Source organism: Microbacterium sp. NPDC055910 (assembly GCF_042271185.1).
In the GTDB taxonomy this organism is placed as follows: Bacteria; Actinomycetota; Actinomycetes; order Actinomycetales; family Microbacteriaceae; genus Microbacterium.
Window position 1 is genome coordinate 1 of record NZ_JBHJZS010000012.1, and the last position, 57,025, is coordinate 57,025.

Annotated in this window: 53 protein-coding genes, 1 tRNA gene and 3 rRNA genes (1 of these 57 cut by a window edge); 12 read left to right on the forward strand and 45 right to left on the reverse strand. The window is 68.1% G+C overall.

The window, feature by feature from the left end; genetic code table 11:
• Positions 1-57: 57 nt before the first annotated feature.
• Together ACFC3F_RS07370 and ACFC3F_RS07375 are read right to left on the reverse strand one after the other, a co-directional pair.
• Positions 58-696 carry a CYTH domain-containing protein gene (locus tag ACFC3F_RS07370; RefSeq protein ID WP_376128096.1) on the reverse strand — a complete coding sequence of 213 codons (639 nt, stop codon included), beginning with the start codon at positions 694-696 and terminating at the stop codon, positions 58-60.
• Positions 680-907 (reverse strand): response regulator, encoded by a 228-nt coding sequence (locus tag ACFC3F_RS07375; protein ID WP_376128098.1) that lies wholly within the window; start codon positions 905-907, stop codon positions 680-682. The genes ACFC3F_RS07370 and ACFC3F_RS07375 overlap by 17 nt, the downstream gene beginning before the upstream one ends.
• 67 nt (positions 908-974) lie before the next feature.
• Between ACFC3F_RS07375 and glgP the strand changes: the two genes are divergently transcribed.
• Entirely contained in the window at positions 975-3,533 is a 2,559-nt protein-coding gene (gene glgP, locus ACFC3F_RS07380) for an alpha-glucan family phosphorylase (RefSeq protein ID WP_376128100.1), read from the forward strand.
• On the opposite strand, the gene ACFC3F_RS07385 is transcribed toward glgP, so the two are convergent.
• The 3 genes from ACFC3F_RS07385 to ACFC3F_RS07395 form a co-directional block, all read right to left on the reverse strand.
• Positions 3,520-4,584 carry a YihY/virulence factor BrkB family protein gene (locus tag ACFC3F_RS07385; protein ID WP_376128101.1) on the reverse strand — a complete coding sequence of 355 codons (1,065 nt, stop codon included), beginning with the start codon at positions 4,582-4,584 and terminating at the stop codon, positions 3,520-3,522. The genes glgP and ACFC3F_RS07385 overlap by 14 nt on opposite strands.
• Positions 4,585-4,613: 29 nt before the next feature.
• A complete protein-coding gene (locus ACFC3F_RS07390; RefSeq protein ID WP_376128103.1) occupies positions 4,614-5,120 on the reverse strand; it encodes a prepilin peptidase in 507 nt (168 codons plus the stop codon).
• A 103-nt stretch (positions 5,121-5,223) separates the two neighbouring features.
• Entirely contained in the window at positions 5,224-5,523 is a 300-nt protein-coding gene (locus ACFC3F_RS07395) for a DUF1905 domain-containing protein (RefSeq protein ID WP_376128105.1), read from the reverse strand.
• 171 nt (positions 5,524-5,694) lie between these two features.
• On the opposite strand from ACFC3F_RS07395, the gene ACFC3F_RS07400 reads away from it, so the two are divergent.
• Entirely contained in the window at positions 5,695-6,354 is a 660-nt protein-coding gene (locus tag ACFC3F_RS07400; RefSeq protein ID WP_376128106.1) for a hypothetical protein, read from the forward strand.
• Here the strand turns inward: ACFC3F_RS07400 and ACFC3F_RS07405 are convergent.
• The 4 genes from ACFC3F_RS07405 to ACFC3F_RS07420 all read right to left on the reverse strand — a co-directional run bounded on the left by ACFC3F_RS07405 (position 6,302) and on the right by ACFC3F_RS07420 (position 10,837).
• Positions 6,302-7,648: an acyltransferase gene (locus ACFC3F_RS07405; protein ID WP_376128108.1), complete on the reverse strand. Its 1,347-nt coding sequence runs from the start codon at positions 7,646-7,648 to the stop codon at positions 6,302-6,304. The two genes, ACFC3F_RS07400 and ACFC3F_RS07405, sit on opposite strands and share 53 nt — an antisense overlap.
• 110 nt (positions 7,649-7,758) lie before the next feature.
• On the reverse strand, positions 7,759-8,427 hold the full coding sequence (locus ACFC3F_RS07410) for a response regulator (protein WP_376128110.1): 669 nt from the start codon (positions 8,425-8,427) through the stop codon (positions 7,759-7,761).
• A 1-nt stretch (position 8,428) separates the two neighbouring features.
• Positions 8,429-9,613, reverse strand: a complete 1,185-nt coding sequence (locus ACFC3F_RS07415) for a sensor histidine kinase (RefSeq protein WP_376128111.1) — start codon at positions 9,611-9,613, stop codon at positions 8,429-8,431.
• A 123-nt stretch (positions 9,614-9,736) separates the two neighbouring features.
• Positions 9,737-10,837 carry a linear amide C-N hydrolase gene (locus ACFC3F_RS07420; RefSeq protein ID WP_376128113.1) on the reverse strand — a complete coding sequence of 367 codons (1,101 nt, stop codon included), beginning with the start codon at positions 10,835-10,837 and terminating at the stop codon, positions 9,737-9,739.
• 335 nt (positions 10,838-11,172) lie between these two features.
• On the opposite strand from ACFC3F_RS07420, the gene ACFC3F_RS07425 reads away from it, so the two are divergent.
• On the forward strand, positions 11,173-12,039 hold the full coding sequence (locus ACFC3F_RS07425; protein WP_376128115.1) for an oxygenase MpaB family protein: 867 nt from the start codon (positions 11,173-11,175) through the stop codon (positions 12,037-12,039).
• Complete coding sequence (locus ACFC3F_RS07430; protein ID WP_376128117.1) at positions 12,036-13,898, forward strand: glycerophosphoryl diester phosphodiesterase membrane domain-containing protein; 1,863 nt, start codon at positions 12,036-12,038, stop codon at positions 13,896-13,898. The genes ACFC3F_RS07425 and ACFC3F_RS07430 overlap by 4 nt, the downstream gene beginning before the upstream one ends.
• Here the strand turns inward: ACFC3F_RS07430 and ACFC3F_RS07435 are convergent.
• The 3 genes from ACFC3F_RS07435 to ACFC3F_RS07445 are packed head-to-tail and all read right to left on the reverse strand — an operon-like array spanning position 13,895 to position 16,892.
• Positions 13,895-14,290 (reverse strand): DUF2809 domain-containing protein, encoded by a 396-nt coding sequence (locus ACFC3F_RS07435; RefSeq protein WP_376128118.1) that lies wholly within the window; start codon positions 14,288-14,290, stop codon positions 13,895-13,897. The genes ACFC3F_RS07430 and ACFC3F_RS07435 overlap by 4 nt on opposite strands.
• A gap of 11 nt (positions 14,291-14,301) precedes the next feature.
• Positions 14,302-15,288, reverse strand: coding sequence for an aldo/keto reductase (locus tag ACFC3F_RS07440; RefSeq protein WP_376128120.1), 987 nt, complete (start codon positions 15,286-15,288; stop codon positions 14,302-14,304).
• 23 nt (positions 15,289-15,311) lie between these two features.
• Positions 15,312-16,892 (reverse strand): BTAD domain-containing putative transcriptional regulator, encoded by a 1,581-nt coding sequence (locus tag ACFC3F_RS07445; protein ID WP_376128121.1) that lies wholly within the window; start codon positions 16,890-16,892, stop codon positions 15,312-15,314.
• On the opposite strand from ACFC3F_RS07445, the gene ACFC3F_RS07450 reads away from it, so the two are divergent.
• Both ACFC3F_RS07450 and ACFC3F_RS07455 read left to right on the forward strand, forming a co-directional pair.
• Positions 16,824-17,951, forward strand: a complete 1,128-nt coding sequence (locus ACFC3F_RS07450; protein ID WP_376128123.1) for a hypothetical protein — start codon at positions 16,824-16,826, stop codon at positions 17,949-17,951. The two genes, ACFC3F_RS07445 and ACFC3F_RS07450, sit on opposite strands and share 69 nt — an antisense overlap.
• A 62-nt stretch (positions 17,952-18,013) precedes the next feature.
• Positions 18,014-18,604, forward strand: a complete 591-nt coding sequence (locus tag ACFC3F_RS07455; RefSeq protein ID WP_376128124.1) for a hypothetical protein — start codon at positions 18,014-18,016, stop codon at positions 18,602-18,604.
• 12 nt (positions 18,605-18,616) lie between these two features.
• Here the strand turns inward: ACFC3F_RS07455 and ACFC3F_RS07460 are convergent, their stop codons facing one another.
• Positions 18,617-19,009 carry a hypothetical protein gene (locus tag ACFC3F_RS07460; protein WP_376128126.1) on the reverse strand — a complete coding sequence of 131 codons (393 nt, stop codon included), beginning with the start codon at positions 19,007-19,009 and terminating at the stop codon, positions 18,617-18,619.
• Positions 19,010-19,162: 153 nt separating this feature from the next.
• Positions 19,163-19,624 (reverse strand): hypothetical protein, encoded by a 462-nt coding sequence (locus tag ACFC3F_RS07465; RefSeq protein ID WP_376128127.1) that lies wholly within the window; start codon positions 19,622-19,624, stop codon positions 19,163-19,165.
• A 249-nt stretch (positions 19,625-19,873) separates the two neighbouring features.
• Here ACFC3F_RS07465 and ACFC3F_RS07470 point away from each other — a divergent pair, with 249 nt between their 5' ends.
• A complete protein-coding gene (locus ACFC3F_RS07470) occupies positions 19,874-21,472 on the forward strand; it encodes a stealth conserved region 3 domain-containing protein (RefSeq protein ID WP_376128129.1) in 1,599 nt (532 codons plus the stop codon).
• Here ACFC3F_RS07470 and ACFC3F_RS07475 read toward each other — a convergent pair.
• On the reverse strand, positions 21,420-22,400 hold the full coding sequence (locus ACFC3F_RS07475; RefSeq protein ID WP_376128131.1) for a phosphodiesterase: 981 nt from the start codon (positions 22,398-22,400) through the stop codon (positions 21,420-21,422). The genes ACFC3F_RS07470 and ACFC3F_RS07475 overlap by 53 nt on opposite strands.
• Before the next feature lie 299 nt (positions 22,401-22,699).
• On the opposite strand from ACFC3F_RS07475, the gene ACFC3F_RS07480 reads away from it, so the two are divergent.
• Positions 22,700-23,500, forward strand: a complete 801-nt coding sequence (locus ACFC3F_RS07480) for an SDR family NAD(P)-dependent oxidoreductase (protein ID WP_376128132.1) — start codon at positions 22,700-22,702, stop codon at positions 23,498-23,500.
• A gap of 106 nt (positions 23,501-23,606) precedes the next feature.
• On the opposite strand, the gene ACFC3F_RS07485 is transcribed toward ACFC3F_RS07480, so the two are convergent.
• Positions 23,607-24,176, reverse strand: a complete 570-nt coding sequence (locus ACFC3F_RS07485; protein ID WP_376128134.1) for a mismatch-specific DNA-glycosylase — start codon at positions 24,174-24,176, stop codon at positions 23,607-23,609.
• Between the two features lie 155 nt (positions 24,177-24,331).
• On the opposite strand from ACFC3F_RS07485, the gene ACFC3F_RS07490 reads away from it, so the two are divergent.
• Positions 24,332-24,733: a GIY-YIG nuclease family protein gene (locus tag ACFC3F_RS07490; protein WP_376128136.1), complete on the forward strand. Its 402-nt coding sequence runs from the start codon at positions 24,332-24,334 to the stop codon at positions 24,731-24,733.
• Between the two features lie 135 nt (positions 24,734-24,868).
• On the opposite strand, the gene ACFC3F_RS07495 is transcribed toward ACFC3F_RS07490, so the two are convergent.
• A tRNA-Pro gene (locus ACFC3F_RS07495) sits at positions 24,869-24,942 on the reverse strand.
• A 140-nt stretch (positions 24,943-25,082) separates the two neighbouring features.
• Between ACFC3F_RS07495 and ACFC3F_RS07500 the strand changes: the two genes are divergently transcribed.
• Genes ACFC3F_RS07500 through ACFC3F_RS07510 form a run of 3 tightly spaced genes read left to right on the forward strand, consistent with a single transcriptional unit; the run spans position 25,083 to position 26,746 of the window.
• Positions 25,083-25,664, forward strand: coding sequence for a GNAT family N-acetyltransferase (locus ACFC3F_RS07500; protein WP_376128138.1), 582 nt, complete (start codon positions 25,083-25,085; stop codon positions 25,662-25,664).
• Between the two features lie 54 nt (positions 25,665-25,718).
• A complete protein-coding gene (locus ACFC3F_RS07505; protein ID WP_376128140.1) occupies positions 25,719-26,390 on the forward strand; it encodes a lysoplasmalogenase family protein in 672 nt (223 codons plus the stop codon).
• Positions 26,387-26,746, forward strand: coding sequence for an RNA-binding S4 domain-containing protein (locus ACFC3F_RS07510; protein ID WP_376128142.1), 360 nt, complete (start codon positions 26,387-26,389; stop codon positions 26,744-26,746). Before ACFC3F_RS07505 ends, ACFC3F_RS07510 begins: the two co-directional genes overlap by 4 nt.
• Here the strand turns inward: ACFC3F_RS07510 and ACFC3F_RS07515 are convergent, their stop codons facing one another.
• From ACFC3F_RS07515 to ACFC3F_RS07650, 28 genes are all read right to left on the reverse strand, one after another.
• On the reverse strand, positions 26,747-27,643 hold the full coding sequence (locus ACFC3F_RS07515; protein WP_376128144.1) for an NUDIX domain-containing protein: 897 nt from the start codon (positions 27,641-27,643) through the stop codon (positions 26,747-26,749).
• Positions 27,640-29,103, reverse strand: a complete 1,464-nt coding sequence (gene der, locus ACFC3F_RS07520; RefSeq protein WP_376128223.1) for a ribosome biogenesis GTPase Der — start codon at positions 29,101-29,103, stop codon at positions 27,640-27,642. Before der ends, ACFC3F_RS07515 begins: the two co-directional genes overlap by 4 nt.
• 49 nt (positions 29,104-29,152) lie before the next feature.
• A complete protein-coding gene (cmk, locus tag ACFC3F_RS07525) occupies positions 29,153-29,884 on the reverse strand; it encodes a (d)CMP kinase (protein ID WP_376128146.1) in 732 nt (243 codons plus the stop codon).
• Entirely contained in the window at positions 29,877-31,007 is a 1,131-nt protein-coding gene (locus tag ACFC3F_RS07530; RefSeq protein ID WP_376128148.1) for a prephenate dehydrogenase, read from the reverse strand. The genes cmk and ACFC3F_RS07530 overlap by 8 nt, the downstream gene beginning before the upstream one ends.
• Entirely contained in the window at positions 31,004-31,810 is an 807-nt protein-coding gene (locus ACFC3F_RS07535) for a pseudouridine synthase (RefSeq protein ID WP_376128150.1), read from the reverse strand. The genes ACFC3F_RS07530 and ACFC3F_RS07535 overlap by 4 nt, the downstream gene beginning before the upstream one ends.
• On the reverse strand, positions 31,807-32,373 hold the full coding sequence (gene scpB / locus ACFC3F_RS07540) for an SMC-Scp complex subunit ScpB (protein ID WP_376128152.1): 567 nt from the start codon (positions 32,371-32,373) through the stop codon (positions 31,807-31,809). The genes ACFC3F_RS07535 and scpB overlap by 4 nt, the downstream gene beginning before the upstream one ends.
• On the reverse strand, positions 32,363-33,205 hold the full coding sequence (locus tag ACFC3F_RS07545; RefSeq protein ID WP_376128154.1) for a segregation and condensation protein A: 843 nt from the start codon (positions 33,203-33,205) through the stop codon (positions 32,363-32,365). The genes scpB and ACFC3F_RS07545 overlap by 11 nt, the downstream gene beginning before the upstream one ends.
• Entirely contained in the window at positions 33,189-34,073 is an 885-nt protein-coding gene (locus tag ACFC3F_RS07550; protein ID WP_376128156.1) for a ParA family protein, read from the reverse strand. Before ACFC3F_RS07550 ends, ACFC3F_RS07545 begins: the two co-directional genes overlap by 17 nt.
• Before the next feature lie 59 nt (positions 34,074-34,132).
• Positions 34,133-35,056 carry a site-specific tyrosine recombinase XerD gene (gene xerD / locus ACFC3F_RS07555; protein WP_376128158.1) on the reverse strand — a complete coding sequence of 308 codons (924 nt, stop codon included), beginning with the start codon at positions 35,054-35,056 and terminating at the stop codon, positions 34,133-34,135.
• Between the two features lies 1 nt (position 35,057).
• Entirely contained in the window at positions 35,058-35,648 is a 591-nt protein-coding gene (locus tag ACFC3F_RS07560; RefSeq protein ID WP_376128160.1) for an NUDIX domain-containing protein, read from the reverse strand.
• A complete protein-coding gene (locus ACFC3F_RS07565) occupies positions 35,641-37,344 on the reverse strand; it encodes a CTP synthase (protein WP_376128225.1) in 1,704 nt (567 codons plus the stop codon). The genes ACFC3F_RS07560 and ACFC3F_RS07565 overlap by 8 nt, the downstream gene beginning before the upstream one ends.
• A gap of 17 nt (positions 37,345-37,361) precedes the next feature.
• The gene (gene recN / locus ACFC3F_RS07570) at positions 37,362-39,053 is read right to left on the reverse strand and encodes a DNA repair protein RecN (RefSeq protein ID WP_376128162.1); all 1,692 of its coding nucleotides are present in this window, start codon (positions 39,051-39,053) and stop codon (positions 37,362-37,364) included.
• Positions 39,050-40,000, reverse strand: coding sequence for an NAD kinase (locus ACFC3F_RS07575; RefSeq protein WP_376128164.1), 951 nt, complete (start codon positions 39,998-40,000; stop codon positions 39,050-39,052). The genes recN and ACFC3F_RS07575 overlap by 4 nt, the downstream gene beginning before the upstream one ends.
• The gene (locus tag ACFC3F_RS07580) at positions 39,997-40,797 is read right to left on the reverse strand and encodes a TlyA family RNA methyltransferase (protein WP_376128166.1); all 801 of its coding nucleotides are present in this window, start codon (positions 40,795-40,797) and stop codon (positions 39,997-39,999) included. The genes ACFC3F_RS07575 and ACFC3F_RS07580 overlap by 4 nt, the downstream gene beginning before the upstream one ends.
• Entirely contained in the window at positions 40,794-40,955 is a 162-nt protein-coding gene (locus ACFC3F_RS07585; RefSeq protein ID WP_376128168.1) for a hypothetical protein, read from the reverse strand. The genes ACFC3F_RS07580 and ACFC3F_RS07585 overlap by 4 nt, the downstream gene beginning before the upstream one ends.
• A gap of 38 nt (positions 40,956-40,993) precedes the next feature.
• Positions 40,994-42,028, reverse strand: coding sequence for an HAD-IIA family hydrolase (locus ACFC3F_RS07590; protein WP_376128169.1), 1,035 nt, complete (start codon positions 42,026-42,028; stop codon positions 40,994-40,996).
• A complete protein-coding gene (locus tag ACFC3F_RS07595; RefSeq protein ID WP_376128171.1) occupies positions 42,028-43,362 on the reverse strand; it encodes a primosomal protein in 1,335 nt (444 codons plus the stop codon). Before ACFC3F_RS07595 ends, ACFC3F_RS07590 begins: the two co-directional genes overlap by 1 nt.
• A gap of 88 nt (positions 43,363-43,450) precedes the next feature.
• A 5S ribosomal RNA gene (gene rrf / locus ACFC3F_RS07600) occupies positions 43,451-43,567 on the reverse strand.
• A gap of 100 nt (positions 43,568-43,667) precedes the next feature.
• A 23S ribosomal RNA gene (locus ACFC3F_RS07605) occupies positions 43,668-46,774 on the reverse strand.
• Positions 46,775-47,184: 410 nt separating this feature from the next.
• Positions 47,185-48,708 (reverse strand): 16S ribosomal RNA (locus tag ACFC3F_RS07610).
• The 16S, 23S and 5S rRNA genes sit together here, the layout of an rRNA operon.
• 542 nt (positions 48,709-49,250) lie before the next feature.
• Positions 49,251-50,063 carry a DUF4184 family protein gene (locus ACFC3F_RS07615; protein ID WP_376128173.1) on the reverse strand — a complete coding sequence of 271 codons (813 nt, stop codon included), beginning with the start codon at positions 50,061-50,063 and terminating at the stop codon, positions 49,251-49,253.
• A 3-nt stretch (positions 50,064-50,066) separates the two neighbouring features.
• Positions 50,067-51,371, reverse strand: a complete 1,305-nt coding sequence (gene tyrS / locus ACFC3F_RS07620; protein WP_376128174.1) for a tyrosine--tRNA ligase — start codon at positions 51,369-51,371, stop codon at positions 50,067-50,069.
• 45 nt (positions 51,372-51,416) lie between these two features.
• A complete protein-coding gene (locus ACFC3F_RS07625; RefSeq protein WP_376128176.1) occupies positions 51,417-52,127 on the reverse strand; it encodes a hypothetical protein in 711 nt (236 codons plus the stop codon).
• Positions 52,124-52,771 carry a SatD family protein gene (locus ACFC3F_RS07630; RefSeq protein WP_376128178.1) on the reverse strand — a complete coding sequence of 216 codons (648 nt, stop codon included), beginning with the start codon at positions 52,769-52,771 and terminating at the stop codon, positions 52,124-52,126. Before ACFC3F_RS07630 ends, ACFC3F_RS07625 begins: the two co-directional genes overlap by 4 nt.
• A gap of 60 nt (positions 52,772-52,831) precedes the next feature.
• Positions 52,832-54,277 carry an argininosuccinate lyase gene (gene argH, locus ACFC3F_RS07635; RefSeq protein WP_376128179.1) on the reverse strand — a complete coding sequence of 482 codons (1,446 nt, stop codon included), beginning with the start codon at positions 54,275-54,277 and terminating at the stop codon, positions 52,832-52,834.
• A 9-nt stretch (positions 54,278-54,286) separates the two neighbouring features.
• Positions 54,287-55,396, reverse strand: coding sequence for a heparan-alpha-glucosaminide N-acetyltransferase domain-containing protein (locus ACFC3F_RS07640; RefSeq protein ID WP_376128181.1), 1,110 nt, complete (start codon positions 55,394-55,396; stop codon positions 54,287-54,289).
• Positions 55,397-55,409: 13 nt separating this feature from the next.
• Positions 55,410-56,333: an ornithine carbamoyltransferase gene (argF, locus tag ACFC3F_RS07645; protein WP_376128183.1), complete on the reverse strand. Its 924-nt coding sequence runs from the start codon at positions 56,331-56,333 to the stop codon at positions 55,410-55,412.
• Positions 56,330-57,025: the 3' portion of an acetylornithine transaminase gene (locus tag ACFC3F_RS07650; protein WP_376128185.1), read on the reverse strand. The gene runs 501 nt beyond the window's last position; 696 of the gene's 1,197 nt are visible here — the last part of the coding sequence; its start codon lies off the right edge, out of view; its stop codon occupies positions 56,330-56,332. The genes argF and ACFC3F_RS07650 overlap by 4 nt, the downstream gene beginning before the upstream one ends.

Below are 57,025 nucleotides of genomic sequence, written 5' to 3' on the forward strand. Positions count from 1 at the left end.
CCCAGCGCGATCGACCCCGGGGTCGAGGGGCCGGGGTTGGCGGGCCCCTTCTCCGTGTCACTCCCCGAGGGCCCTCGCGAGTTTCGATGCGGATGCCGCGGGCACACCGCCGACGGCGCTGATCGCCGATCCGGCGGCGGCGAACAGCGCCGCCCGCGCGTCGGCGTCGGTCGATGCGGCGGGTCCGAGCTCGACCTCCCATTCGCGCCAGCGGCGCACCGTGCCGGAGCGTTCGTCGGTCGCCACGACGCGGTCGTCGACGAACTCGGCCACGATGCCGCCCTCTTCGTCGAGCAGGAGATACGGCGTCCGGGTGTTGAGGATCCGCGCGATGAGCTGCAGCGGCGCCTCCGTCACCGCCGCGACGGCGGAGCGCACAGCCGACGGCACGACGTCGTCGTCGGGGCCCAGCGGCCAGCCGAGCTCGACCCGTGCGAGCCCTTCCCGCGGGCCCTTCAGATGCCACCCGGCATCCGGACCGCCCGTGCGCCGACGCACGGCGACACCCGCGCGTGCGAGTTCGAGCCCTGTGCTGTCGAAGTACCGGGCGTCCAGGTCACGACGCGGTGCCTCCTCGACACGCGCGATACCCGGCACGCCCTCCCACTCGGGCAGCGGCGCGGCGTCGTCGACGTCGAACGTCAGCTCGATCTCGACCGAGCGGATCGGCTCGTCGGGATCAGTCGTCCCGGCCATCGGGATCGGGGTCGATGTCCTCGGTCGCCTCGACGTACACGAAACGGACCTCGGTGGGACCGTCGTCGTCGCCCGTGTGCGTCTCGTCGCCCTCGCGGCGATAGATGAGCTGCCCCTCGCCATAGGGGGCGATGTACGTGTCGGTGACGCCCTCCTCGAGCGGAAGGATCTGCCCGTCGAGCGGGCCGCCATGCAGTCTCGCAAGTGCCATGGCCCGAGCCTACCCCCGCATCCCCCGGTCGATCCGGCCGCGCGGCCGCCCTGCATAGACTCGAGGCGTGAAGGCCATCCGAACGTTCACCGTCCGCCCCGTCCTCGCTCCCCCGCTCGCCGCCCTCGATCGGCTCGCCGCCAACTGGCGCTGGTCGTGGAGCCGCTCGACGCACGCGCTGTTCGCCTCGATGGACCCCGGGCTGTGGTCACGGGTCGGCGAGAACCCCGCCCGCATGCTCGGCGCCCTCGGCCAGCACCGCCTCGACGATCTCGCGTGCGACGACGCCTTCGTCGCGCGCGTGCACGCCGAAGACGCCCGGCTCACGGCGTACCTTTCCGGCGACCGGTGGTTCCAGCGGATCGAAGGCCCCGTGCCCGAGCACATCGCGTACTTCTCGCCCGAGTTCGGCGTCGACGGCTCGTTGCCGCAGTACTCGGGCGGTCTCGGCATCCTCGCCGGCGATCATCTGAAGAGCGCGTCCGATCTCGGTGTCCCCCTCACCGGCATCGGGCTCTTCTATCGTGCGGGGTACTTCCGCCAGTCGATCGGCGATGACGGCTGGCAGCGCGAGAGCTACCCCGTGCTCGACCCGTACGGGCTCGGGCTGACCCTGCTGCGCGACGAGTCCGACTCCCCCGTCGAGATCGCGCTCGATCTGCCCGACGGCCGTCGCCTGCACGCGCGCGTGTGGATCGCCGATATCGGACGCGTGCCGCTGCTGCTGCTGGACTCCGAGACGCCGTCGAACACCGACGAGCTGCGCCGCGTCACCGACCGGCTGTACGGCGGGGGCGGTGAGCACCGCCTGCTGCAGGAGCTGCTGCTCGGTGTCGGCGGCGTGCGGGCGGTACGCCGGTGGAGCACCCTCACCGGGCGTGCGCAGCCGGACGTCTTCCACACGAATGAGGGGCACGCCGGGTTCCAGGGCCTGGAGCGCATCGCCGAGCTGGCATCGCACGACGGGCTGTCGTTCGGCGAGGCCCTCGTTCAGGTGCGCGCGTCGACCGTCTTCACGACGCACACGCCCGTGCCCGCCGGGATCGATCGCTTCCCGCGCGACCTCATCAAGGCCTACCTCGACGGCGGGCTGTTCGCCGGACTCGACGTCGAGCGTGCGCTCGCACTCGGCATCGAGGATCACGACGGCGGCGATCCCCACGTGTTCAACATGGCCGTCCTGGGTCTGCGCCTCGGCCAGCATGCCAATGGCGTCTCACGTCTTCACGGCGAGGTGAGCCGGGGGATGTTCGGCGCGCTGTGGCCCGGCGTCGACACGGCTGAGGTGCCCATCACCTCGATCACGAACGGCGTGCACGCTCCGACCTGGGTGCACCCCGCGATCAAGTCGCTGAGCGAACGGGTCTTCGGCGACGCGCACGCCGACGCCCATGATTGGAACGACCGCGACCGGGTGTCCGACGACGAGCTGTGGAGCATCCGCGCCCAGATGAAGGGCGAACTCGTCGCCGAGGCGCGCCGCCGGGTCGCGGCATCCGTCGTCGAAGGCGGCTCCGGCGCGGTTCCGGCATGGGTCGACACGCTGCTGGACCCCGCGGTGCTGACGATCGGCTTCGCCCGCCGCGTTCCGACCTACAAGCGACTGACGCTCATGCTGCGCGACACCGAACGGCTCACCCGCCTGCTGACGGACCCCGAGCGCCCCGTGCAGATCGTCATCGGCGGCAAGTCGCATCCCGCAGACGACTCCGGCAAGCTCCTCATCCAGGAGCTCGTGCGCTTCTCGCAGAACCCGCGCGTGCGAGGGCGCATCGTGTTCCTCCCCGATTACGACATCACCCTCGCCAAGAGCCTGTATCCGGGATGCGATGTCTGGCTCAACAACCCGCTGCGCCCCCTCGAGGCGTGCGGCACGAGCGGGATGAAGGCGGCGCTCAACGGCGCGCTGAACCTGTCGATCCTCGACGGCTGGTGGGACGAATGGCACGACGGCCGCAACGGCTGGGCGATCCCCACCGCCGACACGGCGTCCGACGACGAGGAGCGCGACGACGCCGAAGCCGCGGCGCTGTACGACCTCATCGAGCACCAGCTCGTACCGACGTTCTACGACCAGGAGGGCGGCGCGCCGCGCGCATGGCTCGAGATGGTGCGGCACACCATGACCGACCTCGGCCAGAAGGCCACGAGCGACCGCATGGTGCGCGACTACGTCACGCGCCTGTATCTGCCGGCATCCGTCAACGACCGCGCGCTGCGCACCGACGACTTCGCGCAGGCGAGGGGCCTCGCCGCCTACGTCGCGCGCGTGCGGGAGTGCTGGGCGGGCGTGCGGATCGACGCCGTCGACGGCTCGGGCATCCCGCAGCATGCGCGGGCCGGCGACACCCTCGAGGTGCGCGCCCGCGTGCGACTGGATGCTCTCTCGCCCGAGGACGTCGCGGTCGAGCTCGTGTACGGTCCGACCGATGACGACGGCGCGTTCACGCCCGAGCCCGCCGTGCAGCGGCTCGCTCCGAGCGGCGACGCCGCCGACGGGGTGACGACGTTCGCGGGTTCACTGCCGCTCGAGGTGACGGGCAGGTTCGGCTACACCGTGCGCGTCGTGCCGACGCATCCGCGGTTCGTCTCGCCCGTCGAGCTCGGACTCGTCACGTACGCCTGACATCGTCCTTCGCGGCTTCTTCGCGCTGCTTCTTCTCGGCCTCGGTGCGCTCCTTCTCGACGGCCTCGCGCGCATGGCGAAGCTCGTCCGTCGCGACGTGCACGGCGTCTTCGGCACGCTGCACGCGACGCAGTGTCAGCGACGGCGCGCCGTGACGCTGGCGCACGCGGTCGGCGTCTTCGCGCGATGCGACGATCATGTACGAGCTCGCGATGAGGATGGCCTGCGTCGAGAGGTTCAGCCACAGCAGCAGCGCGATGAGCGACGCGAAGGTCGCCAGCAGCGGGTTCGACGACGCTCCCCCGACGAACCACGACGACAGCTGCTGCAGCACCGTGAGAGCCACGCCACCGAGGGCCGCGCCCGTCAGCAGCACGCGCCGGCTCGGGCGTACGCCGGACAGCACGCGGAACAGCACAGCCACCACGGTCGCGTCCAAGAGGAACACGATCAGGATGCTGCCGGCCCGGGCGACGAAGACCGCGAGGGGGTCGTCCTCGGTCAGTCCGACCCACCCCGTCACCATGCCGATGCCGACATCGGTGAGGACCATTGCCGCCGCGGCGGCGGCGAGGGCTGCGCCGATCCCGATCGCGAGGGCGAGGTTGCGCAGAATCACCCAGATGAACAGCACGTCGTCGTGAACGATGTCGGCGAGTGTGCGCAGCGCCGTTCGCAGCGAGCCGATCGCGCCGATCGCGGCGCCGATGAGCCCCGCGAGCGAGAGGATGCCGGCGATCGTGAGCCCCGCGGGCGCCTGGATGTCGTCGGGGTCGACGATCGAGCCGACGAGCCCGGGGATCGCGGCATCGACGGCGTCGATGAGCGCCTGCCACGCCGCGGGGTTGCCCGCGAGCCACAGCGCGGCGACCGAGAACCCGAGCAGCACCCCCGCGAAGACGCTGAACAGGGTCCGGTAGGTGACGCTGTCGGCGAGCATCGGTCCGCGATGCTCGCTGTAGTGCAGGAACGCGCGCACGGCCCGCAGTGAGAGCGCCCACGCCGTGACGCGCGCGACGAGGCCCGGACGAGGCGCTGCGGGAGTGTTCATGTCGTCAGGCTATCGACGGGCTTCCCTGCTCACGCACCCGTTGACACGAGCCCCGCGCTCAGGGCAGGACCCGCGAGGATTCCGACCCATGCGCCGGCGAGCATGAACGGACCGAACGGGATGCGCGTGCGTCGATCCGCCCGTCGCAGTGCGAGCATCGCGGTGCCGAACACCCCGCCGAGGATGAAGCCGGCGAGTGAGCCCACCGCGACGGCATCCCATCCGACCCAGCCGAGCACGAGTCCCACGACGCCGGCGAGCTTGACGTCACCTCCGCCCATGCCGCGCGGGCTGATCAGGCGCAGCACGAGATAGAAGGCGAACATCCCCGCCATCGCGAGCAGCGCGCCGATCAACCGACGCCCGTCGGCCCCCAGCAGGCACGCCAGCGCCAACAGCCCGATCGTGATCGGGTAGGCCGGCAGCACGATGATGTTCGGAAGCCGGTGCGTGCGGATGTCGATGACGCTGAGGGAAACGCTCAGCGCCGCGAACAGAACGAACACGACGCTGAGCGTGAGGTTCACCGCAGACACACGTGCATCCCGTGACGGAATGTGCGCGATCCCAGAGCGGCCCGGCCTCCCCCTCCCTTGATCATGAGAGATTTCTCATGTCTCGTCAAGTTCCCCGTGTTGTTCAGGCATCGAGGATGTCCAGACTCACCCGGACCGTCATGCCGTCGACGATGCCTTCCGCCTCGCGCACGGACTTCTTCAGGGGCAGGACGTAGGCGCCCCGTTCGACGTCGGGGAAGATCGAGGTGCGCCAGCGGGAGCCGCCGATCTGCGCCTCGACGCGCACCGATCCGAAGCCGCGCACCGGTCGCGGGATCTCGCGGATGTCGGCGGACAGCGCCTCGGGAAGGCCCGCGAAGAACCAGTCCTGCTGCTGCCGGGCATGCCAGAGGAAGACCTCTCCGTCGAAGTCGACGATCACTGCTGTCTCCTCTTCGCTCGAGCTCCGGTGCCCCAGCATGCCACCCCCGCTTCCGCCGCCGGCACCCCCTGTGGACAACCGCCGAGCCACGAGCCGCGGGGCGGAATGCGGCTATGGTGGCCGAACACAGGGCCGGAGGCGACCGGCAGCGTCGACGGAGGGAACGCAGCGGTGAACGGCAGTCGACGCGTGCGCGACACGGTGGCCCTGCTGGCAGGGCTTGCCGTCGTCGCGGTCATCATCTGGCTCGATGTGGCCTCGGGCATCTGGCAGGACCTCGTGGTGCTGTCAGGCCTCGCCGCGGGGCTCGTGACGTTCCTGCTCACCGTGCTGGTGCTCGACCGTGTCGTCGCCCGGTCCACGGCCCGACGCTGGGCGCCGGTCAACCGTCTCGCCTTCTCGGAGTTCCTGCACGATCTCGCCGATGACGAGCACAGCGAGATCTCGCGCGGTCGCATCGTGACGCGGGCACTGCCGACGCTGAGCACGACGCCGTCCTCCCCCGACTACGCCGACGACCTGCATCTCCTGCGTGAGAGCATCGTCGACGAGCGGGCACGGCTGGCGGACTCGCTCAGCCGCTGGGCCCCGTTCCTCGCCTCCAGCGGCGACAACGCGGCCATCCTGCTGCACCTCGCCGACATCGCTCTCGCACTCGACACGGTCCGGGATGCCGCGCTGCAGGCGGAGGAATCGCTCACGAGCGCCGACCACGACCTCGTGATGCACGAGATCGACGCGTGCAACGACCGGCTGGGCGCTCTCGCGGCCGAGCTGGTCAGCCGTCTCGCGACGCCCGAGCGCCCGCGGCGATCACTCGCGAGGACGTGACGGCGCCCGGCGCCCTCCGGCCGTTCGCGCGCCGGCCCCCGGCGCGGGCGGCGTAGACGCCGAAACCGACCAGAGCGGCGCCGATGATCCACGCCGCGAGCGAGCCGGTGCCGGCGAGGATCACGACGATGCCCAGCGCCGAGACGGCCGCGATCCCGAATGCCGCCCATCCCGTGCGCCGGGATGTGCGCGAGGGTCGGCGCTCGAACACGCCTGCGGCGCGGGCGACGACGGCGGTCGCCACTCCCGCCGCGACGAGCCACAGGGGCCGGGAGGCCCACCAGTCCGCGGAGACGGGGGCGGGAAGGTCGATCGGCAGGAGCAGCAGCACCCCGGCGAGGGCGAGGAGCACGAGCATGTGCCACGCGTACACCGTCATGGCGTGCGCGCCGACGGCTCGCGTCGCACGCGCGATCGGCGCGCGCGCATGCCACGCCCGCAGGCGGGGGCGCAGCAGTTCGAACGCGCACAGTTGCACGACACCGAGCAGAACGAGCGCGCCGGTGGGCGGGTTGAGCGCGTCGAAGAGATCCGCCGAATAGAGGCCGGCCGATGTCGTGAGGGCGAGAACCGCGAGAGCCGCCGAGCCGAGCCGGAGGATGCGGCCTCGACCGAGCGAGGACAGTCGCCCGTCGGCGACGAAGTATCCGAGCTGCTGCACGAGCATCCAGACGAAGAGCAGGTTCGCCAGGCCCACGGCTTCGACACCCGTCGCGATGCGCGTCAGGTCCACGGCGAGGACGGCCGCGGCGAGCAGGCCCACGGTGAGCGCCGGCGCGCGCTCGTGGCACGCGACGGCGATCGGCACGAGCAGCGTGCACAGAAGATAGACGGCGAGGAACCAGAGCGGCTGGCTGATGCGGAACCCGGCTTCGGCGACGATGGCAGGGTCGACGCCGACGATCGTGAGGATCGCGAGGAACACCCCGGTCGCGACGAGCGCCGCGAGTGCCGGAACCGTCAGCCGCCGCACGCGTCCGACGATGTACGTGCCCGCTCGCTCTCCCCCGGCACGCCTGCGGGTCCAGTCGGCGAACGACGAGAATCCGCCGAGCACGAAGAAGAGCGGCATGACCTGCACGACCCAGGTCGTCGCGGCGAAGCCGTCCCACATCGACATGGCGTTCTCGAAGACGGGCGCACCGTCCGGCGCGCTGACGCCGACCATCATGGCGTGCAGCGCGACGACGATCACCAGACACGCGGCGCGCGCGACATCGACGGCCGAATCCCGCGCGACCAGGGGCGGGCGATCCGTGGCGGGCAGAGCCCGACGAGCGGTGAGCAGAGACATGCGAGACCTTCCGGCGACGCGTCCACGACGCCGCACGAGAATCGTCTCGCCAAGGTTTCGCACGCGGCATCCATCCCCGGTGCGAATCACACCCCCTACCGGGGTAGGGGTCAGGACGCCGGTTCGACCAGTCCCGCGTCGAAGGCGAGGATGACGGCCTGGACGCGATCGCGCACGTCGAGCTTCGAGAAGATGCGGCTCACGTGGCTCTTGACGGTCTGTTCGGCGATGAACAGCTCGGCGGCGATCTCGGCGTTGGAACGTCCGTGACCGATGAGCACGAGGATCTCGCGCTCGCGCTCGGTGAGGTCGTTCAGGCGCAGCGCGTGACGGTTGATGGGCGGCCGCTGGGCCGCGAAGCGCTCGAGCAGGCGCCTCGTGACCCGCGGCGAGAGCAGCGCGTCTCCCGCGGCGACGACCCGCACCGCGGCGATGAGGTCGGCCGGAGTGGCATCTTTGAGCAGGAATCCGCTCGCTCCCGCGGCGAGCGCGTCGTGGATGTACTCGTCCGCATCGAACGTCGTGAGCATCATGACGAGCGGGCGATGTCCGTGCGTGTGCTCATCGCGCAGGACGCGTGTCGCTTCGAGGCCGCCGACCCCCGGCATCCGCACGTCCATCAACACGATGTCGGGCCGCAACCGCCGCGCCAGGGTGATCGCTTCCTCTCCGTCGGCGGCCTGTCCGACGACGGAGATGTCGGGCTGCGCGTCGAGGATCGCGGCGAACCCCGCCCGCACCATCGACTGGTCGTCGGCGATGAGTACCGAGATCGGCATGTCAGTCGTCCTTCCTGGCGGGAAGCCGCGCGATCACCGCGAAGCCGCCCTCGGGCGTGGGTCCTGCCGCGAGCTCGCCGCCCGCGAGTTCGACGCGCTCGCGCATTCCGCGAAGCCCGTGTCCTCCCCCGTCCGTGACGGGTGGGCGGATGCCGGGGGTCGGCGTGTTCCGCACCTCGATCGCGATCCTGCCCGCACTGTCGCGGTCGAGGCGCACGAACGTCTCGGCGCCGGGCGCGTGCCGCGCGATGTTGCTCAGCGACTCCTGCACGACGCGGTACACGGTGAGTCCGGTGAGTGGGTCGTCGGGACCGTCGAGCAGGTTGCCCCGGGTCGTCAGCGGACCGCCGTGCGGGGGCCGTGCGAGCAGCTCGGCCAGTTCGCGCAGCCCGGGCTGGGGCGCCGACTCGGCCGGGTCGTCCTCGCGCAGCACGTTCAGCAGCTGTCGCATCTCGCTCATCGCGGTGCGTGCTGTCGTGGCGAGCTCGTCGAACTCGTCGGCGGCGGTGGGCGCGAGGTCGGGCAGGCGGTACCGTGCGCTCGCGGCCTGCACCTGGATCGCCGACATCCCGTGCGCGACGATGTCGTGCAGCTCGCGCGCGATGCGCGTGCGCTCCTCGGCGAGCTGGCGGCGAGCGGTCTCGGCCGCCGACACTTCGCGTTCGACCGCGAGCAGACGTCGTGCTTCGCGGGCGCTTCGCAGCAGCATCCCGCCGCCCAGCGCGAGCACGCCCAGCGAGGCGAACACGACGAGGTCCGCGACGATCGGTCCGGTCTGGACATCGCCATGGTCGCGCACCGCCACGATCACGAGCAGGCCGACGACACCGGCCCCCCATGCGACGGCGCCGACGACGCGGGGGGCGGTGGTGCCGACCACGCCCAGGGTGAGGGCGACGGCGACCATTGCGGCGACACTCGCCGGCCACGGCGCGGCTGCCGGAGGCACGCTCACGATCGCGAAGGCGAGCACGGCGGCGACGGACAGCGCCGCGGCGAGGCGTGGCCGCACGAACGCGAGGGGGATGGCTGCTCCGAGCGCGGCGGCAAGGGCGATCGCCAGCGGAGCGTCGATCGCGTAGACCGTCGCGCCGAGCGCGGAATCGACGGCGAGCACGGTGAGACCGGCCGCGAGCGCAGCGGTGGTGATGACCGCTCTGGTCGCCCTTCGCCCTCCGGATCCCACCCGCCCATCGTAGGCGCGAGCTCTGGCGATGCGAGGAGAATGCCCCGTGGCCGTTCGCTGCCTCGGCCACGGGGCATGTGTCATGAGCGCGTGGTCCCCGCGCTGGATGAGTGCTCTCGCCGTCTACTTCTTCGTGCCGACCAGGTCCTGGACGGCCTTTTCGACTGCGGCGAACTCGTCCTGCTTCTTCGCGACGAGCTCGAGCGCGGAGACACCCGCGGCCAGCAGCTCGTGACCGAGCTCGCCGACATCCTTGAACTGGTGGCTCGCGTCTCCGACCAGGCCGCCTTCCAGCGCGAGACGGCTCACCAGGTCGAGCTTGAGCACCTTCGTGCCCTCGCGGAAGCTCAGGTCGTCGAAGTCGACCCAGACGATGTTCGGTCGAGTCGTCGACTCGAAGGCGTAGCGCCGGTTGGTCAGATCGAGCACCACCTGCCACAGGGTCTGCGAAGCGTCGGGCTTGCCCGGCTCCGGAGTGCGGAAGGGCTGAGCCGCGTTGCGGATGATGCTGAACATGGCCGCCATCGCCTCGAGCTGCGTCTTGGGCTGCTCCTGGTGCGCCACGTAGTAGGAGGCGCGCGCGAAGCGGTCGCTCGCCAGGGTCGATCCGGGCAGCGGCTGGGTGCCGCCCAGACCCGTGATCTCTTTGGCGAGCTCGAGCTGCTTGTCGAACGTCGGCGAGTTCGTCATGACCTGGTAGTCGCGGCTGTGGTAGACCGTCGGAGTGCCGTCGGTGTACTCGATGATCGCCGAGTCGCCGGTGGCGTCGTTGATGGCGAGGTGCAGGGTCGGCACGAGGTGACCGGTCGGATCGAACAGCTGCGCGATCGCGACCTGCGACTGGTTCGTCCATTCGACCGCTTCCGCGACGGTGGCGAAGTTGTCGAGGTAGTACTGCAGCCAGACGGCTTGACTCAGCTGTGTGTCCGTCGGGCCGGGCGTGCCGTAGTCGGACTCGGCGAGCCACAGAATGTGTCCCGCGAAACCCTCCTCGTTCATCCCGTCGCAGGCGATCAGATCGAAGGCCGTGGCCACGACGCTGCCGTACTTGGCGGTCCAGGTGAGGTCGCCGTTCACGCCGTCGGTGCGCTCGAGTCCGCGCGGCAGCTTCCAGAGGTTGGAGAGGAGGTCCATGTGGAAATCCATGTTCCGGCCGACGATGACCGATCCGTTGGCATCGGGCCATACAACTCGTGTGCACATGCGCTTGACGTGTCCAATCATTTTCAGTCACCGGCGCGGCTGTGGCCGGCGCGAAACGGTGCGGCAGAGAACCATCGACGCCGGGATACCTCTGCATCGCGGCGCCGTTCGGGGTCAACCATGGCCGATGGCAGACATGAGAGCAAGCTCATTCGACCGTGTTCTGGCGACGGCCGAAATGGGGTGAGACGTGGGTGTTCGGCGGGTGACGGGGAGGGTGCCGGGCGGGTTACGGGAGGGCGCGATACGGCCGCGCGTGGCAGCGTCCGCCGAGAGCGGACTCTAGGCTGAGAACCGCGCGCCCGCACGCGAGGGGGAACCGCAGACGGCGCGTCGAGACACGAGATCAGGGGATCATGACCACGACAGACAGCGGCGCGCCCGCGACACGAGGATCAGCAGCATCCGAGGGCGACGGCTATTTCGCACCCGGCAGCGTCAGCCGGCGCGTCTTCGCCGACCCGTCGTCCAAGCTCGGCGGTGTCGCCGGCATCCTCCTGCAGTCGCTCAACCCCATGATGATGCGACTGTTCGAGGCGGCCAGCGGCTATTCCAGCGACATCGAGGGCCGCGGCGAGCGCACGGGCCGCTACGTCGACACGACGATCTTCGGCGACAAGGCGCACGCCGATGCCGCGGCGGAGGCCGTCCGGCGACTGCACGCACGTGCCGTGTGGACCGATCCCGAGACGGGGAACGAGCTGCGCGCCGACCACGAGCCGTGGCTCGCGTGGACGCACAATGCGCTCGTCTACGGCGTGCTGCGTGCCGCCCAGGAGTTCGGTCCCGATCTCACGCCCGCTGAGCAGGACGAGTTCGTCTCGGAGCAGCGCATCGCGGCCGGCCTGCAGGGTGTCACGGACCCCGCGCTCCTCCCCGCCACGCGCGCCGAACTCGAGGCCTACATCGACGGCAACAAGGACTGGATGGCGCTGACCCTGCCGGCGGCGCGTCTCTCGCGGTCGCTGCGCAAGCCGTCGCTCAAGGGCAACCCGGCCGCCGTCTTCGTGTCGGTCAACGTGCAGGACGCGATCCTCTCGCTCCTGCCCGAGTGGGCGCTGCTGCTGTTCGGCATCGAAGGGCGCCCCATGAACCTGCGCGCCGCCGCGCGGACGACCCGGCGCATCATCGCGAGCGCACGCAAGCGCCGGTCGACCGAGCAGCTCGTCGGTGAGGCGACACAGCGCGTGCAGACCCACCCGTATCGCAAAGTGCGCCGGTGACCGTTCGCGTCACGCAGACGCCGGGCTTCTGGGCAGCATCCGCTTCTCTGTTCGTCGGCGGTCTGCGCCTCGTGCGCTCCGGCGGCGCGAAGCTCGCTGCGGTCGTCCTCGTCACGCAGCTGGTCATCCTCGGGATCTCGCTGCCGCTCGTGCACTGGCTCTTCCGCGAGGCGCTGCGCGCGGCGGGGATGACCGGCCTCGACCTCGGTCAGCTGCAGATCACGGGCGGCCTGCCGTTCTCACTGGGCCTCATCGTCATCATCTGCACGCTGGCGTTCTGGATCGTCGCGCTGCAGTTCACCGTGCTCATCGTGGCGGTCGACCAGGTCACCGCGCGAGGGTCGCTGTCACTCCGGGGTCTCGGGGGTGAGCTGGTCCGGCTGGCGAAGAAGCTCGTCCGGCCCTCGTCGCTCGCGCTGCTGGGCTACCTGTTCGTCGTGCTTCCACTGAGCGGATTCGGCTTCCTCTCGGCGCTCACTCACGGCATCGCGGTGCCGCGGTTCGTCACCGGCGAGCTGAGCAAGTCGGCCACCGGCAGCACGATCCTCATCGTCTTCTTCGTGGGCCTGGCCGTCGCGAACCTGCTGCTGGCAGCGAGCCTGCCTCTGTTCGCGCTCACCGATGCGACGGGCGGACGCGCGCTGCGCGGAAGCCTGCGGCTGACGTGGGGCGTGCGGGGGCTCTCCCTCGCCCTCGCCATCGTCGGCGCGATGATCGTCGCCTCTGCCGCCGGCGCGGCGCTCACGGTCGTGGCGATCCTGCCGACCCTCGTGACGGATGCCGCCGCGCCGGCCCTCTCCCCCGCCGTGGCGGCGTTCAGCCTCGGCGCTGTGCGCGTCGCCGGCGCCGTCCTCGCGGGTGTCGTCGCGGCGTGGATCGCGGGCATCCTCGTCGTCTTCGTGCGGCGCCACCGCGACAGGGTCCCGGCGCAGTGGCTGGGGATGGACCGAACGACGGCGGATGCCACGGGCTCTGTCCTCCACGAGCATTCGCGCGGTGCGGCGACCGTCGTGGTCTCCGTCTCGGTTCTTGCCGCCGTCGCCCTCGGCCTCGCGAGCCTGGGTCCCATGCAGCGGATCTCCGAGGCGCCGCAGACCCTGTCGCTGGCGCACCGCGGGTTCACGCCGGGCGGGATCGAGAACACCCTCGAATCACTCGATGCGGCAGCCGAGGCGGGTGTGGACATGGTCGAGGTCGATTTCATGCAGACGGCCGACAGAGGGTTCGTCGCGATGCACGACGCGACGCTCGGTCGCCTGGCGGGCGAGGACGTCGCGGTCAAAGACCTCACGACGCCGCAACTGCAGGCACTCACGCTGCGGGATGCGCTCGGGCACACCAGCACCATCCCGACGGTCGCCGAATATGTCACGCGCGCCGACGAGCTCGACCTGCCGCTCCTCATCGAGATCAAGCTGGGCGGGGGCGAGACCGACGATCACGTCGACCTGCTCGTCGCCGAGCTCGAGGAGCTCGGCCTGCTCGAGCGCAACATCTACCACTCGCTCGATGCGGCCAGTGTCGCGCGTCTCAAAACGCTGCGGCCCGACCTCACGGTGGGCTACACGATGGCGTTCGCCGGAGACGAGGCGCCGGACACCCCCGCGGACTTCATCGTCGTGGAACAGTGGACCGCGAGTGAAGCGGTCCAGGCGTCAGCCGAGCGCAAGGGCTACGGCTTCTGGGTCTGGACGGTGAACGACGACGCCGGCATCCGAGAGCACTTCCGGCGGGGAGCCGGAGGCATCATCAGCGACGTGCCCGATCGGGTGGTCGAGATCCGTGCCGAGATGGCAGAGGAGACAGGCCTCGCGGGCAGGCTTCTCGACGCGATGCGCGGCTTCATCACGGTCGGCTAGGTTCGCCGTCTCACGCGGGCTGTCGCGCGCGCTACGACGAGGTCGATCACCACCGCCACGACGATGGCCGCGACGTAGACGACGAGGTCGCGCGCGTCGAAGACAGTGCCGAGCACGAGCATCACCGGCGGGAATTCGGCGCCGAGCGCGAGCGGAACGCCCGTCAGCTGGAAGAGCTCGACCGCGACGCACCAGGCCGCCGCAAGGCCCGCTGCCGCGAGTGGATGCCAGCGCGGGGCGAGGACCATGACGAAGGCGTAGGCGGCGACGGCATACAGGGCATCGCCCGCGATGTCCGTCGCGGGGATGTCGGGGAGCAGCGTGTGTACGGCGAGTCCCGTCGCGACGACCGCGGCGAGCGCGACGGCGGCAGCGATCCGGCGACGCCTCACGCGACGACGACTCACCACAGCGGGTGGATGGAGGCGCGCAGCATCCGGTCGTAGACATCACGGACGGCACGGTCGAACTCGCTGAGATCCGTGTCCAGCAGGTCGGCCGCGCCCGCGTTCGCCCGGGCCTGGGCGACGTTGCGCGCCCCCGGTATGACGCTGGTGACGCCCTCCAGTCCGGCGATCCATGCGAGCGTCGTGGCGGGCAGCGTCGCCCCCTCGGGGACGGCTGCGGCGAGCTCGCTCACGGCGATAAGACCCTTCTCGAAGTCCACGCCCGAGAACGTCTCGCCGCGGTCGAACGCCTCCCCGTGCCTGTTGAAGGTGCGGTGGTCATCGGAGGCGAAGGTCGTCTCGCGCGTGTACCGCCCGGACAGCAGGCCCGATGCCAGCGGCACGCGGGCGAACACCGCGACACCGGCGGACGCCGCGGCCGGAAGGACCTCGTCGAGAGGCTTGAGCCGGAACGGGTTCAGGATGATCTGCACGTTCGTGATGTTCGGGCGTGCGATCGCCGCGAGCGCCTGCGCGCACGTTTCGACCGAGACCCCGTACGCGTCGATGACGCCGTCGTCGACCAGCGCGTCGAGCTCGTCGAACGTCACGTCATCTTCGATGACGGCCGTCGGCGGGCAGTGCAGCTGCACGAGGTCGAGCGTGTCGACGCCGAGATTCCGACGCGAGCGCTCGGCCCAGGCGCGGAAGTTCTCTCTCGTGTAGTTCTCGGGCTCCTGCGCGAGCCGGCGCCCCATCTTGGTGGCCACGGTGATTGCATGACCGGGTCGCTCGGCGAGGAAATCGCCGATGATCGACTCGCTGCGTCCGTCGCCATAGACATCGGCGGTGTCGAACAGGGTCACCCCTGCGTCGGCGGCTGCCGCGAGTACGCCGCGCGCATCGTCCTGCGAGACATCACCCCAGTCGGCACCCAACTGCCACGTGCCCAGACCGATCGCCGACACCTGACGGCCGGTGCCGCCCAATGCGCGCTGCTGCATGGTGCTCCTCTGGTTATCGAGCCTCAGCCCGAGGTATCGAGCGGAATATTCAGCTCGTTCATCCTCTGCCGGTAACTGTGCCCGGCAGCGGTGGCCTGACCGTGGGCGCCCAGCGCGGTCAGCGCGTCGATCAGGCCCTCATGGGCGCGCTGGTCGTAGCCGTCGATGGCCAGGATGCGGCGGTAGCACTCGAGCCTGGTGAGCTCATCCCCGAGTTCCTGTGACGCTTCGGCAAGGCTGTGTGCGGCGGCGAAGAACGCGCCGTCCACTTCGCTGCGCAGCTCCACCGCCCACGATTCCTCGGGTTCCTCGGCGAGCGCATCGCCGCGGTGCAGGTCCAGCGCCGCGCGCAAACGGTCCACGGCAGTGGGGGTGAGCGGCTGCGTGGCGAGCGCCTGCGCCGTCTCTGTGAGGAAGCGCTCGACGTCGATGTCGATCCGTTCGACGCACAGCCGCACGACCGACCCTTGGGTCTGCACGTATGTGTCGCCAGGGAACTGCCCGAGCGGGTCCAGGGCGCGTCGCACCGTCGTGGCCGCCACCGAGAATCGGTTGGCCACCTTCTGCGGTGCCTCGTCCGGCCATAGCAGCTGCATGAGGCTGTCACGGTTGATCGCGATTCCGCGCCGGGCGACCAGGATCTTCAAAAGCTGACGTGCTTTGCGCGATTGCCAGCGAGCCGGGGTGCCGTCGTGCGCGATGACGTCGAACGTCCCCAGAACCTCGATCCTCGGTGCGGGAGGCGGCGCGGCGAGGTGCTCAGCAGGTCGAGGCGGCGCGCCCGATGCGGTTCGGGATGCCAGGAGCCCCGCCGCAGCCCGCTCGATGCCGTGCAGTGTGAGTGCCCTACCGGTGGCGGCGGCCTCCGATGCCAGCACGAATGCCTCCTGCAGGCTGTCGGCGTCGCCGCGGTCTGCCAGGATCGCGGCCAGCTCGACCTGCGCTTCGGCAAGCCACGGGTGCGCACCGATCCTTCCCGTCACCTCGATCGCCCGACGGTAATGCCGGATCGCTCCCTCTGTGTCTCCCTGAGCCAGGGCGACGAGCGCGAGCGGGCGGGATCCGGTTCCCCAACATGTGACGCCGAGGCCGATCGTGGCGAGCCGCTCTTCGTACGGACGCAGAGCATCACCGGCGGCGGCAGCGATCTCGGTCTCTCCCAACTCGACCGCCGAGACGGCGAGGATGCACGCGGTGGCGAGCCAATTGCGGTCCTGGGGGAATTCCGAGAACGGCGGAAGAGAGGCCACCAGCGAGCGGGCTGCACTTCTGCGTCCTTGACGTAGCCACATCCACGCCAGTGACACCGCCCAGACCGGTTCGTGAGGAACGCTCTGCCTGGCGTGCAGGAACGCCGGCTCGAGTTCGACGACGCGTCCTTGCATCCATCGGATGATCGCGAGCTGAGCGACCCACACGCTCCGCGCGTCAGGGTCGCCGCTGTCCAGCGCAATCTGCAGCGCCCGATCGGCGATCTGCTCTGCGCGGCCCGCTTGACCGTCGATCGTTGCGCGCAAACATCGAAACCACGCGGCGTGGCGTTCGTCCGCCAACCAGGGAAACGCGCTCACGAGCGCGCCGGTCTCGCTGAGCGCCGCATCCACCTCGGCGATGAGGCCGAGATCGGCGAGCGCGCTGAGATGAAGGAAGTAGGCGGTGGGCACAAACTCCGACTCCCCCGCTACCTCGGCGATGCGCAGTGCCTCACGGGTGTCGGCGAGGCGCTGGGGAACCCGGTCGGGCGAAACGTCCACGACGGTGGAGGCAACCAGCGCCCATGCGCGCGAGACATCGTCGCCGGCCCGTTCTGCTTCGTGTGCCGCATCCTCGGCCGCGCGCCGGGCTGCGAGGGGGTCGGTCGATATCAGCGCCGAGGCGAGGATGCTCTGCAGACGAGTGCGCACGGCGGGCTCGTCTACCTGCGGCTGTGCCAGCAACTCGGTCACATGGCCGGCCTGTTCGATCGGATCCCGACCGGAGAAAGCGAGAGCGAACCGCGTCGTCGAGGGCATAGCGCCACCATAGCTGGCGTTAAAGCCCACCCTAAGAACCCTTTAGACACGCCGACCTATGGTGATCAGATCACCCGGAGGAAAGAACTGTCGATGTCACCACGCGCGCTGCGAATCGCGGCAATGTCGCTCGTCACCGCTCTGGTCTTGGTCGGCTGCGCCACCGGTCAGCCGTCCGAGGCGACGGACACTTCCGATGCCCCCGCGCCGCAGAATTCCTCGATCGAGCCCGCTGCTGCGGCGAAGAAAGACGTCGGCCAGACGGACCGGGTCGAGCAGGCGGATTCCTGCGATTGGGACTCCGCTCCCCTGACACCCCCTGGAGCTACGGCGCCATCCGACAAGGCGGGTGACCTGCAGTCTCTGATCGTCGGAGCATGGCAGCACACGCACTACGACGACGGCAGCGGTTTCGAGCCCGTCGAACAGGACATTCGCTTCGTCTTCCCCACGAACACTCAGCTCCTTTACTGCCAGGACGTTACCGGCATCACTGATCGCGCAGAGAACCGCGCGGCGATCACGTGGGAGGGCGAGCGGATGATCCTTCCCGGGCAAGCACCCGGTTACATCGTCACGGAGTGGGACGCCGATTCGATGGTGTGGACCAACCGAATGGACGACTCCTCGTACCTTCTCCAGCGGCGATAGCGCCCACGCACCAGCAGACTCCATCGACCAGCGTCCGAACTCCGACGGAAAGAGCCGCGCACATGACGACCGACAGCCTCGTGAACACTCCGCGCAGAATGCCCCGCGCAAGCGGGCGGATGCGGGGGCTCACGGCGCTCCTCGCCGGGGCGGCGGCCTCGCTCCTGATGCTCAGCGGATGTGCGGGCAACGCAGAAGGTGAGACGGAGAGTTCCGACGCAGCGGCAGCGCCACAATCTGACACTGCCCCGGCCGATCAGGATCCTGGCCAAGAGTCAGAGTCCACGGATGCCGGGACAGCGACGGTCTCCATGGGCGGCCGGGAGTTCTCGTTCACCCTCACACTCTGTGGGGTGTATCAGGACAGCGAGGTCGAACTCGCCGGCCCCGGCGGAGAGGCAGGATCCGACCAGCCCAGCTTCCTCGACGGCGGGCTCATGCAGATGGACGCCGATGTGCTCGGCGAGTTTCGCATCCACATCGGAACCGACCGCCCCTTCGATTCGACCGATGAATTCGTCGCGCTCGGCGCCTCGACGGGAGACGGCCTCACCGTGGTCAGGGAAGGCGATGGATACGTCGCCACCGGGAACAGCTGGGATGACCAGGGCACGGATCTCGGCACCGGCACAGTGCGTTTCACCTGCCGGTGAGTCGCACCCGCCTCAGTCGGTGTTGTGGCGGTCGGCGCAGATGATCTCGCCGTCGCCGTAGACGACGGTGGCGTCTTCGCCGGCGGCGATGATGGCCTCCAGCGCAAGGCACGGAGTCTTGGCGGTCGGGTCACCGACGGATCCGTCCATCGTGACCCGCAGGGTCGAACCCACCCATTCCGCAGTCCCGTTCTTACTACTGAACGTGATCTCGACCGCTTGGATCACCGCGTCATCGGATGAGCCGAAGGCGCGCCCGTCGTCTCCATCGGCGTCCGAACCCGAAGCAGCATCCGTGATGACGTCGAGAGCCTCGTCGGCTGAGGTCTGGCTGGTCCCGCCTTGGTCCGTACTCTGCGCGGAGTCGGGGTCGGGGTCCGCGGCGCACGCGGTCGTGACCCACATCAGGCTGAGGATCACCGCCGCGCTTCCTGCGCGAAGAGCGTGTGAGAGTCGCAAGAGATCTCCTGTCTGTAGGTCCGCAGCCGGCGATGAGCCCGGCTGCACAGGAGCCTAGGAGCGGCTCTGTGAGTTTCCTTAAACTCGTGATCTCCTCGGCTAGCCCGCCGTCACGACGTACTGCAGACCGAATCCGACATCGCTCGGGACCTGGCTGACCACCACGGTGAACTCGTCATTGGAGTAGAGAGCGGTCAAGATCTCACCGACGTTGCCATTGGACACTTCGCTGAACCCGGCGGCGATAAGGGCTTCTCCCAGGCGGGAGTGTTCTTCGTCGTCGGAGAACACGTAGGAAAGCGTCCACATAGGACCGTCATCCCCCTGCACGGTGAATGCCTGAGCAGGGGTGCCCGAGGGCCGAGGAATGTCGGGGAAATCTGCGGGGATCTCGGTAGAGAGGATATCGACGACGGCACCATCGGTGACCTCGCTGATGATTCTCTCCGAAACGCCCTCGGCGACCAGATCCAGCGGATTCGCGCATCCCGCGAGGCTGAACACCAACACCGCCGACGCCGTCGTCGCGAACGTGACAGAACGTGCGCGTGTCTTCTTCACTGTTGTGCCTCGCATCTCCGAGCGGCGAGGGTGCCGCTGGCACCGGACGCTACCGACGGCTCTGTGAGTTCTCTTAAAGCAAGGGGGTGGATGCGCTGCGGATACTCACGGCCGGTTCGGGAAAGCCCGAGGGAATGATCGGCGCGGCCGGAGTGTTGTAGCCCACGGTGCTCAAAAGTGACGTTCGCGCCCGGGGGTTCTCCCGTCTTCCGGCGCTTTCGCGCCTCTAACGTCACGAAAGAGGTATCGATGCCGACACTCGCACTCGCCCCAGGGCAACCGCATCCGTGGTCTGGTCTCCTTGATCGCGACGACGTCGTCCTGCACGGGGGTGTCCTGCACCTTCTCCACGACTCCGTCACACCGCAACAAGCGCGCATCGATGACCTGCTCTTCGTCGCGGCCGCTCTGGAGGATGCCGGGATCGAAGTCGTCCTGATCCGAGGAGAGCACTCCGTCCCCGCCCTTGTGGTCGACGTCGATGCGCACGCCCGGGCCATCGACGCACTGGCGGCCGTGTGCGATGGCGAGCCGCTGTATCTCAAAGCGAAGCAGCAGCCCCCCGTGCTCGCGAGTGAAGCATCCGCCCCGACTGCGGGGAATGCTGCCGGCCCGCACGCCGTGCGCGTGTATCGTCCACGAATCACGACGAATCGCGCGTTGCGCTATGGCGCGTCGCTCGGGGCGCGTCTGGAGTTCTGGCGTCTGCACGGCGGACTCGTCGAGGCGCCGAATGACAACGCGCTCACGCGCCGCGTCATCCCTCGCGAGGATCTCGTCTTCGTCGATGTCGAACGATACGGCCGCCGCTGGCGCACGATCGACGGCATGTTCGACCCGCAGTCGCACGAGTTCACCGGCGACGTCGACATGGTCTTCTCGTGGGTCGACGGATCGACGAATGAGTTCCAGCGCCAGCGGGCAGCGCGCATGGCCGAGTACGTCGTCGGCGAGGGTGATGACAGCCCTGCCCGGTACCGTCATGTCGACGAGCTGCGCTACGCGCTGCGGAGCGTGCACATGTACGCCCCCTGGGTGCGACGGATCTTCATCGCGACCGACTCCCCTGCGCCCGGGTGGCTGATCGATCACCCGAAGGTCACGGTCGTGCGCAGCGAGGAGTTCTTCGCCGACCCTTCTGTCCTCCCCACCCACAATTCGCACGCCGTCGAGGCGCAGCTGCATCGGATCCCGGGCATCGCCGAGCACTTCCTCTATGCGAACGATGACATGTTCTTCGGCCGCTTGGTCTCTCCGGAGCTGTTCTTCACATCGACCGGGGTGACGAAGTTCGTCGAGTCCGAGGTGCGCATCGGCACCGGGGCTTCCGCGTCGCATCGCAGCGGGCACGACAATGGCCTTCGCGTGAACCGGGAACTTCTGAGGGCCCGATTCGGTCGCACGATCACGCGCGACCTCTCGCACTGCGCGACGCCGCTGCGCAAGAGCGTCATGACCGAGCTCGAGCGCGAGTTCTCTGAGGACTTCGAGCGCACCGCGGCGTCTCGATTCCGCTCTGCCACCGACATCTCGGTGACCAACAGCCTCTACCATTACTACGCGCTCCTGACGGGGCGGGCCGTCGCCACGAGCAAGCCGCGGGTGCGATACGTGCACACGACGCTCGCGAGTTCGCTTCGACGCATGGAGCGGCTCGCCGAACGGACCGATGTGGACATGTTCTGCCTCAACGACGGCGGCGAGACGGAACTCCCCGAAGAGATCAGGATTCGCACCATCCGCGCGACGCTGGACCAGATGTTCCCGGTGCTGCCGCCCTGGGAGCGTGCCGAGATCAGCGATGCACTGGTGTCGATTCAGCCCGAGCATCCGTCGATGGCGCACTGAACGGTCCGGCCCCCGCATGAGTGGGGCCGAGATCCACGTCGTCCGGGTCGAGGTCCCCGCCAGTCGGACGGATGCCTGCGGCTGTGAGCCGCCGACGGACCTCCGCGGCGTCGATGTACTCGAGCGTGCTCGGCACCTCGATCGGCACGACCGAGTGCACAACCGTGTCATCGAACACGTGCACGAGGTTGAAGGTCTGTGCACCGTCCTGCGGACGCATGCCACCGGTCGGCACCGTGAGGTCCTGCGAGTAGCACGTCGATGATGCGACCGAGACCGGAATGCCCGCGAACGTCGCAAAGGTCGAGTAATGCAGATGACCCGCGATGATCGCCCTCACATCGGTGCCGCGCAGAACCTCGGCGAGCCGTGACTGATCGCGCAGCTCGACGGCCACCGCCAACGGCAGCACGCTGGGCACCGGCGGGTGGTGCATCGCGAGGATCGATCCCAGCGGCGCGGGCGTTGCCAGCTCATTCCGAAGCCACTGCAACTGCTCGTCGCGCAACTCGCCGTAGTGCTCGCCCGGAACGGTCGAATCCAGAGTGATGACGCGCAGCCCGTTGAGCTCGTCGACCCGGTCCACCGGCCGCAGGTCGGCCGCTTCATCGAGCAGCCCTTCGCGGAATGCCCCCCGGTCATCATGATTGCCCATGACCCACAGCACGCGCGCGCCCAGTCTCTCCGCGAACGGCTCGACGAGGCCGCGGAGGGCCGCGTAGGCGGCGGGTTCGCCCCGATCAGCGAGGTCGCCGGTGACCACGATCACGTCGGGCGTGATGCCTGACGACTCGAATGCGGCGAGCGCACGGGCCAGTCGCTCGGCACCATCCACCAGATCGAACAGGCGCGCGCCCTCCGCAGTCAGGTGGGTGTCGCTCAGGTGCAGAAGGATCTGCTCAGGGGCGGGGTACTCAGCGCTGCGCATCGGTTCGGCTCCTCGCCTCGGCCGCAGTTTCCCGGAATGCTACCCGCGAGACACGACAACAACGTGGCGACACAGTGAACAGTGCGCGACCCAGGCCAAGTACGCGTCGCCCCCGGCGGCGGGGCGGTCTCGTGCAGCGCGTCGGCGACTCGGTCATCCGCCGCTGGACGAACCGCCGTCGGTGTGTGCTCGAATAGCCATATGAGCGGGCTCTCGCTCGCAGACTGCATCTTCAGCGGCCGACGCGCCGCCGCGCACGCAGCACGGTCCACCTCCGACACACTCACGAGGAGAAGCAGATGAACATCACGGGAAACGTCTTCGTCGTCACTGGCGCAGGCAACGGAATCGGACGCGAAGTCACCCGGATACTGCTGGCGAGTGGGGCCTCTGTGGCAGGAGTCGACCTGAACGAGTCGACACTGGCTGCGACGGCCGCGCTCGTGGCTGCCGGGAGTCGCTTCAGCAGTCACGTCGTCGACATCACCAGCCGCGATGAAGTACTCGCGCTGCCCGCGGCGGTGCTCACAGAGCATGGACAGATCGACGGTCTGGTCAACATCGCAGGTGTGATCCAGAAGTTCGTGAAAATCATCGACCTCCCGTTCGAAGAGATCGAGAAGGTCATGAATGTGAACTTCTGGGGCACGGTGAACATGGTGAAGGCATTCCTGCCGATCCTGGTGGAACGCCCCGAGGCGAGCCTGGTGAACGTGGCCAGCATGGGGGCGTACGCTCCCGTCCCCGGACAAGCGGTCTACGGTGCGTCGAAGGCGGCCGTCCGACTGCTCACCGAGGCCCTGTATGCCGAACTGCTCGACACGAACGTGTCCGTGACCTCGATCTTCCCGGGTGCGATCGCGACTGACATCGCAACCAACTCCGGCGTCGCCCTCTCCGAAGGCTCTTCGACGGACGCACCAGCCTTCAAGATGACCACCGCGACGGATGCCGGGAACGCCATCGTCGCTGCAATCCGAAAGGGCAGCTTCCGCGCGACCATCGGGAAAGACGCTGCCGCGATGGACAAGCTGGCCCGCCTCAGCCCGAAGCACGCGGCTCGAACGATCGCGAAGCAGATGGGATCCTTGCTGAGCTGAGCGCCCGCACCCTGTCGGAGGGGAAGGCTGGAGATCCGGTCAGCGATTCATGACCCGTCCCAGGTTCTTTGCCGCCAGGAGAGGGCTCCGTTGATCCGGCGACGCCTCACGCGATCACTCCCGCAGCGCGCGCAGGTGCGGCGTACGCGTCGGCGAGCGTGGCCACGGTGTCGTGCGCGTTGAGGCCGCTCGGGTTCGGGACGACCCACAGGGCGGCATCCGCGAGGTTCTCCTCTTGACGTCCGGCTTTCGCCTTGGCCCGGCGAAACCCCTGACGGTACGCCGTCAGCCCGACGATCGCGACGACCCGCGGCGCCCAGCGCGCGACGTCGGATTCGAGTCGCACTGCTCCCGCCTGCAGTTCGTCGCGCCCGAGCTCGTCCGCGCGCACGGTGGCGCGCTGCACGACGTTCGAGATGCCGATGCCGCGATCGAGCAACATGGCGCGGTCGTCGTCGCGCCACCCGCCGTCGCCGACGCTCGGCAGTCGGGGAATGATGCCGGCGCGCACGAGAGCGGGATAGAAGCGGTTTCCCGGGTGCGCGAAGTGGATGCCGGTGGCCGCTGTCCACAGCCCCGGGTTGATGCCGACGAAGACGAGCTTCGGATGCTCGGGCATCAGATCGGCGACGGTCTGATCCCGGTGGCTCTCGAGCTCGGCACGCGTGAAGGGCATGGGTCCAAGCATGCGGGAATGCTGAAGCGTTGGCGATTGCATGAAGCAGCCGTCCGCGCCTTCGCTGAGGTCTACGTGGGAGTCAGGCGGAGCCGTAGCGCATCTTCGCACCGCGCACCTGGCGAATGAATGCCAGTACGGCAGCGAAGTACCCAGTGATCAGCATCGCCGACGCCGAACCGATCCCGTTCCCGGGCTTCGACCGGCTCGTCCTCAGCCACGCGAAGCTCCAGTCAGTGATGCGTGAGCATCGCTACGCATCGTGGCGCACGGCGCTCGCGTCCGTGGTCGGCGTCTACCTCATCACAGACACCCGTGACGGCCGACACTACGATGGTAAAGCCGACGGCGCAGAGAGTATCCGCCAGCGCTGGAACGCGTACGCGACGAACGGCCACGGCGGCAACGTCGAACTTCGCCGTCTTGATCCGACCAGCTTTCGATTCTCACTACTGCGTGTGTTCGATCCTGCGACGCCGACGCGGGATATCGACGCAGCCGAGAAGCATTTCAAAGACGCGCTCGACTCACGCCGCCACGGCCTGAACCGAAACTAGGGCTCCGCATCTCTGGCCGGCACCCACGTGCGGACATCGTGACGCGACGCGACCTGCCCACGAAGGTGCACGCAAACCCCGAAAACCAAGGACGAAGCCCAGGTGAGAAACATTCTCTCACCTGGGCTTTTTCTGTCGGGATGACAGGATTTGAACCTGCGACCCCTTGACCCCCAGTCAAGTGCGCTACCAAGCTGCGCCACATCCCGGTCCACTGCCCGCTGCGCGGACAACTCCACCATCCTACCCGCTCCCGAAGAGTGCCGCGAACGCGACCGGCCCATGACGACAAGCCGATCCGCACCCGCACGTGGTTGTCGATGTCGCCGGCCGGGAGTACCGTCGGCGCATGGCTGAGATCCGGATCGAACCGGCCACCCGATTCGACGACGTCGAGCACGCCCTCACGGGCGGCGGCGACGGCCCGGGGTGCCAGTGTCAATGGTGGACGCTCACCGCATCGGAGTGGAACCGCACGCCGGTCCCCCAGCGTGAAGCCCTCTTCCGCGACGAGATCGCGGCGACGCCCGCTCCCGGGCTCATCGCCTATGTCGACGGCGACCCCGCAGGGTGGGTGCGCGTCGGCCCGCGCACGGCACAGCAGCGCCTTGCCCGCACGCGCAACTTCGCCAAGACGAGCGAAGAGCCGTGGGACGACCCGACGGTCTGGGCGATCACGTGCTTCGTCGTCCGCAAAGAGCACCGCCGATCAGGGCTCACCGCGGCGCTGCTCGATGCGGCGGTCGCGTTCGCCCGCGACAACGGCGCCCGTGTCGTCGAGGGCTACCCCATCGATCCCGACGCGGGCCGGCGTCGCACATCGAACGAGCTGTTCCACGGCGTCGTGTCGACCTTCCGCGCGGCGGGGTTTCGCGAGGTCGCACGACCGCGTCCCGATCTGGCCGTCGTGGCTCTCGACCTCGGCAGCTGAGCGCCCGCTCGCGTGCGACGATGGTGACGCCGCCGCACACCGTCGAGGAGGACCATGCCACGGCTCTGGATCGGGTTCATCCCCTACATCGTGCTCTCGATCGTGCACGTCACCGCCCTCGCGTTCGGTTCCGACGCGATCGCCGCGCCCACCAAGCTCACGCTCATGCCGCTCCTCGCGATCGCGGTGCTGCTCGGATCGCGCGGTCGCCCGTGGACAGGAGCGACGACACTCCTCCTCGTCGCGATCGGGCTCTCCTGGCTCGGTGACGGCGCCGGCACGTTCTTCCCGTGGGCCCCGACCGTACCGCTCATGCTGCTGTGGTTCGGCCTCGCGCACGTCTGCTACATTGTGCTCTTCGTCCGCACCCTCGCGCGGCGTCGCCTGCCGCTGTGGTCGGCGGTCTTCGCGCTGTGGTGGGTCGCCCTCCTCCTCATCCTCGCGCCGCACCTTGACGCACTGCTCATCCCCGTCGCGCTCTACGGCCTCGTCCTGGGCGGCACCGCCGCCGCGGCTTCGCGCTGCCACCCGCTCATCGCGTGGGGAGGTGTGTTCTTCCTGGCATCCGATTCGATCCTCGCGTTCCGTCTGTTCGTGCCCGATGCGATGCCCGACTGGACGAGCCCCCTCGTCATGCTCACCTACACGCTCGGACAGGGGCTCATCGCCGCCGGCGCCCTCGTCAGCCTGCGAACCCGCGCCCGCGCGGCGCAGCCGATCTCATGACGGATGCCGCCGCTCGCGTCGACGCATGGCTGTGGGCCGTGCGCGTCTACAAGACGCGCACTCTCGCGACGCAGGCGTGCCGCGCCGGCCACGTGCGGGTCAACGGCGAGCGCGCGAAGGCCGCGCAGCAGGTGCGCCCCGGCGACGAGGTGCGCGTGCGGATCTCGGGCTTCGACCGTCATCTCGTCGTGCGGAAGACCATCACCAAGCGCGTCGGTGCGGCCGTCGTCGCCGAGTCCGTCGAGGACCGAACGCCGCCTCGCGAGAACATCCCCGTCGTGGCGCAGCGCGACCGCGGAGCCGGACGCCCGACGAAGCGCGAACGACGCGAGATCGAGAAGTTCCGCGGACGCTGACTACAGCTCGAGCAGCCAGCGAGCACCTGTCACGCGCGTCGCCCCGGCCGCACTCGCGCGACTGGCGAGTCCCCGATCGCTCGTCACGACCGAGACGTGGCCACGCTCCGCCGCGAGGCGCTGGACCGCCGCGACGATCGCGTCGTCGCCCGATCCGTCCGCGCGCACGACCTCGACGCCCTCGACATCCGCCACGCCGCGTGCGGCGCCCTCGACGACGACCACCCAGTCGGGGAACCACACGTCTTCGGCGAGATCGAGCTCCCTCGCGGCGACGCCGACGCGTGCGTGCGCGGCGACCCGCTCGAGGAGACGCTCGTTCGCTCCGGCGCGGTCGCGCCACCAGCCGTCCGGCACGGAGCCGACGACGTTGGCCGCGTCGACCACGACGACGGGGCGGACATCCAGCAGCCCGCGCATTCTCTCCCACGACGCGGCGAAGCCCGGATGCAGAGGACGATCGGCGACCTCGTCGACGGGCACCCACTCCAGCGCGCGGCTTTCCGGGTCGGTGATGACCGCTTCGAACGGGTCGACCACATCGGCGACGACGGTCGTATAGCTCCAGTAGCCGAGGTCGAAGACGCTCAGCACGCGCGGGCGGGTCGTGCCATCGGGGACGCCCGCTTCTTCCTGAGCCTCGCGCACGGCGCCGGTCATCGCCGCTTCACCCTCGTGCAGCGCACCGCCGGGCAGCGCCCACGTGTCGCCGTGATGGCTCCACGCGACCCGGTGCTGCAGCAGCACACCGCGCTGCGGGTCCAGCGCGAGCAGCCCCGCGGCGCCGAAGCGCCCCCAGTACCGCTCCCCCGTCGGCGCGACGACCCACGCGTCGCCCGGATCGCGCGGCCCGAGCGGGCGACGTGGCTCGTCGGCGGCGGGAGGAACGAGAATCACCGCTGGCGACGCTCCCGGACACGCATGTTGATGACGATGGGCGTGCCCTCGAAGCCGTACAGCTCGCGCAGGCGGCGCTGGATGAACCGGCGGTATCCCGGGTCCAGGAAGCCCGTCGTGAACAGCACGAACGTCGGCGGACGCGTCGACGCCTGCGTCCCGAACAGGATGCGGGGCTGCTTGCCGCCGCGAACGGGGTGCGGGTGCTCCGCGATGAGTTCGGAGAGGAAGGCGTTGAACTTGCCCGTCGCGATGCGCTGATCCCACGAGTTCAGCGCCGTTTCCAGCGCCGGCACGAGCTTGTCGAGGTGACGACCCGTGCGCGCCGAGATGTTGACGCGCGGCGCCCACGCCACGTGAGCGAGATCCTGTTCGATCTCACGCTCGAGGTAGCGGCGACGGTCGATGTCCTCCATGTCGTCGTCGTTGAGGCGGTCCCACTTGTTGAACGCCAGCACGAGGGCGCGTCCCGATTCGAGCACGAGGTCGATGATCCGCACATCCTGCTCGCTGAGCGCCTGCGAGACATCCAGCACGACGACGGCGACCTCGGCCTTCTCGAGCGCCGCCGATGTGCGCAGCGACGCATAGAAGTCGGCGCCCTGCTGCAGATGCACACGACGACGGATGCCGGCGGTGTCCACGAACCGCCACATTCTGCCGCCGAGCTCGACGATCTCGTCGACGGGGTCGCGCGTCGTGCCTGCCAGTTCGTTGACGACGACGCGCTCTTCGCCTGCCGCCTTGTTCAGCAGGGAGGACTTGCCGACATTCGGCCGGCCCAGGATCGCGACCCGGCGGGGCCCGCCGATCTCGTGCTTCGCGACGGCCGAGACATCGGGCAGCACCTTGACGACCGCGTCGAGGAGGTCGGCGACGCCACGTCCGTGGATCGCCGAGACGGGGTGCGGTTCGCCGAGGCCCAGGTTCCACAGCGCGGCGGCTTCGGGCTCCTGCCGTGCGTCGTCGACCTTGTTCGCGACGAGGAAGATCGGCTTGCCGCTCTTGCGCAGCAGCTTCACGACGTGCTCGTCGGTCGACGTCGCACCGACCATGGCGTCGACGACGAAGAGCACGACGTCGGACAGGTCGATCGCGACCTCGGCCTGCGCCGCGACCGAACGGTCGATGCCGCGCGCGTCGGGCTCCCAGCCGCCGGTGTCCACGAGCGAGAAGCGACGCTCGAGCCACTCCGCCTTGTACGTGACGCGGTCACGCGTCACGCCCGGCGTGTCTTCGACGACGGCCTCGCGGCGGCCGAGGATGCGGTTCACGAGCGCCGACTTGCCGACGTTCGGGCGACCGACGATCGCCACGACGGGAAGGGCGGGGAAGAACTCGATGCCGTCGATCCCCGACTGCAACCCCTCGAGCAGAGCGGCGTCGTCCTCGTCGAGGTCGTAGTCGGCCAGGCCCGCGCGCAGCGCTTCGGCTCGCTGCTCGGCGAGTTGCTCGTCCATGTCGGCGAGCGTCTCGGCCAGTTGGTCCGGCCCCGCCTCGTACTCGTCTTCAGCTGCCACGGGTTTCTCCTGCCTTGTTCGCGAGCGTCGCGTGCACGACATCGAGCACGGCGCGCACGGTCTCATCGAAGTTAAGTCGCGTCGAGTCCACCACGGTCACCCCGGGTGCCGCTGTGAGGAAGTCGACGACGGACGAGTCGGACGCGTCCCGGCGGTGCAGGGCGGTCGCGACAGCGGCGGCATCCTGCGTCGTCACTTCGGCGCTGCGCCGCGCGGCGCGCACCTCGGGAGCAGCCGTCAGCAGGATGCGCACGGGCGCGTCGGGGGCGACGACGGTCGTGATGTCACGGCCCTCGACGAAGACGCCGGGCCGGTCGGCAGCGGCCAGCAGCGTGCGGAACATGGCGTTGATCGCCTCACGCACGGCGGGGACCCGCGCCACCCCGCTCACCGCGTCTGAGACGGCGGGCTCGCGGATGGCTCCGGTCACGTCGGTCTGGCCGACCCGCACGGCGTAGGCGTCGGGGTCGAGCGAGATCTCGAACTCGAAGTCGGTCGACACGTCGAGCACGGCGGCCGAGTCGGCCGTGTCGATCCCCCGCGACAGGGCGTGCCACGCGAGGGCGCGATACGCGGCACCGGTGTCGAGGTAGCCGTAACCGAGCGAGCGTGCCGCCTGCTTGGACACGCTGGATTTGCCGCTGCCGGCGGGTCCGTCGATCGCGACGATGACGGTCCCGGTCCCGGTTTCGGTCCCTGAGCTTGTCGAAGGGTCAGTCATTCGAGATACTCGCAATCTTCCAGCCGCGGGATTCCAGGCCGTCCACGGCGCGGCCGACGGCACTGGGCTCGACGCTGATCTCGGCGAGACCGAACTGCGCGCCGGGTGAGTGCTCCAGGCGCAGATCCTCGACGTTGACGTCGAGGTCGCCCAGTTCACCGAAGAGTCTGCCGAGCTGTCCGGCGGTGTCGTCGACCATGACGACCACCTGCTCGAAGCGCCGGTTCTGTCCGTGCTTGCCGGGAAGCCGTTCGACGCCCTCGTTGCCCCGGCGGATCGTGTCCGCGACGGCGCGGCGCGCGCCCGGTGCATCCGGTGCGCGCAGCGCGTCGGCGACCGACGACAGGTCTGCCGCGAGCGCATCGAGCACGTCGACGACGGGCGCCGCGTTGGCGCCGAGGATCTGCACCCACAGCTCGGGAGCGGATGCCGCGATCCGGGTCGAGTCGCGCACGCCCTGCCCGGCCAGCTGCAGCGCCCCTTCGGGAACACCGATGAACCGACCCGCGAGCAGGCTCGCGACCAGCTGCGGCACGTGCGAGACGAGAGCGACCGAGCGGTCGTGCTCGTCGGGCGACATCTCGATCGGCATGGCGCGCAGGTCTAGCGCAAGGCCCTCGACGAGGGCGAGATGCGCCGACGAGGTCTCTTCGTCGCGGCACACGACCCAGGGGCGTCCGATGAAGATGTCGGCGCGCGCCGAGATCGCTCCACCACGCTCTCGTCCGGCGAGCGGGTGCGAGCCGATGTAGCGGGTGAGGTCGACGCCCCGCGCGCGCAGCTGGTGCAACGGCTCGAGCTTGACGCTCGCGACGTCGGTGACGACCGCGCGCGGGTGCGCCGCGAGCTCGCGTTCGATGACGTCGGCGGTCACGTCGGGCGGAACGGCCACGACGACGAGCGTCGGATCGTCGTCATCGCGCGCCGCGCGGCCCGCCCCGTAGTCGACGGCGAGCCGCAGCTGCGAGGGCGACGTGTCGTCGAGGGCGACATCGACGCCGAGCGCACTCAGCGCGTGCCCGATGCTCGCACCGAGCAGGCCCGCACCCACGATGCGGACGGTGCCGTGCACGCGCGGTGCGAGCGGTACGGCACGCCCGGATGCGGCGCTGGAATCGCTCACTCGGTCTCCTGGTCCCCTGCGGGGTCCTCCCCGTCCGGCGGGGCGGCCTGTCGCGACAGCGTCAGCAATTCGCCCCGTTCCACCTTAGTCAACTCGCGGGCCTTCCCCACGGGCAGGGTGCCGAGATGCAGGGGGCCGAACTGCCGTCGCACGAGCTCTTCGACGGGGTGGCCGACGGCGTCCATCATGCGACGGACGATGCGGTTGCGCCCGGAGTGCAGAGTCAGTTCGACGAGGGATGCCTCGCGCCCGGCATCGAGCAGGCGCGCCTTGTCCGCGGCGATCGGTCCGTCCTCGAGCTCGATGCCCTTCGTGAGCACCGCGACGGTCTGGGGCGTCACGCGCCCCGTGACCTTGGCGATGTACACCTTCGTCACCCCGAACGAGGGGTGCGCCAGCACGTGGGCGAGGTCGCCGTCGTTCGTGAGCACGAGCAGACCGCTCGTGTCGGCGTCGAGGCGTCCGACGTTGTAGAGCCGCTCGGGCCATTCCTCGGCGTAGCGGCGCAGATCAGCGCGGCCGCGGTCATCGCGCATCGAGCTCACGACGCCAGTGGGCTTGTTGAGCATGACGTAGCGCTTGGACTGGTCGAGCTGCACCGCTGTCCCGTCGACGTCGACGAGGTCGCTCTCGGGGTCGATGCGGCTGCCGAGCTCGGTCACGACCGTGCCGTTGACGCGCACCCGGCCCTCGACGATGAGCTGCTCCGACACGCGGCGCGACGCGACGCCCGCATTGGCGAGCACCTTCTGCAGGCGGATGCCCTCGCCACCGGTCCCTGAGCTTTCCGAAGGGGTCGTCATCGTACATTCTCCATATCGAATCCGTCGGCGCCGTCATCGAGCAGCGGCGAGATCGGCGGCAGCTCGTCGAGCGAGTTGATGCCGAGGTTGACCAGCAGGGCATCCGTCGTGCCGTAGTTGATGGCGCCCGTCTCGGCGTCGGTGAACAGTTCGGTGATGAGGCCGCGGGCCACGAGCGTGCGCACGACCGAGTCGACGTTGACGGCTCGGATCGAGGCGACCTGCGAGCGGGTCACCGGCTGCTTGTACGCGATGACGGCGAGGGTCTCGAGCGCGGCCTGCGACAGCCGCGACGGCGTCTGTCCGCCGACGAACTCGGCGACGAGGTCGTCGTGCTCGGCGCGGACGTAGAGCCGCCACCCACCGCCCACTTCGCGCAGCTCGAAGCCGCGGCGGGGGCCACCGGACAGTCCGTCGTAGTCGGCCACGAGCGACTCGATCGCCTGCCGCACGGCGGGGATCGGCGCGGACACGGCGGTTGCGAGGTTCACGAGGCTCTGCGGCTCGTCGACGATCAGCAGGATCGCCTCCAGCCGCCGCGCGACGGATGTGTCAATTGTCATAGTCGGCTCCCAGGCTCGCGAGATTCTCATCGGACCAGCGCTCCGCGGTCCAGCGCAGGGTCAGCTCGCCGAGGGGTTCGAGCTGCTCGAACGACAGTGCGGCGTGACGATACAGCTCCAGCACCGAGAGGAACCGCGCCACGACCACGCCCTGCTGAGCGACACCGGCGATGAGTTCACGGAAGGTCAGGGCTCCCGCGTCGCGCAGCAGCGTCACGACGACGGCTGCCTGTTCCCGGATGCTGATGAGCGGGGCGTGCAGGTGATCGAGGCCGACGTGCGGAATCTCCTTCGGCGTCATCGCCAGGATCGCCAGCGCCGCGAAGTCCTGCGGCGTGAGGCTCCACACGAGCTCGGGCACGGCCGTGCGGTACTTCTCGTCGAGCGGCACGGCGCGCACGTGACGCCGATCTTCGGCGTTGAGACCCGCCGCGAACCACGTCGAGACCTGTTTGAACGCGCGGTACTGCAGCAGCCGGGCGAACAGCAGGTCGCGCGCTTCGAGGAGAGCGACCGACTCGGCGTCGACGAGCTCGCCCTGGGGCAGGAGTCCCGCGACCTTCATGTCGAGCAGGGTCGCCGCGACGACGAGGAACTCCGAAGCCTCTTCGAGTTCCTCATCGGGACCGAGGTCGCGAAGGTAGGAGAGGAATTCCGACGTCACCTGCGACAGCGCGACCTCGGTGATGTCGAGCTCATGCTTGGACAGCAGTGTCAGCAGCAGGTCGAACGGTCCGTCGAAGACTCCCAGCGACACCCGGAACCTGTCGGCACCCGGGCCCTCAGCCTCGGTCCCTGAGCTCGTCGAACGGCCGTCAGGCGACGGCGCCACGGGCGACCAGCTCCCGCGCGAGGCGCAGGTAGGCCTGCGCGGCCGCGTGCTCGGGCGCGAACTCGGTGATGGGCATCCCCGATACCGAGGCGTCGGGGAACTTGACGGTGCGGCCGATCACGGTCTCGAGCACGTCGTCGCCGAACGCGTCGACGACCCGCTCGAGCACTTCACGCGAATGCAGCGTGCGCGGGTCGTACATCGTCGCGAGCACACCGTCGAGCTCGATCGTGGGATTGAGCCGATCGCGCACTTTGTCGATCGTCTCGATGAGCAGGGCGACTCCGCGCAGCGCGAAGAACTCGCACTCGAGCGGGATGACGACGCCGTGGCTCGCGGTGAGCGCGTTGACCGTCAGCAGACCGAGCGACGGCTGGCAGTCGACGAGGATCACGTCATAGTCGCCCGCGACCTTGCGCAGGACGCGGGCGAGGATCGTCTCACGCGCGACCTCGTTGACGAGGTGCACTTCGGCCGCCGACAGGTCGATGTTCGCGGGGACGACGTCGAGTCCCTCGACCCGGGTCTGCACGATCACGTCGTACGGGTCGCGCTTGGTGTCCAGAAGCAGGTCGTAGACGGTCGGGATGTCGTGGGTCTGGATGCCGAGCCCCGCCGACAGCGCACCCTGCGGGTCGAAGTCGACCGCGAGGACCTTGCGCCCGTAGTAGGCCAGCGCGGCGGCCAGATTGATGGTCGTCGTGGTCTTGCCGACGCCGCCCTTCTGGTTGCACAGCGAGATGATGCGCGCGGGCCCGTGGCTGTCGAGCTTCGGAGGTGTCGCGAAGCCCTGATAGGGACGACCGGTCGGCCCGACCGGGATGTCGCCCTCAGACGCCTGCTTCGCGCCGCGCGTTCTGCCCGCCACCGACTCTCCTGTCTTCGCGTTGCCGTGCACCGATTCTCGCACACGGGTGCCCGCGAACCTCAGCGCGCACGCGGGTGCGACGTGACGTAGACATCGCGCAGGGTGTCGACCGAGACATGGGTGTAGATCTGCGTCGTCGCAACCGACGCGTGCCCGAGCAGCTCCTGCACGACGCGCACGTCGGCGCCGCCCTGCAGCAGATGCGTCGCGAACGAATGGCGCAGCGTGTGGGGTGACACATGAGCGGTGAGACTCGCCCGCTGGGCGGCATCCCGGATCACGAGCCACGCGCTCTGTCGCGACAGCGGCGCACCGCGCGTCCCGAGGAACAGTCGCGGCGACGCGATGCCCCTCCGCGCCAGTTCCGGCCGCACCCGGGTGAGGTACGCATCGACGGCGGCACGCGCGTACGACCCGATCGGCACGATCCGCTCCTTGTCGCCCTTCCCCCGCACGCGCAGCACATCACCGTGCGCGAGGTCGTCGACGTCGAGCTGCACGATCTCGGACACGCGGGCACCGGTCGCGTAGAGCAGTTCGAGCAGAGCGCGGTCCCGGATCCCCCGCAGGTCGCCGGGCGCGGCGTCCGACGGCGCGGGACCCGCGGCATCCAACAGCTGCTCGACCTGCTCGATCGTGAGCGCCTTCGGCAGCCGACGCGCCTGCTTGGGCGGCCGCAGGCGCTGCGTCGGGTCGTCCAGCCCGATCCCTTCCCGCACCAGAAAACGATGCAAGCCGCGAACCGACGATTGCAGACGAGCGAGGCTGGATGCCGCAGGTGCGGGATCCGCCGACGCTCGGGCCGCCGCGAACGACGCGACGAGCTCGGCCGTCACCTCGCCGGAATCGGTGACGCCCTGCCCGCGGAGCCATTCCACGTACACGGCGAGGTCACGCCCGTAGGCGGCCACGGTGTGATCGGAGAGTCCGCGCTCGATCGCGGTATGACGCAGGAACGCATCGACGGCCCGCTCGAGCTGCATGTCACCCCTCGGCGGATGCGCCGGCGCGCAGCCGTTCGGCTGCCGCGAACACCCCCACCGCGAGGATCCCGTTGCGCATCCGGCCCGCGAGGACACCCGCGATCACGTCGTCGAGCGGCATCCACGCGACGCGGATGTCGGCCTCTTCGGCTTCGCGCGCATGCGCCGTCTCGACGGAGGAGAGCCCACGTGCGAGGAAGACATGCACGACCTCGTCGTTTCCGCCGGGCGTCGTGAAGACGCTCACGAGGGGCTCCCACTGCGCGGCGCGCAGGTCGGCTTCCTCGGCGAGCTCGCGGACCGCCGTCTCGACGGGCGCCTCGCCGACGACGTCGAGCAGGCCGGCGGGGATCTCCCAATCGCGCCGTCTGATGGGATGCCGGTACTGCTGCACGAGCAGGACCCGGCCGTCGTCGTCGAGGGCGACGACGGCCGCGGCCCCCGGATGGTCCACGTACTGCCGCACGATCTCGCCGCCGCCGTAGCGGACGGTGTCGCTGCGGACATTCCACACGTGCCCCTCGTAGACGAGCTCGCTGTCCACGACGAGGTGGTCGACGGGCTCGTCCGCCAGGGGCGCGGGATCAGCCATTGTCGACGTCGAAGAGCTCGCTGGAGCGATGCCGCTCGAGCGCGGCGCCGATCAACCCGCGGAACAGCGGGTGCGCGTTCGTCGGGCGCGAGCGCAGTTCGGGGTGCGCCTGCGTCGCGATGTAGTACGGGTGCACGTCGCGCGGCAACTCGACGAATTCGACGAGGTCCAGGTCGGGGTTGATCCCGGAGAAGACCAGGCCCGCGTCGGAGATCTGGTCGCGGTAGCGGTTGTTGACCTCGTAGCGGTGTCGGTGCCGCTCCTCGACGCGCAGCGATCCGTACACCTCGGCGGCGATGGATCCCTCCGCCAGATCGGCGGGATACAGGCCGAGACGCATCGTGCCGCCCAGGTCACCGCCGGCGAGGATGTCGATCTGCTCCTCCATCGTGGCGATCACGGGGTGCGACGTGTCGGGGTCGAACTCGCTCGACGATGCGTCCTCGATGCCGGCGACATGGCGGGCGTACTCGATCACCATGCACTGCAGGCCCAGGCAGATGCCGAGGGTCGGGATGCCCTGTTCCCGGGCGAATTTCAGCGCGCCCAGCTTGCCGTCGATGCCGCGGATGCCGAAGCCGCCCGGGACGATGATGCCGTCGAGCTCCCCCAGCGCCTTCTCGGCCCCTTCGGGTGTCTCGCACTCGTCCGAGGGGATCCAGCGGATGGTGACGTGGGTCTCCTGTGCGAAACCTCCCGCCTTGAGTGCTTCGGTGACCGAGAGGTATGCGTCGGGCAGGTCGATGTACTTGCCGACGAGCCCGATCGTGACCTCGTGCTTGGGGTTGTGCACGGCCGAGAGCACGCGACTCCAGCGCGACCAGTCGACCTCGGCCGCCTTCGTGAGGCCGAGCGAGCGGACGATGTAGTCGTCGAGGCCCTGCTCGTTGAGCATCGAGGGGATGTCGTAGATGCTCGGCACGTCGACGGCATTGACGACCGCGCTCTCGTCGACGTCGCACATGAGCGCGATCTTGCGCTTGTTCGACTCGGTGACGGGGCGATCGCTGCGCAGCACGAGCGCGTCGGGCTGGATGCCGATCGAGCGGAGCGCGGCGACGGAGTGCTGCGTGGGCTTGGTCTTCTGCTCGCCCGAGGCGCCCATGAACGGCACGAGCGAGACGTGCACGAAGAAGACGTTGCCGCGGCCGAGCTCGTGGCGGATCTGGCGTGCCGACTCGATGAACGGCTGCGACTCGATGTCGCCGACCGTGCCGCCGATCTCGGTGATGATGACGTCGGGACGCGGATCCTCGGTCGCCTGCAGGCGCATGCGCCGCTTGATCTCGTCGGTGATGTGCGGAATGACCTGCACCGTGTCGCCGAGGTATTCGCCGCGGCGTTCGCGCGCGATCACACGGGAGTAGATCTGCCCCGTCGTGACATTGGCGGCCTCGCTCAGCTCGATGTCGAGGAACCGTTCGTAGTGGCCGATGTCGAGATCGGTCTCGGCGCCGTCGTCGGTCACGAAGACCTCGCCGTGCTGGAACGGGTTCATCGTGCCGGGGTCGACGTTGAGGTACGGGTCGAGCTTCTGCATCACCACGCGCAGCCCGCGCGCCGTCAGCAGATTGCCCAGACTCGCCGCCGTGAGGCCCTTCCCCAACGAGGAGACGACACCCCCGGTCACGAAGATGTGCTTGGTGGTGTCGTCGGTGGATCCCGCGGAAATCGTTCCGGAATCAGAAGTCTGCATCACGGGCTTCAATCCTATCAGTCGGTCTCGGCGCCGAGGTCGAGCAGTTCTCGAGCGTGGGACAACGCGGCATCCGAATCGGGCATCCCCGACAGCAGTCTCGCCATCTCGGCCTCGCGCTCCGCACCCTGAAGTCGGCGCACATCCGACGCCGTCACGGATCCGTCGCTCGCCTTGACGACCGAGAGGTGGTTCGAGGCGAAGGCGGCGACCTGCGCGAGGTGGGTGACGGCGATGACCTGCGACGTGCGTGCCAGTCGCGCCAGGCGCCGCCCCACCTCGATCGCGGCCGCGCCTCCGATTCCGGCGTCGACTTCGTCGAAGACGAACGTCGGAACGGGATCGGTGCCGGCGATGACGACTTCGATCGCGAGCATGACGCGGCTCAGCTCTCCGCCGGATGCCCCTTTGGAGACGGGTCGCAGCGTCGCTCCCGGATGGGCAGCGAGGAGGATCACGACGTCGTCGCGGCCGAACGCGGTCTCATGGCCCGCAGTGACGGAGACTTCGACGCGCGCGTCGGGCATGGCGAGCTCTCGCAGCTCGGCCGTCACGACGTCGCCGAGGGCCGCTGCGGCGATCTCACGAGCCGCCGTGAGAGCCGCGGCGGCGGTGTCCAGAGCGGATGCCGCGTCGTCACGCTCGTCGCTCAGTCGCTCGATGCGGTCGTCGTCGTCATCGAGCTCCGCCAGGCGCGCCGATCCGCTCTCCCGCAGCTCGATCGCGCGCTCGAGCGACCCGTGGACGCGGATGAGCGCGCCGAGCACGGAGCGACGTTCTTCGACGGCGGCGAGTTCATGCGGACCCGCATCATCGATGTCGGCGAGGTACCCGGACAGCGACATGGCGAGATCTTCGATGCGGTAGCCGAGATCGGCGACCTGGGCTGCGAGCTCTTCCAGCGCGGGATCGTGCGCGCGCTCGAGAGCACGGCGCGCCTCGGCCACGAGCGCGGTCGCGTCAGGCTGTTCGCCGTCGCCCGAGAGGGCGGCGCGCGCCGTCGCGGCAGCCAGGCGCAGCTCTTCGGCGTTCCCGAGCCGCTCCGCCCGCACGGTCAGCTCCGCGTCCTCTCCCGGCGACGGGTCCGCCTGCTCGATCTCGGCGAGCTGCGCCCTCAGCTCGTCGGCTTCGCGGGCGCGGGTATCGCGCTCGGCGCGAAGCGTCGTCAGCTCGCGATCGGCGGTGCGCCAGCGCTCGTATGCCGCCGCGTAGTCGTGCAGGGCGGACCGGACCGGCTCCCCGCCGAAGCGGTCGAGTGCATCTCGCTGCGCGGCCGCCGAGGTCAGTCGCAGCTGGTCGGACTGCCCGTGCAGCACGACGAGGTGCTCGGCGAGGTCCGCGAGCACACCGGCGGGAGCAACGCGGCCGCCGACGGACGCCCGCCCCCGGCCTTCGCTCGAGATCGACCGCCCGACGTAGAGCTCGGCACGCCCGTCGCCGAGTGCGTCGAGATCGCCTCCCGCGTCGCGGACGCGCTGCGCGACCGGACCCGTGTCGGGCACGATCCACACACCGTCGACCGCCGCCTGGGCAGCCCCGGCCCGCACCGCGCCCGAGTCGGCGCGCTGCCCCAGCAACAGGCCGAGACCGGTCACGACCATCGTCTTTCCGGCTCCGGTCTCACCGGTGATCGCGGTGAAGCCGGGGCCGATGGGCAGCGTCGCCTCGGCGATCACACCGAGATCGCGAAGGCGCATCTCCTCGATCACGGCGCGGCGTCCGCTCCGCCGGTCTCGCTCGTGATCGCGGCGGGCCCTCGCCACCCGGCGACCGGAAGCCGGAACTTGCGCACGAGCCGATCGGTGAAGGCGGCGGGATGCAGCCGCGCCAGGCGGACCGGACGCGGTGATCGGCGCACGACGACGCGCGCACCGGGCGGCAGGTCATGCGAACGGCGGCCGTCGCACCACAGGATGCCGACGCCGTTCGTGCGTTCGAGCACCTCGATCGCGACGGCGTGCTCGGGCCCGACGACGAGCGGCTTGGCGAACAACGCATGCGCCGAGAGCGGGACGACCGAGATCGCCTCGACGGTGGGCCAGATGACGGGCCCCCCGGCCGAGAAGTTGTACGCCGTCGAGCCGGTCGGGGTCGACACGACCACACCGTCGCAGCCGAAGGAGGACAGAGGACGCCCGTCGATCTCGATGACGACTTCGAGCATGCGCTCACGGCTCGCCTTCTCGACCGTGGCTTCGTTGAGCGCCCACGTCTCGTAGATGATGCTGTCGTGGGCGTCTTTGACGCGCACCTGCAATGCGAGACGCTCTTCGACCCGGTAGTCGCGCTCGACGACGCGGCGCACGGCATCGTCGAGTTCGTCCCTCTCGATCTCGGCGAGGAAGCCGACGTGGCCCATGTTGATCCCGAGCACGGGCGCCGTGCTCTCGCGCACGAGCTCGGCGGCACGCAGGATCGTGCCGTCGCCGCCGAGCACGATCGCGAGCTCGATGTCATCGACCGGAACATCGATCCCGAGCCGCGCGATGCCGTGGAACGAGTCGAGCACGTCGCCGAGCTCGGCGGCATCCTCCGGCACGAGGACAGGCCGCGCGCCGGCGTCCTGCAGCGCGCGGATCACCCGATCAGCGGCATCCACCGTGTCGTCTCGTCGCGCGTGCGCGACGACGAGGATGCTGCGCTGCGGCTGTGTCATGGGCTCCCCGCCAGTCGGTTCACGGTGCTCGACCATTCTGACGGATCGTCCCCTCGGCCCGGGGCCAGATGCACGACATACTCGCTGTTGCCGTGCGTGCCGACGATGGGTGAGGGGATGAGGCCGAGCACGCCGAAGCCCTCATCCCATGCGTGCCAGAGAACGCGCGAGACCGCGTCGGCGCGCAGGACGGGGTTCGTCACGAGCCCGCCCTTGACCGACGTCCTGCCGACCTCGAACTGCGGCTTGATGAGCAGGACGACGTCGGCATCGGGCGCGACGACCCCCCGGACGGCAGGCAGCACGTGCGCGAGCGAGATGAACGCGAGATCGCCCGTCACGAGGGACGGCGCGGCGGTGATGCCGCTCACGGCGGCGAGCGATTGCGCCGTCATGTGCCGCACGTTGAAGCCTTCGACGGACACGACGGCGGGATCGTCCGCGATGGATGCCGCGAGCTGGTCGTGCCCCACATCGACGGCGATGACGGGGTGGGCGCCGCGCTCACGCAGCACCTGTGTGAACCCTCCCGTGGAAGCGCCCATGTCCAGCGCGACGCGTCCTGAGACGACGATCGAGAAGGCGTCGAGGCCGGCGATGAGCTTGTGGGCCGCGCGGCTGACGTAACGGTCTGCGCCCTCGACGACGAGCGCGGAGTCCTCGTCGACGGGGGTCGACGGCTTCACGACGGGCCGCCCGTCGACCGTCACAAGGCCGCCCGAGATGAGCGTCGCGGCATGCGTGCGCGATCGGGCGAGTCCGCGCGCGGCCAGGGCAGCGTCGAGGCGGACTGTCACGGGCGTCCGTGGCCGGTGACGTCGGTGTCGAGCCGTCGCGAGAGGGAATCATGCAGCGACGCGTATGCCGCGGCCCGTGACGCGAGTGGCTGGGCCTCGATCACCTCGAGGCTCGACAGCAGGTCGCTCGCGTCTTCGATCGCCGCAGACTCTTCCATGTCGACAGGATACGTCCCCCCGCCGACGCGCCGGGGTGTCACGGCCGGTGGAACGGATCCGCGTAGAGCGCTTCGGGCACGCGGAACCCGAAGATCGCGCGGCCGGTGTCCCAGATCGCCTTCGCTCCCGCGCGCAGCAGGTCGAGCGGGTCGTCCCCCTCCGAGAGGATGCGCACGTCGGGGCCGTCGATGCGGACGCTCGCACCGCGTACCGTCACGACACCGTCGCGGACGCGGGCGACGGGATACGGCTCATGCAGATCACGCAGGTCGCGCAGCAGATACGTGGGCTGCGAGCCGGCGGGCGCGGCGAGCACGTGCTTGGGGCGGTCGATGCCGGTCAGCACGAGTGCCGAGGGGATGCCCGCGCGATTGGCACCGAGGATGTCGGTATCGAGGCGGTCGCCGAGGAACAGCGGATGCTGCGCGCCGAACCGGGCGACGGCCTCGTCGAAGATCGGGACTTCGGGCTTTCCCGCGACCGTCGCCAGACGGCCGACGGCGGTGTGCACGGCGGACACGAGGGTCCCGTTCCCGGGTGCCACACCGCGAGCCTGCGGAATGGTCCAGTCGGTATTGGTGGCGATCCACGGGATGCCCCCCTCCGCCTCGGGCAGCTTCAGCGCGAAAGCGGCTTCGGCCAGCTGAGTCCAGCCCACCTCCGGGGCGAAGCCCTGCACGACGGCGGCCGGATCGTCCTCGGCGCTGCGGGTCACGACGAAGCCGGCCTTCTCGACCTCGACGACGAGCCCCTCTCCCCCGACGACGAGCACCGTCGCGCCGGCGGGAATCGTGGTCGCGAGCAGTCGCATCGCCGCCTGCGGGCTGGTCACCACCTCATCGGGCTCGGTGCGCAGCCCGAGGTCGGTGAGATGCCGTGCGACGCTGATGTCGGTACGCGAGGCATTGTTGGTGATGTACGCCAGGCGCCGTCCCTCGCGCGCGCGGGTCAAGCTGTCGATGGCGTGCGGAATCGGGCCTGGACCGGCGTAGACGACGCCGTCGAGGTCCGCGAGGATCACGTCGACGCCGTCGAGCGGTGTCTGTGCGCGGTCGCGGCGGAAGAGCGCCATCAGGCGTCGTCCTCCTCGTCGATCCCCGCTTCCGCAGGAATCTCGGCGACCTCACCATCGATCGACCCGGCGCCGGCCGTGGCGGTGCTGGCGACGTCGACGTCGACGGGCGCGAGAGCGACGGACATCGCGGGTTCGTCGTCCGAGGCGTCGTCCGACTCGAAGATCTCCTCGACGATCACGGTCTCCAGATCCCCCGCTCCGCTGGCGGCGTCCAGCGCGTCCGCGGCCACGACGGCCCGTCGCTGCCATTGCGCGGCCTCATCGTCGCGCCCGAGCTCTTCGAGTACCGCCGCGCGCGCAGCGAACAGCGCCGGGCTCCACTCGAATGCCCGATCGGGATCGAGTTCGGGGATGTCGAGCTCGAGGAGTGCCCGCTCGGGCTCACCGAGATCGAGTCGCGCACCCGACATCGCGATCGCCAGTTCCACCCGCACCGGCGCGGGCAGCGCCGTGCGTTCGACGGCACGGCCGGCCTCGAGCGCGCGGTCGGGACGCCCGACACCGCGTTCGCTGTCGACGAGAAGAGCGATCTGGTCGTCGCTTCCCGAGATGCGCCGGTACGTGCGCAGCTCGCGAAGAGCCAGTGCATAGTCGCCGGTGGCGTATGCCGTGATCGCGAGCGTCTCGCGCACGACGGCGATGCGCCCGGCTCGGCGCGATGCGGACAGCGCGTGCTCATGCGCGAGCGCGGGGTCATCGTCGATCAGCTTCGCCGCCATCGCGAGATGGCGCGCCACGCCTTCGGCGTTCTCCTTGCTCAGTGTCTTGAGCTCGTTGCGTGCACTCGGGTGCAGGTCCTGCGGCGTGATGTCATCGGGGATCGCGGGGTCGTCGTGTCGCGGCCGGACCGCGCGGATCTCTTCGGGACGCGTCGCCCGGTCGGGCCGTCCTGCCCCGCCTCGCGTCGGACGGCCGGACGCGTCACGGGTTCCCTCACGCTTCTGGTAGGGCTTGCGATCGCCGTCGCGCGCAGTGAAGGGTTTGCGGTCACCGTCACGCTTCGCGTACGGCTTGCGGTCACCATCACGCTTTTCGTACGGCTTACGCTGGCCATCGCGCTGTTCGTACGGCTTACGATCACCATCGCGGCCCACGTACGGCTTCCGCTCGCCATCGCGCTTCTCATACGGCTTACGCTCACCGTCGCGGGGGACAAAGGGCTTCCGCTCTCCGTCGCGCTTCGCGTACGGCTTGCGCTCGCCATCGCGCTTCTCGTACGGCTTCCGCGCGCCGGCGGAGCGATCGCCCCGCGACGCCTGTCGAGAGCGGTCGTTGCGGTCGTGCTTCGGCTCGCGCTCGGAAGCGCCGTCGCGCTGCTCCTGGTCTGCCATTCGTCGCTCCTTCAGCGTGCGGGTTCGAAAAATCACCCCTGAAACGCGAAAGGGCCACCCAGCATTGGGTGGCCCTTTCTCGAAAGAAGTCCGGCGGTGTCCTACTCTCCCACAGGGTCCCCCCTGCAGTACCATCGGCGCTATGAGGCTTAGCTTCCGGGTTCGGAATGTAACCGGGCGTTTCCCTCACGCTATGGCCGCCGAAACACTATTGATGTTTCAATCAGCATAACAAAGTCATTGTCATGCGGTTCTCGACCGTACATCGAGAACCACTCAGTGGACGCAAGCACCAAAAACGGTGTGTTATCAAGTCATCGGCTTATTAGTACCGGTCAGCTTCACGTGTTACCACGCTTCCACATCCGGCCTATCAACCCAGTAGTCTGGCTGGGAGCCTCTCGCCCGAAGGCATGGAAATCTCATCTTGAGGCCGGCTTCCCGCTTAGATGCTTTCAGCGGTTATCCATCCCGAACGTAGCTAATCAGCGGTGCTCCTGGCGGAACAACTGACACACCAGAGGTTCGTCCAACCCGGTCCTCTCGTACTAGGGTCAGATCCTCTCAAATTTCCTACGCGCGCAGCGGATAGGGACCGAACTGTCTCACGACGTTCTAAACCCAGCTCGCGTACCGCTTTAATGGGCGAACAGCCCAACCCTTGGGACCTACTCCAGCCCCAGGATGCGACGAGCCGACATCGAGGTGCCAAACCATGCCGTCGATATGGACTCTTGGGCAAGATCAGCCTGTTATCCCCGAGGTACCTTTTATCCGTTGAGCGACAGCGCTTCCACAAGCCACTGCCGGATCACTAGTCCCGACTTTCGTCCCTGCTCGACCTGTCAGTCTCACAGTCAAGCTCCCTTGTGCACTTACACTCGCCACCTGATTGCCAACCAGGTTGAGGGAACCTTTGGGCGCCTCCGTTACTTTTTGGGAGGCAACCGCCCCAGTTAAACTACCCACCAGGCACTGTCCCTGAACCGGATTACGGTTCGAAGTTAGATATCCAGAGTGACCAGAGTGGTATTTCAACAATGACTCCACATGAACTAGCGTCCACGCTTCAAAGTCTCCCACCTATCCTACACAAGCCACACCGAACACCAATACCAAGCTGTAGTAAAGGTCACGGGGTCTTTCCGTCCTGCTGCGCGTAACGAGCATCTTTACTCGTAGTGCAATTTCGCCGAGTTCGCGGTTGAGACAGTTGGGAAGTCGTTACGCCATTCGTGCAGGTCGGAACTTACCCGACAAGGAATTTCGCTACCTTAGGATGGTTATAGTTACCACCGCCGTTTACTGGGGCTTAAATTCTCAGCTTCGCCTTACGGCTAACCGGTCCTCTTAACCTTCCAGCACCGGGCAGGCGTCAGTCCGTATACATCGTCTTGCGACTTGGCACGGACCTGTGTTTTTAGTAAACAGTCGCTACCCACTAGTCTCTGCGGCCTCCAAACGCTTTCGGAGCAAGTCCTAATACGTCGAAGGCCCCCCTTCTCCCGAAGTTACGGGGGCATTTTGCCGAGTTCCTTAACCACGATTCTCTCGATCTCCTTGGTATTCTCTACCTGACCACCTGAGTCGGTTTGGGGTACGGGCAGCTAGAACCTCGCGTCGATGCTTTTCTCGGCAGCATAGGATCACCCACTTTTCATCCGCATCGTGTCTCAGCCATCATGAGCGACGGATTTGCCTATCGCTCGGCCTACGCACTTGCACCAGGACTACCATCGCCTGGCTTGGGCTACCTTCCTGCGTCACACCTGTTAATACGCTAGCCGCACCAGCATGGGGTCGAGCGTTCACCAAGACGTCATCACCCCGAAGGGATCCGAACATTCCTGGCTAGGACTCTTAGCACCACTGGATTGGCTTGGGCGGTTCTTCGCCGGTACGGGAATATCAACCCGTTGTCCATCGACTACGCCTGTCGGCCTCGCCTTAGGTCCCGACTTACCCAGGGAAGATTAGCTTGACCCTGGAACCCTTGGTCTTTCGGAGGACGTGTTTCTCACACGTCTTTCGCTACTCATGCCTGCATTCTCACTCGTGTAGCCTCCACGGCTGGTTCACACCGCCGCTTCGCTGGCCACACGACGCTCTCCTACCCATCAACACGGCTGGACCACGAAGGCCTACCAATAATGTCAATGCCACAACTTCGGTGGCGTGCTTGAGCCCCGTTACATTGTCGGCGCGGAATCACTTGACCAGTGAGCTATTACGCACTCTTTCAAGGGTGGCTGCTTCTAAGCCAACCTCCTGGTTGTCTGTGCAACTCCACATCCTTTCCCACTTAGCACGCGCTTTGGGACCTTAGTTGGTGGTCTGGGTTGTTTCCCTCTCGACTATGAAGCTTATCCCCCACAGTCTCACTGCTGCGCTCTCACTTACCGGCATTCGGAGTTTGGCTGACGTCAGTAACCTTGTAGGGCCCATCGGCCATCCAGTAGCTCTACCTCCGGCAAGAAACACGCAACGCTGCACCTAAATGCATTTCGGAGAGAACCAGCTATCACGAAGTTTGATTGGCCTTTCACCCCTATCCACAGCTCATCCCCTCAGTTTTCAACCTAAGTGGGTTCGGTCCTCCACGCGCTCTTACACGCGCTTCAACCTGGCCATGGATAGATCACTTCGCTTCGGGTCTAGGACATGCGACTGAATCGCCCTATTCAGACTCGCTTTCGCTACGGCTACCCCACTCGGGTTAACCTCGCCACATATCGCTAACTCGCAGGCTCATTCTTCAAAAGGCACGCTGTCACCCCTACTAAGGAGGCTCCAACGGTTTGTAAGCAAACGGTTTCAGGTACTATTTCACTCCCCTCCCGGGGTACTTTTCACCTTTCCCTCACGGTACTTGTCCGCTATCGGTCATCTGGGAGTATTTAGGCTTATCAGGTGGTCCTGACAGATTCACACGGGATTTCTCGGGCCCCGTGCTACTTGGGATACTCTTCGCGCCAAGGGAGGCATTTCGACTACGGGGTTGGCACCCTCTTTGACCGGCCTTTCAAGACCGTTCGTCTATACCTTCTTGTAACGCCGGCTGCTCGGCAGAGCAACCTGAAAAGTCCCACAACCCCGAATACGCAACTCCTGCCGGATATCACACGTACTCGGTTTAGCCTGTTCCGGTTTCGCTCGCCACTACTAACGGAATCGCGGTTGCTTTCTCTTCCTGTGGGTACTGAGATGTTTCACTTCCCCACGTTCCCTCTACCCGCCCTATATATTCAGGCGGGAGTCACTGGGTCGGCAAGCCGCCCAGCGGGGTTTCCCCATTCGGAGACCCTCGGATCAAAGTGTGCTTATCCACTCCCCGAGGCTTATCGCAGATTGCTACGTCCTTCTTCGGCTCCAGATGCCAAGGCATCCACCGTTTGCTCTTAAAGACTTGAAATCACATGAGTTTTATCAGAATCGACATCGAACCGAAGTCCGACATGAAATTGACTAATGATCTTTAAGATCATCTATATGAACTGACAGAATCAGTTCAAAGATGCTCGCGTCCACTGTGTAGTTCTCAAAGTACGGGCGGTACCCTCACGTCATGCCATCACGGCAATCAGAAAAGGCCCTGAGGATCGTCTGGCCCGAGCCGAAGCCCGGGCACATCCGGTCCCTCAGGACCCAACAGCGTGCACGTGCCGACAGCGTCACCAGAACCGTTCCCGCTGCAAGCAGCGTACTGAGTCCGGGATCCCCCGATCGGCACCTCGTCAAATGTTCCACCCATGAGCTGACCCCCCGAAGACAGACGCTCCGAGCGGGCTCTAAGATCTCCGAAAAGACCCAGATGCTCCTTAGAAAGGAGGTGATCCAGCCGCACCTTCCGGTACGGCTACCTTGTTACGACTTAGTCCTAATTACCGATCCCACCTTCGACGGCTCCCTCCACAAGGGTTAGGCCACCGGCTTCAGGTGTTACCGACTTTCATGACTTGACGGGCGGTGTGTACAAGACCCGGGAACGTATTCACCGTGGCGTTGCTGATCCACGATTACTAGCGACTCCGACTTCATGAGGTCGAGTTGCAGACCTCAATCCGAACTGGGACCGGCTTTTTGGGATTCGCTCCACCTTACGGTATCGCAGCCCTTTGTACCGGCCATTGTAGCATGCGTGAAGCCCAAGACATAAGGGGCATGATGATTTGACGTCATCCCCACCTTCCTCCGAGTTGACCCCGGCAGTATCCCATGAGTTCCCACCATTACGTGCTGGCAACATAGAACGAGGGTTGCGCTCGTTGCGGGACTTAACCCAACATCTCACGACACGAGCTGACGACAACCATGCACCACCTGTTTACGAGTGTCCAAAGAGTTGACCATTTCTGGCCCGTTCTCGTATATGTCAAGCCTTGGTAAGGTTCTTCGCGTTGCATCGAATTAATCCGCATGCTCCGCCGCTTGTGCGGGTCCCCGTCAATTCCTTTGAGTTTTAGCCTTGCGGCCGTACTCCCCAGGCGGGGAACTTAATGCGTTAGCTGCGTCACGGAATCCGTGGAATGGACCCCACAACTAGTTCCCAACGTTTACGGGGTGGACTACCAGGGTATCTAAGCCTGTTTGCTCCCCACCCTTTCGCTCCTCAGCGTCAGTTACGGCCCAGAGATCTGCCTTCGCCATCGGTGTTCCTCCTGATATCTGCGCATTCCACCGCTACACCAGGAATTCCAATCTCCCCTACCGCACTCTAGTCTGCCCGTACCCACTGCAGGCCCGAGGTTGAGCCTCGGGGTTTCACAGCAGACGCGACAAACCGCCTACGAGCTCTTTACGCCCAATAATTCCGGATAACGCTTGCACCCTACGTATTACCGCGGCTGCTGGCACGTAGTTAGCCGGTGCTTTTTCTGCAGGTACCGTCACTTTCGCTTCTTCCCTGCTAAAAGAGGTTTACAACCCGAAGGCCGTCGTCCCTCACGCGGCGTTGCTGCATCAGGCTTGCGCCCATTGTGCAATATTCCCCACTGCTGCCTCCCGTAGGAGTCTGGGCCGTGTCTCAGTCCCAGTGTGGCCGGTCACCCTCTCAGGCCGGCTACCCGTCGACGCCTTGGTGAGCCGTTACCTCACCAACAAGCTGATAGGCCGCGAGCTCATCCCTGACCGAAATTCTTTCCAACTGCTGAAGATGCCTTCACAGCTCGTATCCGGTATTAGCAGCTGTTTCCAACTGTTATCCCAGAGTCAGGGGCAGATTGCTCACGTGTTACTCACCCGTTCGCCACTGATCCAGCAGAGCAAGCTCCACCTTCACCGTTCGACTTGCATGTGTTAAGCACGCCGCCAGCGTTCATCCTGAGCCAGGATCAAACTCTCCGTAAAGAAATATTGCTGACCTCGACCGGAAAAAGACCGAAGCAGCGAGTTTGAACTGACCAAATGGATGCCATTGCTGACATATCCGTTGCCGACCCGAAGGCCGGACTTTGATCCAAAGGAATCTCATCCAGCAAAGCTGGAACGAGGTAATTTGGCATTTGACAAGTGCACGCTGTTGAGTTCTCAAGGATCGGATGCTCCTGCTACTCGGCCTCTCAGCTCCGCCCGCAGGGCAACTTCTCTATCTTACCCCTCTCGCTCTGCTTGTCAAATCGGCTCACCGTGACTGTTTCAGAGTCTCCGGTCAGCACTCTTCGCAAGCTTCGAGGAGTGGGATCCTCCATCCTAGACCCGAAGGCCGCGATCCTCAAGAGGATAAGAATGGGGCTGGTTCTCCACTTGAGGGGGGTAAGGCTCTCGGCCTCTCCGCTTCCCTGTGGGGCGAACGAGTACTAAGTTACGTGGCTCCCAGAGGTACGGCAAATCTTGCTCGCATCCCGGGCGTGTCGCCGCATGATTCCGCGATTTCCCGCCGGCACACTCGATCACCGGCCGACACGGCGCAGGGCTGACCGCCGTACCTGGGCGAGGATCGCCAACGCGACAGTGGCCGCACCCCACACGGCGCACGCGGGCGGAAGCACGCGGTACGCCAGGTGCGCCGCCGTGAAGTCCTCGTCGAGCGGCCCGAACTGCGCGAGCCCCCAGCACCATCCGCCGATGAGGATCGCCGGCAGCGAGAGCCACCACGCTCCGCGCACCCACGCGGGGAGAACGCGCACGACCGGTGCGACAGCATCCGCTCGAACGAACCAGACGAGCATCCAGGCACCGATGATCGCGAGTCCGAGCACGCTGGATCCGTGCTGGAGCCAGGCATACCCCGCCAGCGGACCCCACCGCTCGTCGAGCATCGGGACGAGGTCCACGCCCCAGCGCCCTTCGTGGGTGAACAGGTCCCACACGATGTGGGTCACGACGCCGAACACGAGCGAGAGGATCGTCATCGTGAGCGCGCGCCCCGAGAAGCCGCCCGATCTCGCGTATCCGATGGTCTCGCGCAGGGCGCCGGCCACGGGGGCATCCCATTCGCCGGGAAGCCTCTCGGCGAGCCGGCGCGGTGACAGCTCGCGCACCGCCGGCCGCAGCAGGCAGCGCCAGACGAGCAGAAGGACGAAAGCGAGCAGGACGGTCGCCGCGATCCAGGTCAGGTCATGCGTGCGGCCGTAGTGCAACGGCAGTCCCCGGACGAACAGCGGCAGATCCGGGGTCATCGCCCCGATCGCGATCGCCGCCGGCACGAGCGGCGTCCGTACGAACGGCAGCGCGACGACAGCGTGGCTCGGGGTGAACGGCATTCCTCAGGCGTCGACGAAGACGCCGGCCAGCGTCTTCTTGCCGCGGCGCAGCACAGACACCCCGCCGGGAAGCGCCCCCGTGATTTCGGCATCCTCGCCCGCGACCTTGACGCCGTCGACCGAGACACCACCCTGCGCGATGGCGCGGCGGGCTTCGGACAGGCTTGCGACGAGTCCCGTCTCGACGAGCGCCTGGGTCACGGCGGTCCCGCGGGGAACGCTCGTGTTCGGCAGCTCATCGAGCGCCGTGCGCAGCGTCGCCGCGTCGAGCGCGTGCAGATCCCCCTGACCGAAAAGCGCATCGGATGCCGCGATCACGGCCGACGTCGCCTCGACACCGTGCACGTAGGTCGTGACCTCGCGGGCGAGCCGGCGCTGCGCCTCGCGGCGGAACGGTTCGGCGGCGACGAGCCGCTCGTACTCCTCGATCTCGTCGCGCGTGAGGAACGTGAACACCTTGAGTCGCGAGACGACGTCGGCATCGTCGGTGTTGAGCCAGAACTGGTACATCCGGTACGGGCTGCACATCGTGGCATCCAGCCAGATCGCATTGCCTTCGCTCTTGCCGAACTTGGTGCCGTCGCTGTTGGTGATCAGCGGCGTGCCGATGGCGTGCACCGCCACACCCTCGACGCGGTGGATCAGATCCGTGCCGCTGGTGAGATTGCCCCACTGGTCGCTGCCGCCCGTCTGCAGCACGCAGTCGTACTGGCGGTGAAGCTCGAGGTAGTCCATGCCCTGCAGGATCTGGTAGCTGAACTCGGTGTAGCTGATGCCGGCCTCGGAGTTCAGACGGGCCGCGACGGCATCCTTCTTGAGCATCGTGCCGACGCGGTAGTGCTTGCCGACCTCGCGAAGGAAGTCGATCGCGCTCAGCGGCGCGGTCCAGTCGAGGTTGTTGACCAGGCGCGCCGCGTTGTCGCCGTCGAAGCTGAGGAATCGCTCGACCTGCGAGCGCAGACGCGTGACCCACTCCTCGATCGTCTCGCGCGTGTTCAGAGTGCGCTCGGCCGACGGACGCGGATCGCCGATGAGGCCCGTGGACCCGCCGACCAGTCCGAGCGGCTTGTGGCCGGCCAGCTGCAGTCGGCGCAGCAGAAGCAGCTGGACGAGATTGCCCAGGTGAAGACTCGGCGCGGTCGGATCGAAGCCGCAGTAATACGTGATCGGGTCACCCGAGAGCAGCGCGCGCAGCGCATCCTGATCGGTGGACACATGCACGAGTCCGCGCCAGACGATTTCGTCCCAGACGTTCTCGAACGTCGGATCGTTGGCAGGCGCGGTCGCGCTCACGAGGCTGGATGACACGCGTTTCAGGCTATCAGCGGCGACGGATGCCACGGACAGAGGTCGTCAGCGCGCCGCCCACCAGACGAGCAACGCCGCGGCGAGGGCGAGCACCCAGCTGACGAGACTGCCGACGAGGAAGAACTCGGCTCGGTTGCCGTCGGTGCTGTCGCGCGAGATCTCGGGGAAGCGGACGATGCCCTTCGCCGCGAGGACGGCGGCGATGAGGGTGTACGCGCCCGTGAGCATGAGTGCGAAGACGATCACGCGCTCCAGCGGCCCGATGAGACGCCCGCCTTTGAGTCCGCCTGCAGCTGGGGCCTCGGTCTCGTCCGGGACCGCCGTGTGCTCGGCGCGCAAAGCCGTGCGCACGACGATGTTGCTGGATTCGAGCAGGAACGCCACGGCGCCGACAACGAGCACGAGCAGGTCCACAGGCACGCTCTCGCCGGGTGCCGGCAGCGCCCACAGCGTGTCGAAAGCGGTCGTCGCCGCTCGCGGACCGGCGACGATGACGGCCCCCGCCAAGGCGGCCCCGAACAGACCGACGGGCCACAGCCCGGCCCGGGCCCCGCCTCGAGCGGGCATCGTGAGCACCCACGCCGCCGCGACGGCGAGCGCGACCAGACCCCAGACGGCGGCGTCGACGAGCACCGCGACGAGGAAGATCACCACCGCGGCGAGCGCCATTGCGATCCAACGGCGCCGCGTGGTCTGGAATTGGCGGATCAGGTCGGCGACGCCGACCGCAAGGAGCGCGAGGCCGGCCGCGATCATGTGCGCACCTCGCGGGCGAGCTGCGCGAGCCCCTCGATGATCGAGCCGGCGCCGGCGGTCGCGAGGGCCTGTGACACGGCCGATTGGCTGATGCCCTCCGCCCGCGCGAGGTCGGCCTGCGTCTGACCGCGACACCGGCCGTAGGTCAGGCGACGGGCGCGTGCGCTCATGGCGCCCACGACGTGGTCGCGCGACAGCGCGTAGGCGTTCGCGAGCCGGACGGTCTGTGCCATGGCGGCATCATGCCCTGCCGCGGCGGCGACCCACGTGCGCGCGCTCGGCGCGGTGCGCTTCTGCAGGCCGTGGACGATCTCGATCGCGTCGCGCGCCGCCCACCAGCCGGGACCCTCGGGGATGCTGCCGGCGGCAGTCCGCACGACCTCGAGATCGCCGACCCCGACGCCGAAGCGGCATTCGATGCCCTCGGGCAGCGCGAGCCGCAGCAGCAGGAGCGAGGTGAGAGCGGCGTCCAGCGTCGGATAGGTCGCCTGCTGTTCATCACCGACAGTCGGGTGCAGGGGGTCCAGCGCGAGAGGGAAGTGGGCGTGCACGCCCGCGATCGTGTCGTCGAGATCGCGCTGCGCATGGTCGCGGTCGGGAAGTCGGCGCGACCCGATGATGTCGGCGATGACAGCGATCTGCATAGGATCAGGCTATAGCTTATGTATGCAAATGAAAAGCCTAGGGCTTATTTATCTGGATGATCAGTTCAGACCGAGAACGCGGGCTGCGGACTGCACGCGCTCGACCAGCTGTGCACGTTGCTCGGCGACCCGCTCGGGCGCTGTTCCGCCGACCCCATCGCGGCTCGCGACGGAGCCCTCGATCGTGAGCACGCTGCGTACGTCGGGGTTCAGATGCGCCGACACCTCGGCGAGAAGGTCGTCCGAGGCATCCTCGAGTCCGATCCCCCGCGTCTCGCACGCGCGCACGAGCGAACCCGAGATCTCATGCGCGTCGCGGAAGGGGACTCCGCGCTTGACGAGCCACTCGGCGACGTCGGTCGCGAGTGAGAAGCCCTGCGGTGCGAGCTCCGCCATGCGATCGGTGTCGAACCGCATGGTCGCGACCATGCCCGCGAACGCCGGCAGCACCGTCTCGAGCGTGCGCACCGAGTCGAACACGGGTTCCTTGTCTTCCTGCAGGTCGCGGTTGTACGCCAGCGGAAGAGCCTTGAGCGTGGCGAGGAGACCGGAGAGGTTGCCGATGAGCCGGCCGGCTTTGCCTCGCGCCAGCTCGGCGATGTCGGGGTTCTTCTTCTGGGGCATGATGCTGGAGCCGGTCGAGTAGCGGTCGTCGAGCGTGACGAAGCCGAACTCCCGCGTGTTCCACAGGATGATCTCTTCGGCGAACCGCGACAGATCGACGCCGATCATCGCCGCGATGAAGGCGAACTCCGCCACGACGTCGCGGGCCGACGTTCCATCGATCGAGTTCTCGGCGGGCCGATCGAGGCCGAGTTCGGTCGCGACGAGCTGAGGATCGAGCCCGAGGGTCGATCCCGCGAGGGCGCCTCCGCCGTACGGCGAGACGGCGGCACGGGCCGCCCAGTCGCGCAGCCTCTCGACCTCGCGCACGAGCGGCCAGGCATGCGCCTGCAGGTGGTGGGCGAGCAGGACCGGCTGCGCGTGCTGCAGGTGCGTGCGTCCCGGCATGATGGCCGCGGAATGGGCCTCTGCCTGCGCGACGATCGCGTCGACGACGCGCAGGATGTCGCGCGCGATCGTGCGCGCATGGTCGAGCAGATACATCCGCACGAGCGTCGCGATCTGGTCGTTGCGGCTGCGGCCGGCGCGCAGCTTGCCGCCGAGCTCGGGACCCAGCTCGGCGATGAGCGCCTGCTCCAGTGCGCCGTGCACGTCTTCGTCCGATTCGGCAGCGACGAGGGTGCCGTCGGCGACACCGCGCGCCAGTGCGTCGAGGCCCACGTGCATCGCGTGCTCTTCGTCGACGGTGAGGTACCCTGCCGCGGCGAGCGCTTTCGCGTGCGCGTGCGATCCCGCGATGTCGTACAGTGCGAGGTCCCAGTCGAAGTGCGTCGAGCGGCTCAGCACGACCAGCTCGGGGGCCGGTCCCGAGGCGAATCGCGCTCCCCACAGTGCGCCCTCGTTGGTGCCGTGGCCATCGGTCGTCGGGGTGTCGTCGCTCACTCCGACAGCCTATCGGCGCGACCGCGGGCGATCGCCGCCGGAGCGCACGACGAGCCGGGCGACGCGGTCGAGCACCCACTCGAGCGGACCGCGCCCGATGAGCAGCGCCCACACCGTGCAGGCGGCGACGAGGATGAGCGTCATGGGCCAGAACGGCTCGAGCGCCCGGAAGCCGCCGAGATCCCCCGCGCGCCCGAGGACCACGGTCGCGATGACAGCCCAGGCGACCAGCTGAGCCGTGTAGGCCGTGAGCGGCATCGCCCCCACCGCCCGCAGCGGCAGCACGACCCAGGTCACGGCCGTGCGGCACAGCAGCAGGCATCCGCCGATCACCGCGATGGCGAACCCGCCCGACCCGATCACCTCGAACAGTCCGCTCGAATGGGGATCGACCCGCAGCGCTCCCTCGGTCGCCTCGATGCCGCGCCCGACACCGTAGCCGAAGAGAGACAGCACGCTCCCCCACAGCAGCATCCGGAATTGGACACGCGCGCGGCGGATGTCGGCTCGCGCGACGCCGAGCCCCGCCAGGACGAAGGCGATCCAGACCGTGAAGGGATAGTGCCAGCCCAGGGCGAGCGACAGGTCGTTGCCCGCAACGCTCGACCACACGGGCAGCCCGTCGAGCAGGAACTGCACGAACGGCATGATGACGCCGAGCGCTCCCGCGAGCACGAGCAGGGTGCGGGCGCCGAACGACACGAAGGCGAGCGCGACCAGGAACATGATCGCGTAGGCCGGCAGAATGACGTAGACGGGGACACCTGTCTCGATGAGCAGGATGCCGAGGATCCACAGCAGCCCCGCCCGCACGGCGAGGCGCAGCCGCGCGATCATCATGGGCGATCCTCGCAGCGGCGTCGCTCCCCCGGTCACGAGGCCGATCGAGACGCCCGCGAGGGTCGCGAACAGGATCGACGAGCGCCCGTCGACCACGGCGATCCACGAGTCGGGTTCGGGCCACTCGAACGCGACGTCGATGGCGATGAGGTGGGCCGTCAGCATGCCGATCACGGCGAGGCCGCGAGCGAGGTCGATGCCGGCGACTCGCGCCGCGCCGTTCAACCGCTCCCAGCGCGACGCGAGCCACGCGCGGGAGGCCGTCGAAGACCGGTTCACCGTCATGAGCGGATCAGGGCTGCCGGAGCAGCCAGACCAGGAGGGCCTTCTGCGCGTGCAGGCGGTTCTCCGCCTCGTCCCAGACGACGCTCTGCGGGCCGTCGATGACCTCGGAATCGACTTCGTAGCCGCGATCGGCCGGCAGGCAGTGGATGAAGATGGCGTCGGAATCGGCGAGCTGCATGAACTCCTCGGTCACCTTGTAGGCGCCGAGATCGCGCAGCCGCGCGAGCTTCTCTTCTTCTTTGCCCATCGACACCCACGTGTCGGTCACGATGACATCGGCACCTGCGGCCGCCTCGTTGGGATCGGTATACAGAGTCACCGACCCCCCGGTCTCGGCGGCACGGCGGTCGGCATCGGCGACGACGTCGTCGCGCGGAGCGTACTCTTCGGGCGATGCGACGCGGACGTGCATTCCGGCCGTCGCCCCCGCCAGGACGTAGGAGTGCGCCATGTTCGACTTGCCGTCCCCGAAGAAAGCGAGGGTCAACCCCTTCAGCTCGCCCTTGTGCTCGCGGATCGTCAGCAGGTCAGCCAGCAGCTGGCACGGGTGGAAGTCGTCCGAGAGTGCGTTCACGACGGGCACGCGCGTGCCCCGCGCCATCTCCTCGAGACCCGATTGCGCGTAGGTGCGCCACACGATCGCGGCGACCTGGCGTTCGAGGACGCGCGCCGTGTCGGAGGGGGTCTCCTTGCCGCCGAGCTGACTGTTGGCCGTCGAGATGATGAGCGGCGATCCGCCCAGATCGGCGATGCCGACCGCGAAGGAGACCCGCGTCCTCGTCGACGACTTGTCGAAGATGACGGCGACGGTCTGCGGCCCCGCGAGGCTCTTGTCGGCCCAGCGGTCCTGCTTGAGAGCGAGGGCGAGATCGAGGATCTCGCTCTGCTCGGCCTGCGTCAGATCGTCGTCGCGGAGCAGATGACGGGTCATGCGGTTCCTTCCAGGTCTGCCTCGACGGCCGACAGGGCTGCCGCGAAGAGCGTCTCGAACTCGTCGAGCTCGACGTCGCCGATGTTCAGTGCCGGCACGAGCCGGATAGTGGAGTCGTTCGGGGCGTTGACGATGAGCCCGCGGTGCAGCGCGGCGTCGACGACCTGCTTCGCGACGGGATGCCGCAGGCTCACGCCGATGAGCAGCCCGAGGCCGCGGCATCCGGTCACGAGCGGTGAGTCGATGCCCGCGATGATCCGCCTCAGCTGCGCGCCGCGCTCGGCGGCGTTGGCGAGGAGGTCCGCCCGCTCGATCTCGCCGAGCACGGCGTTGGCCGCAGCGGTGCCGAGCGCGTTGCCGCCGAACGTCGTGCCGTGCGTGCCCGGGTAGAACAGCTCGCTGGCCGGCTCGAACGTGATGAGCGCGCCGATGGGGAAGCCGCCGCCGATGCCCTTGGCGACCGTGATCGCGTCGGGCACGATGCCGGCGCGCTGGAAGGCGAACCACTCCCCCGTGCGCCCCGCGCCGGTCTGGATCTCGTCGATCACGAGCAGCGCGCCGTGCCGAGCGGTGAGCTCACGGGCCGCTTCGAGGTAGCCGGCGGGAAGCTCGACGACGCCCGCTTCGCCCTTGACCGGTTCGATGAACAGGGCGGCCACCCGATCGTCGATCGCCGCTTCGAGCGCTTCGAC

Excerpts from the sequence above, each read along its gene's own strand:
- ACFC3F_RS07370 (WP_376128096.1), bottom strand. The coding sequence starts at position 696 with ATGGCCGGGACGACTGATCCCGACGAGCCGATCCGCTCGGTCGAGATC.
- ACFC3F_RS07375 (WP_376128098.1), bottom strand. The coding sequence starts at position 907 with ATGGCACTTGCGAGACTGCATGGCGGCCCGCTCGACGGGCAGATCCTT.
- ACFC3F_RS07385 (WP_376128101.1), bottom strand. The coding sequence starts at position 4,584 with ATGAACACTCCCGCAGCGCCTCGTCCGGGCCTCGTCGCGCGCGTCACG.
- ACFC3F_RS07405 (WP_376128108.1), bottom strand. The coding sequence starts at position 7,648 with ATGTCTCTGCTCACCGCTCGTCGGGCTCTGCCCGCCACGGATCGCCCG.
- ACFC3F_RS07410 (WP_376128110.1), bottom strand. The coding sequence starts at position 8,427 with ATGCCGATCTCGGTACTCATCGCCGACGACCAGTCGATGGTGCGGGCG.
- ACFC3F_RS07420 (WP_376128113.1), bottom strand. The coding sequence starts at position 10,837 with ATGATTGGACACGTCAAGCGCATGTGCACACGAGTTGTATGGCCCGAT.
- ACFC3F_RS07425 (WP_376128115.1), top strand. The coding sequence starts at position 11,173 with ATGACCACGACAGACAGCGGCGCGCCCGCGACACGAGGATCAGCAGCA.
- ACFC3F_RS07440 (WP_376128120.1), bottom strand. The coding sequence starts at position 15,288 with ATGCAGCAGCGCGCATTGGGCGGCACCGGCCGTCAGGTGTCGGCGATC.
- ACFC3F_RS07455 (WP_376128124.1), top strand. The coding sequence starts at position 18,014 with ATGACGACCGACAGCCTCGTGAACACTCCGCGCAGAATGCCCCGCGCA.
- ACFC3F_RS07460 (WP_376128126.1), bottom strand. The coding sequence starts at position 19,009 with ATGTGGGTCACGACCGCGTGCGCCGCGGACCCCGACCCCGACTCCGCG.
- ACFC3F_RS07470 (WP_376128129.1), top strand. The coding sequence starts at position 19,874 with ATGCCGACACTCGCACTCGCCCCAGGGCAACCGCATCCGTGGTCTGGT.
- ACFC3F_RS07475 (WP_376128131.1), bottom strand. The coding sequence starts at position 22,400 with ATGCGCAGCGCTGAGTACCCCGCCCCTGAGCAGATCCTTCTGCACCTG.
- ACFC3F_RS07480 (WP_376128132.1), top strand. The coding sequence starts at position 22,700 with ATGAACATCACGGGAAACGTCTTCGTCGTCACTGGCGCAGGCAACGGA.
- ACFC3F_RS07485 (WP_376128134.1), bottom strand. The coding sequence starts at position 24,176 with ATGCCCTTCACGCGTGCCGAGCTCGAGAGCCACCGGGATCAGACCGTC.
- ACFC3F_RS07500 (WP_376128138.1), top strand. The coding sequence starts at position 25,083 with ATGGCTGAGATCCGGATCGAACCGGCCACCCGATTCGACGACGTCGAG.
- ACFC3F_RS07505 (WP_376128140.1), top strand. The coding sequence starts at position 25,719 with ATGCCACGGCTCTGGATCGGGTTCATCCCCTACATCGTGCTCTCGATC.
- ACFC3F_RS07510 (WP_376128142.1), top strand. The coding sequence starts at position 26,387 with ATGACGGATGCCGCCGCTCGCGTCGACGCATGGCTGTGGGCCGTGCGC.
- der (WP_376128223.1), bottom strand. The coding sequence starts at position 29,103 with ATGGACGAGCAACTCGCCGAGCAGCGAGCCGAAGCGCTGCGCGCGGGC.
- cmk (WP_376128146.1), bottom strand. The coding sequence starts at position 29,884 with ATGACTGACCCTTCGACAAGCTCAGGGACCGAAACCGGGACCGGGACC.
- ACFC3F_RS07535 (WP_376128150.1), bottom strand. The coding sequence starts at position 31,810 with ATGACGACCCCTTCGGAAAGCTCAGGGACCGGTGGCGAGGGCATCCGC.
- scpB (WP_376128152.1), bottom strand. The coding sequence starts at position 32,373 with ATGACAATTGACACATCCGTCGCGCGGCGGCTGGAGGCGATCCTGCTG.
- xerD (WP_376128158.1), bottom strand. The coding sequence starts at position 35,056 with ATGCAGCTCGAGCGGGCCGTCGATGCGTTCCTGCGTCATACCGCGATC.
- ACFC3F_RS07560 (WP_376128160.1), bottom strand. The coding sequence starts at position 35,648 with ATGGCTGATCCCGCGCCCCTGGCGGACGAGCCCGTCGACCACCTCGTC.
- ACFC3F_RS07565 (WP_376128225.1), bottom strand. The coding sequence starts at position 37,344 with ATGCAGACTTCTGATTCCGGAACGATTTCCGCGGGATCCACCGACGAC.
- ACFC3F_RS07575 (WP_376128164.1), bottom strand. The coding sequence starts at position 40,000 with ATGACACAGCCGCAGCGCAGCATCCTCGTCGTCGCGCACGCGCGACGA.
- ACFC3F_RS07585 (WP_376128168.1), bottom strand. The coding sequence starts at position 40,955 with ATGGAAGAGTCTGCGGCGATCGAAGACGCGAGCGACCTGCTGTCGAGC.
- ACFC3F_RS07590 (WP_376128169.1), bottom strand. The coding sequence starts at position 42,028 with ATGGCGCTCTTCCGCCGCGACCGCGCACAGACACCGCTCGACGGCGTC.
- ACFC3F_RS07595 (WP_376128171.1), bottom strand. The coding sequence starts at position 43,362 with ATGGCAGACCAGGAGCAGCGCGACGGCGCTTCCGAGCGCGAGCCGAAG.
- ACFC3F_RS07615 (WP_376128173.1), bottom strand. The coding sequence starts at position 50,063 with ATGCCGTTCACCCCGAGCCACGCTGTCGTCGCGCTGCCGTTCGTACGG.
- ACFC3F_RS07625 (WP_376128176.1), bottom strand. The coding sequence starts at position 52,127 with ATGATCGCGGCCGGCCTCGCGCTCCTTGCGGTCGGCGTCGCCGACCTG.
- ACFC3F_RS07630 (WP_376128178.1), bottom strand. The coding sequence starts at position 52,771 with ATGCAGATCGCTGTCATCGCCGACATCATCGGGTCGCGCCGACTTCCC.
- argF (WP_376128183.1), bottom strand. The coding sequence starts at position 56,333 with ATGACCCGTCATCTGCTCCGCGACGACGATCTGACGCAGGCCGAGCAG.